This is a genomic window from Kitasatospora sp. UYEF31 (assembly GCF_057291755.1).
The window spans coordinates 1-46202 of record NZ_JBXAWK010000051.1 but is presented as its reverse complement, the minus strand read 5'-3'; the positions used below and the strand labels follow the sequence as shown (position 1 = coordinate 46202).

The 46202-nt window shown below is 69.1% G+C and carries 37 protein-coding genes and 1 pseudogene; 15 read left to right on the top strand and 23 right to left on the bottom strand.

Going from position 1 to position 46202, the window contains the following annotated elements:
* Positions 1–124: 124 nt before the first annotated feature.
* From AC0Z36_RS22635 to AC0Z36_RS22610, 6 genes are all read right to left on the bottom strand, one after another.
* Positions 125–1627 carry a CoA-acylating methylmalonate-semialdehyde dehydrogenase gene (locus AC0Z36_RS22635; protein ID WP_485464836.1) on the bottom strand — a complete coding sequence of 501 codons (1503 nt, stop codon included), beginning with the start codon at positions 1625–1627 and terminating at the stop codon, positions 125–127.
* A 490-nt stretch (positions 1628–2117) separates the two neighbouring features.
* On the bottom strand, positions 2118–3572 hold the full coding sequence (locus tag AC0Z36_RS22630; RefSeq protein WP_485464835.1) for an FAD-dependent oxidoreductase: 1455 nt from the start codon (positions 3570–3572) through the stop codon (positions 2118–2120).
* Between the two features lie 254 nt (positions 3573–3826).
* The gene (locus tag AC0Z36_RS22625) at positions 3827–4636 is read right to left on the bottom strand and encodes an ABC transporter permease (RefSeq protein WP_485464834.1); all 810 of its coding nucleotides are present in this window, start codon (positions 4634–4636) and stop codon (positions 3827–3829) included.
* Positions 4636–5487, bottom strand: coding sequence for an ABC transporter permease (locus tag AC0Z36_RS22620; RefSeq protein WP_485464843.1), 852 nt, complete (start codon positions 5485–5487; stop codon positions 4636–4638). Before AC0Z36_RS22620 ends, AC0Z36_RS22625 begins: the two co-directional genes overlap by 1 nt.
* An 80-nt stretch (positions 5488–5567) precedes the next feature.
* Positions 5568–6821: an ABC transporter ATP-binding protein gene (locus AC0Z36_RS22615; protein WP_485464833.1), complete on the bottom strand. Its 1254-nt coding sequence runs from the start codon at positions 6819–6821 to the stop codon at positions 5568–5570.
* A gap of 156 nt (positions 6822–6977) precedes the next feature.
* Positions 6978–8516 (bottom strand): gamma-aminobutyraldehyde dehydrogenase, encoded by a 1539-nt coding sequence (locus tag AC0Z36_RS22610; protein ID WP_485464832.1) that lies wholly within the window; start codon positions 8514–8516, stop codon positions 6978–6980.
* A 280-nt stretch (positions 8517–8796) separates the two neighbouring features.
* Here AC0Z36_RS22610 and AC0Z36_RS22605 point away from each other — a divergent pair, with 280 nt between their 5' ends.
* Complete coding sequence (locus AC0Z36_RS22605) at positions 8797–10410, top strand: PucR family transcriptional regulator (protein ID WP_485464831.1); 1614 nt, start codon at positions 8797–8799, stop codon at positions 10408–10410.
* A 7-nt stretch (positions 10411–10417) separates the two neighbouring features.
* Here the strand turns inward: AC0Z36_RS22605 and AC0Z36_RS22600 are convergent, their stop codons facing one another.
* Complete coding sequence (locus AC0Z36_RS22600) at positions 10418–12310, bottom strand: serine/threonine-protein kinase (protein WP_485464830.1); 1893 nt, start codon at positions 12308–12310, stop codon at positions 10418–10420.
* A 412-nt stretch (positions 12311–12722) separates the two neighbouring features.
* On the opposite strand from AC0Z36_RS22600, the gene AC0Z36_RS22595 reads away from it, so the two are divergent.
* Entirely contained in the window at positions 12723–14219 is a 1497-nt protein-coding gene (locus tag AC0Z36_RS22595; RefSeq protein WP_485464829.1) for an LPXTG cell wall anchor domain-containing protein, read from the top strand.
* A 71-nt stretch (positions 14220–14290) separates the two neighbouring features.
* Here AC0Z36_RS22595 and AC0Z36_RS22590 read toward each other — a convergent pair whose 3' ends face one another.
* Both AC0Z36_RS22590 and AC0Z36_RS22585 read right to left on the bottom strand, forming a co-directional pair.
* The gene (locus AC0Z36_RS22590; RefSeq protein WP_485464828.1) at positions 14291–15487 is read right to left on the bottom strand and encodes a geranylgeranyl reductase family protein; all 1197 of its coding nucleotides are present in this window, start codon (positions 15485–15487) and stop codon (positions 14291–14293) included.
* Positions 15488–15754: 267 nt separating this feature from the next.
* Positions 15755–16972 carry a polyamine ABC transporter substrate-binding protein gene (locus tag AC0Z36_RS22585; protein WP_485464827.1) on the bottom strand — a complete coding sequence of 406 codons (1218 nt, stop codon included), beginning with the start codon at positions 16970–16972 and terminating at the stop codon, positions 15755–15757.
* A gap of 421 nt (positions 16973–17393) precedes the next feature.
* Here AC0Z36_RS22585 and AC0Z36_RS22580 point away from each other — a divergent pair, with 421 nt between their 5' ends.
* The 4 genes from AC0Z36_RS22580 to AC0Z36_RS22565 all read left to right on the top strand — a co-directional run bounded on the left by AC0Z36_RS22580 (position 17394) and on the right by AC0Z36_RS22565 (position 20323).
* Positions 17394–17870, top strand: coding sequence for an Lrp/AsnC family transcriptional regulator (locus AC0Z36_RS22580; protein WP_485464826.1), 477 nt, complete (start codon positions 17394–17396; stop codon positions 17868–17870).
* Complete coding sequence (locus tag AC0Z36_RS22575) at positions 17867–19249, top strand: aspartate aminotransferase family protein (RefSeq protein WP_485464825.1); 1383 nt, start codon at positions 17867–17869, stop codon at positions 19247–19249. The genes AC0Z36_RS22580 and AC0Z36_RS22575 overlap by 4 nt, the downstream gene beginning before the upstream one ends.
* A 91-nt stretch (positions 19250–19340) precedes the next feature.
* Entirely contained in the window at positions 19341–20153 is an 813-nt protein-coding gene (locus tag AC0Z36_RS22570; protein WP_485464824.1) for an NAD(P)/FAD-dependent oxidoreductase, read from the top strand.
* On the top strand, positions 20117–20323 hold the full coding sequence (locus AC0Z36_RS22565; RefSeq protein WP_485464823.1) for a hypothetical protein: 207 nt from the start codon (positions 20117–20119) through the stop codon (positions 20321–20323). Before AC0Z36_RS22570 ends, AC0Z36_RS22565 begins: the two co-directional genes overlap by 37 nt.
* Positions 20324–20521: 198 nt before the next feature.
* On the opposite strand, the gene AC0Z36_RS22560 is transcribed toward AC0Z36_RS22565, so the two are convergent.
* Together AC0Z36_RS22560 and AC0Z36_RS22555 are read right to left on the bottom strand one after the other, a co-directional pair.
* Positions 20522–21364: a tyrosine-protein phosphatase gene (locus AC0Z36_RS22560; RefSeq protein WP_485464822.1), complete on the bottom strand. Its 843-nt coding sequence runs from the start codon at positions 21362–21364 to the stop codon at positions 20522–20524.
* A 155-nt stretch (positions 21365–21519) separates the two neighbouring features.
* Positions 21520–22041, bottom strand: coding sequence for a GNAT family N-acetyltransferase (locus AC0Z36_RS22555; RefSeq protein WP_485464821.1), 522 nt, complete (start codon positions 22039–22041; stop codon positions 21520–21522).
* A 197-nt stretch (positions 22042–22238) separates the two neighbouring features.
* On the opposite strand from AC0Z36_RS22555, the gene AC0Z36_RS22550 reads away from it, so the two are divergent.
* From AC0Z36_RS22550 to AC0Z36_RS22540, 3 genes are all read left to right on the top strand, one after another.
* Complete coding sequence (locus tag AC0Z36_RS22550; protein ID WP_485464820.1) at positions 22239–23222, top strand: ABC transporter ATP-binding protein; 984 nt, start codon at positions 22239–22241, stop codon at positions 23220–23222.
* On the top strand, positions 23219–24622 hold the full coding sequence (locus AC0Z36_RS22545) for a hypothetical protein (RefSeq protein WP_485464819.1): 1404 nt from the start codon (positions 23219–23221) through the stop codon (positions 24620–24622). The genes AC0Z36_RS22550 and AC0Z36_RS22545 overlap by 4 nt, the downstream gene beginning before the upstream one ends.
* A gap of 66 nt (positions 24623–24688) precedes the next feature.
* Complete coding sequence (locus tag AC0Z36_RS22540) at positions 24689–25849, top strand: LOG family protein (protein ID WP_485464842.1); 1161 nt, start codon at positions 24689–24691, stop codon at positions 25847–25849.
* Between the two features lie 216 nt (positions 25850–26065).
* On the opposite strand, the gene rlmN is transcribed toward AC0Z36_RS22540, so the two are convergent.
* From rlmN to rpsB, 6 genes are all read right to left on the bottom strand, one after another.
* Positions 26066–27262: a dual-specificity RNA methyltransferase RlmN gene (gene rlmN, locus AC0Z36_RS22535; RefSeq protein WP_485464818.1), complete on the bottom strand. Its 1197-nt coding sequence runs from the start codon at positions 27260–27262 to the stop codon at positions 26066–26068.
* Between the two features lie 200 nt (positions 27263–27462).
* On the bottom strand, positions 27463–28578 hold the full coding sequence (locus AC0Z36_RS22530) for a phosphatidate cytidylyltransferase (RefSeq protein WP_485464817.1): 1116 nt from the start codon (positions 28576–28578) through the stop codon (positions 27463–27465).
* Positions 28578–29141: a ribosome recycling factor gene (gene frr, locus AC0Z36_RS22525; protein WP_485464816.1), complete on the bottom strand. Its 564-nt coding sequence runs from the start codon at positions 29139–29141 to the stop codon at positions 28578–28580. The genes AC0Z36_RS22530 and frr overlap by 1 nt, the downstream gene beginning before the upstream one ends.
* Before the next feature lie 175 nt (positions 29142–29316).
* Positions 29317–30015 carry a UMP kinase gene (gene pyrH / locus AC0Z36_RS22520; RefSeq protein WP_485464841.1) on the bottom strand — a complete coding sequence of 233 codons (699 nt, stop codon included), beginning with the start codon at positions 30013–30015 and terminating at the stop codon, positions 29317–29319.
* Between the two features lie 330 nt (positions 30016–30345).
* Complete coding sequence (gene tsf, locus AC0Z36_RS22515) at positions 30346–31179, bottom strand: translation elongation factor Ts (RefSeq protein WP_485464815.1); 834 nt, start codon at positions 31177–31179, stop codon at positions 30346–30348.
* 176 nt (positions 31180–31355) lie between these two features.
* A complete protein-coding gene (gene rpsB, locus AC0Z36_RS22510; protein ID WP_485464814.1) occupies positions 31356–32297 on the bottom strand; it encodes a 30S ribosomal protein S2 in 942 nt (313 codons plus the stop codon).
* On the opposite strand from rpsB, the pseudogene AC0Z36_RS22505 reads away from it, so the two are divergent.
* Positions 32296–33294, top strand: a pseudogene (locus AC0Z36_RS22505) (peptidoglycan DD-metalloendopeptidase family protein); the annotation flags it as partial. The gene rpsB and the pseudogene AC0Z36_RS22505 overlap by 2 nt on opposite strands.
* Before the next feature lie 54 nt (positions 33295–33348).
* Here the strand turns inward: AC0Z36_RS22505 and AC0Z36_RS22500 are convergent.
* From AC0Z36_RS22500 to dusB, 3 genes are all read right to left on the bottom strand, one after another.
* Positions 33349–33966 carry a TetR/AcrR family transcriptional regulator gene (locus tag AC0Z36_RS22500; RefSeq protein ID WP_485464840.1) on the bottom strand — a complete coding sequence of 206 codons (618 nt, stop codon included), beginning with the start codon at positions 33964–33966 and terminating at the stop codon, positions 33349–33351.
* A 102-nt stretch (positions 33967–34068) separates the two neighbouring features.
* Positions 34069–36846: a pyruvate, phosphate dikinase gene (gene ppdK / locus AC0Z36_RS22495; RefSeq protein ID WP_485464813.1), complete on the bottom strand. Its 2778-nt coding sequence runs from the start codon at positions 36844–36846 to the stop codon at positions 34069–34071.
* A gap of 383 nt (positions 36847–37229) precedes the next feature.
* Complete coding sequence (gene dusB / locus AC0Z36_RS22490; protein ID WP_485464812.1) at positions 37230–38402, bottom strand: tRNA dihydrouridine synthase DusB; 1173 nt, start codon at positions 38400–38402, stop codon at positions 37230–37232.
* A gap of 154 nt (positions 38403–38556) precedes the next feature.
* Between dusB and ybiA the strand changes: the two genes are divergently transcribed.
* Positions 38557–39138 (top strand): riboflavin biosynthesis intermediates N-glycosidase, encoded by a 582-nt coding sequence (ybiA, locus tag AC0Z36_RS22485; protein WP_485464811.1) that lies wholly within the window; start codon positions 38557–38559, stop codon positions 39136–39138.
* A 197-nt stretch (positions 39139–39335) separates the two neighbouring features.
* Here the strand turns inward: ybiA and AC0Z36_RS22480 are convergent, their stop codons facing one another.
* Positions 39336–40721, bottom strand: a complete 1386-nt coding sequence (locus AC0Z36_RS22480; protein ID WP_485464810.1) for a glycine--tRNA ligase — start codon at positions 40719–40721, stop codon at positions 39336–39338.
* A gap of 181 nt (positions 40722–40902) precedes the next feature.
* Between AC0Z36_RS22480 and AC0Z36_RS22475 the strand changes: the two genes are divergently transcribed.
* Genes AC0Z36_RS22475 through AC0Z36_RS22460 form a run of 4 tightly spaced genes read left to right on the top strand, consistent with a single transcriptional unit; the run spans position 40903 to position 44091 of the window.
* Entirely contained in the window at positions 40903–41907 is a 1005-nt protein-coding gene (locus tag AC0Z36_RS22475; RefSeq protein WP_485464809.1) for a metal ABC transporter substrate-binding protein, read from the top strand.
* 17 nt (positions 41908–41924) lie between these two features.
* The gene (locus AC0Z36_RS22470; protein WP_485464839.1) at positions 41925–42734 is read left to right on the top strand and encodes a metal ABC transporter ATP-binding protein; all 810 of its coding nucleotides are present in this window, start codon (positions 41925–41927) and stop codon (positions 42732–42734) included.
* Positions 42735–42736: 2 nt separating this feature from the next.
* Entirely contained in the window at positions 42737–43672 is a 936-nt protein-coding gene (locus AC0Z36_RS22465) for a metal ABC transporter permease (protein ID WP_485464838.1), read from the top strand.
* A complete protein-coding gene (locus AC0Z36_RS22460; protein WP_485464808.1) occupies positions 43669–44091 on the top strand; it encodes a Fur family transcriptional regulator in 423 nt (140 codons plus the stop codon). Before AC0Z36_RS22465 ends, AC0Z36_RS22460 begins: the two co-directional genes overlap by 4 nt.
* A 120-nt stretch (positions 44092–44211) precedes the next feature.
* Here AC0Z36_RS22460 and AC0Z36_RS22455 read toward each other — a convergent pair whose 3' ends face one another.
* Together AC0Z36_RS22455 and AC0Z36_RS22450 are read right to left on the bottom strand one after the other, a co-directional pair.
* The gene (locus AC0Z36_RS22455; RefSeq protein WP_485464807.1) at positions 44212–45114 is read right to left on the bottom strand and encodes a TIGR03943 family putative permease subunit; all 903 of its coding nucleotides are present in this window, start codon (positions 45112–45114) and stop codon (positions 44212–44214) included.
* Positions 45111–46124, bottom strand: a complete 1014-nt coding sequence (locus AC0Z36_RS22450) for a permease (protein WP_485464837.1) — start codon at positions 46122–46124, stop codon at positions 45111–45113. The genes AC0Z36_RS22455 and AC0Z36_RS22450 overlap by 4 nt, the downstream gene beginning before the upstream one ends.
* Positions 46125–46202: the final 78 nt, after the last annotated feature.

Sequence of the window (46202 nt, the reverse complement as noted above, 5' to 3'; positions counted from 1 at the left end):
GCTACCGGGCTACCGGGCTACCGGGCTACCGGGCTACCGGGCTACCGGGCTACCGGGCTACCGGGCTACCGGGCTACCGGGCTACCGGGCTACCGGGCTACCGCCACACCAACACGGCACGCCATCAACTGTTGGTCGGGAAACCCAGGTTGATGCCGCCGTGCGACGGGTCCAGCCAGCGCTGCGTGACGACCTTGCCGCGGGTGAAGAAGTGCACGCCGTCCATGCCGTACGCGTGGGTGTCGCCGAACAGCGAGCTCTTCCAGCCGCCGAAGGAGTAGTACGCCACCGGCACCGGGATGGGCACGTTGATGCCGACCATGCCGACCTCAACCTCGTTCTGGAACTTGCGTGCCGCGCCACCGTCGTTGGTGAAGATCGCGGTGCCGTTGCCGTACGGGTTGGAGTTGATGAGCTCCAGGCCTTCGTCGTACGACTCGACGCGCAGGACCGCCAGGACAGGACCGAAGATCTCGTCGGTGTAGATCGACATCTCGGGGGTGACCTTGTCGAACAGGGTCGGGCCCAGCCAGAAGCCGTCGGTGGTGTCGTCACCGTCGATGATCTGCTCGCGGCCGTCCACCACGAGCTCGGCACCCTGCTTGACGCCGGCCTCGACGTAGGAGATCACCTTGTCTGCGTGCTGGCGCGTGACCAGCGGACCCATGTCCGAGGTCGCGTTGCAGCCGGCGCCGACGCGCAGACCCGCGACGCGCTCCTTGATCTTGGCAATCAGCTCGTCGGCGATCGGCTCGACCGCGACCAGGGCGGAGATCGCCATGCAGCGCTCGCCCGCCGCGCCGAAACCGGCGTTGACGGCGGCGTCGGCGACGAGGTCCAGATCTGCGTCCGGGAGGACCAGCATGTGGTTCTTAGCGCCACCGAGTGCCTGGACACGCTTGCCGTAGCGGGTGCCGTTCTCGTACACGTACTTGGCGATCGGCGTGGATCCCACGAACGAGACGGACTTGACGTCCGGGTGCTCCAGGAGGCGGTCGACGGAGACCTTGTCACCGTGGACGACGTTGAACACGCCGTCGGGCAGCCCGGCCTCCTTCCACAGCTCGGCGAGGAAGTTGGCCGTCGACGGGTCCTTCTCGGACGGCTTGAGGATCACCGTGTTGCCGGTGGCGATGGCGACGGGGAAGAACCACATCGGGACCATGGCCGGGAAGTTGAACGGCGAGATGATCGCGACGGGGCCGAGCGGCTGGCGGATGGAGTAAACGTCCACGCCGGTGGACGCCTGCTCGCTGTAGCCGCCCTTCTGCAGGTGCGGGACGCCGCAGGCGAACTCCACGACCTCCTGGCCTCGGGCGATCTCGCCGAGTGCGTCGGAATGCACCTTGCCGTGCTCTTCGACGATGATCGCGGCGAGCTCGTCCTTCTTGGAGTCGAGCAGCTCACGGAAGCGGAAGAGCACCGTCGAGCGCTTGGCCAGCGACGTGTCCCGCCAGGAGGCGAAGGCCGATACCGCGGCGCTGACGGCCTGGTCCACCTCGGCCACCGAGGCGAAGTCCACCGTGCCGGTGACCTTGCCGGTCGCGGGGTTGTAGATGTCGCCCTTGCGCTCGGAGGAACCCACGAAGGAACGACCCGCGATCCAGTGGGTGATGTGCTTGCTCAAGTCTGACCTCCGGGGAAGGCGCCGGGCGATCGACCGGCTGGGGAGTGGGTCGGTGTCACCGTCCGGGGCGGCAGGCCCGGGGCGGCACACACCTCGATACCAGCCAGTTTTACCGGGCCGCCCTCCGCAGACAACCGTCACCGTGTCGGCGATCAACCAATCGAGCTTGCAGTACGTAAAGAGCCCGCTGCGGGAGCGGCGCATCCGGCCCCGTGCCACCCTGCACGGGGCCCGGACAGCGCCACCCAGCGCAGCCCCGCATGGGGCCGGACAATCCCGCCCCGCGCCACCCTGCACGGGGCCCGGACAGCACCTTCACCGACACGACACGACAACGACAAGCAGGCACAGGGCAACCTCAAGGGCGCCCCGTGCCTGCTGCGATCAACTCAACCGAAACTCACCTGAAGCCCTCCGGCGACTTCACCAGGAGCTCATCCGAAACTCACCGGGAACCCGCCAGGAGAACTCACAGGGAAACTCACCAGGATCAGCTGTCGAAGCCCATCCCGACCTTGTCCAGCGCCTTGAGCCAGAGGTTGCGCCTGCCTTCGTTCCGGTCAGCGGCATCCATCGACCTGCGCGTCAGTTCGACACCGATCCAGCGGACCGGCTCCGGCGGGAACGGGATCGGCTTGGTGCGCACCATCTCCAGCTCCGTACGCTCCGTGGATCGTCCTTCGAGGAAGTCGAGCATGACCTCCGCGCCGAAGCGCGTAGCGCCCACGCCGAGCCCCGTGTAGCCCATCGCGTACGCGACCTTGCCCTTGTAGGCGGTCCCGTAGAACGCGCTGAACCGCGAGCAGCTGTCGATAGCGCCGCCCCAAGTGTGTGTGAAGCGCAGGCCCGCCAGCGTCGGGAAGGTCTCGAAGAAGTGCTCGGCCAGCTTGGCGAAGGTCGCCGGACGCTGGTCGTACTCGCCCTTCACGTGACCGCCGAAGTAGTAGATGGCGTCGTAGCCGCCCCACAGGATCCGGTTGTCGTCGGTCAGCCGGTAGTAGTGGAACTGGTTGGCGCAGTCGCCGATGCCCTGACGGCCCGTCCAACCGATCGAGGCGAGCTGCTCGTCGGTGAGCGGCTCAGTCATCATCGCGTAGTCGTAGACCGGTGTGATGAACGGCCGGATGCGCTTGACCAGCGCGGGGAAGACGTTGGTGCCCAGCGCGACCTGGCCGGCGAAGAGACTTCCGTACGGCGTCTTGATCACCATGCCGGACCCGTGTGCCGTCATCTCCTCGCCCTTGGTGTGCTCGAAGATCCGCACGCCGAGTTCCAGGCAGACCTTCTTCAGGCCCCAGGCCAGGCGGGCCGGGTCGACCATCGCGACGCCGTCCTTGTCCCACACGGCGGCCAGGTAGGTTGGGGAGTCGACCTCGGCGCGGATCTGCTCCGTGTCCAGGAAGGTCAGTTCGGTTCCGTACCGGGCGGACAGTTCGACCGTCTCGCGGAGGTCGTCGACCTGGTACTGCTCGGTGGCGACGTCGAGTTCGCCGGTCCGCTCCCAGCTGCAGTCGATGCCGTACTTCTTGATCGTGTCCTCGATGGCCTGGAGGTTCTCCCGGCCCAGGCGCTCAAGGGTCTCCAGTTCGTCCGGCCAGCGGTCGAGGCCGTTGTGGAAGCCGTGGGTGAGGCTCGCGGCGCAGAATCCGCCGTTGCGGCCCGAGGCGGCCCAGCCGATCTCGTTGCCCTCGATGAGGACCACATCGCGGGACGGGTCCCGCTCCTTGGCGAGCAGCGCGGTCCACAGACCGGAGTAACCACCACCGACCACGGCCAGGTCGCAGTGCTCCGTGCCGATCAGCGCGGGGCAGGCGTCGGGCCGGTCGGGCCGGTCGGGCCGGTCGAGCCAGTACGGGGTGGGCGACGCGCCCGCGAGGGCGTGCACCGCACTCCTGACCGGGTCGTGAGCGGACAGTTCAGGATCCACGTGGTTGGCAGGATCCATGGGTTTCCACCACTTTCGTGACGCCCGGCACGGGTCGTCACATCGAACCAAACGGTTGATTTTCTACCGTACGTCAGGCCCCGCCCCAAGGCGCGCGGCGCAGCAGGGCAGCAGCACACGTGCAGAACAGGGCAGCAAGGCGTCAGCGCCCGGTTTACGGCACTCAGCCGGGTGATGGCCGGCACCCGCCCGCCGCGTAGCAGGGGTCGGGCGCCGCAGGTCATCACGGCAGAGGATTCAGCACCCCGGTCGGGTCAGGCGCTCTGCTTCGCGCGGCGCGCGGAGCGGACCTGACTGACCAGGACGATCGCCACGGCGATGAGGAACATCGCCGAGCCGATCACGTTGATCTGCGGGGGTGTGCCGCGCTGCGCGGCGCCCCACACGTACATCGGGAAGGTGACGGTGTCACCGGAGTTGAAGTTGGTGATCACGAAGTCGTCGAAGCTCAGCGCGAAGGCGAGCATCGCGCCGGCGCCGATGCCGGGCAGCGCCTGCGGGAAGGTGACCCGCCAGAACGTCTGCAGCGGTGTCGCGTAGAGGTCCTGGGCGGCCTCTTCGAGCTTCGGGTCCATTCCGAGGACCCGGGCCTTCACCGCGACCACCACAAAGCTGAGGCAGAACATGATGTGGGCGATCAGGATCGTCCAGAAGCCGAACGTGATCTTCATGTTGAGGAACAGGGTGCCCAGCGAGGCGCCCATGACGACCTCGGGCATCGACATCGGGAGGAACAGCAGCGTGTTGACCGTGCTCCGGCCGCGGAACCGGTAGCGGCCGAGCGCGAACGCGATGGCCGTACCGAGAACCGTGGCGCCGATCGTGGACAGCACCGCGATCTTCAGGCTGACGCCCAGGGATCCACAGATGTCGCCGACGCCGCACGGGTTCGTCCAGGCGTCGGTACTGAAGTTGCTCCAGGTGTAGTTGAACCGGCCGTTCGGCTTGTTGAACGAGAACGCCAGAACAACCAGGTTCGGCAGGGTCATGTAGATCAGCGCGAGCGCGCCGAGGATCAGGATGACGTGGCGGCGCAGCCAGGCCAGAGCCGAGTTGAACAGCATCAGACGAGATCCTCCGTACCGGCCCTGCGGATGTACACCGTGACCATCAGCACGATCAGCAGCATCAGAACGAATGACAGTGCGGCCGCGGTCGGGTAGTCCAGAACCCGCAGGAACTGGCTCTGGATGACGCCGCCGGCCATCGCGTCGTCCGGGGAGCCCAGCCACTGCGCGTTGACGTAGTCACCGGAGGCCGGGATGAACGTCAGCAGCGTTCCGGAGACCACGCCGGGCATGGAGAGCGGCAGGGTGACCCGGCGGAATGTGGTCCGCGGGTTCGCGTAGAGGTCGTTGCTCGCTTCGAGCAGGCGCGGGTCGAGCCGCTCTAGTGAGGCGTACAGCGGCAGCACCATGAAGGGCAGGAAGTTGTACGTCAGGCCGCAGATCACCGCGAGCGGTGTGGCCAGTACGCGGTCCCCCTGCGTCAGTCCGAGCAGGGCTGTGACGTCGGTGAACTTCAGTGCGTTGAGCGCTTCGACGACCATGCCGTTGTCGGCCAGGATCGTCTTCCACGCCAGTGTCCGCACCAGAAAGCTGGTGAAGAACGGGGCGATGACCAGGACCAGCCACAGGCCGCGCCATTTGCCGGCCTTGAAGGCGATGGCGTACGCGAGGGGATAGCCGATCAGGAGGCACATGACGGTGGCCGCGGCCGAGTAGCCGAACGAGCGGGCGAATTGCGGCCAGTACTGGCTTATCGCATCCGAGTAGGTGGACCAGTGCCAGGTGAACTCGTACCCCTTCTCCAGACCGCCGGTCTGGAGTGAGGTTGAGCCCTGGACGAACATCGGGACCGCGAAGAAGACGACCAGCCAGAGGATGCCCGGGGCGAGCAGGAGGTACGGGATCATCCGGCCCCGTGCCTTGGGTTCTGCACCGCCCGGGGCGGCGGGGTCGGCCGTCTTGGTGGTGCCGACGTGGGCGAGCGCGCTCACGCCACCGCCTCGGCGGTCTCGGCGGTCTCGGCGCTGTCTTCGGCCGTCTTCTCCGGTCCGGAGGCGGGCGCGGCGCTGTCCTTCGTGCCGTCAGCCACGCCTTCAGCCGTGTCTTCAGCCACGAGGCCGAAGCCGTGGCCCGGGTTCCAGGACAGCGTCACCTGCGCGCCGGGGCGGAGCCGGTCGTCGCGCTCGATGTTCTGCGCGAAGACGTTGGCCTCCTGGCCCCAGGGCAGCCGTACGACGAACTGGGTGGACACGCCGGTGAAGCCGGCGTCCACGATCTCCACGCCGGACAGCCGGTTGCGGCCTTCGGCCACCTCGTCGCCGGCCCCGTGCATGGAGATCTTCTCGGGTCGGATGCCCATCACCAGGCGGTCGCCGACGGCGCTGTTGCGTGCCGCGGGGAGCGTCATGCGGGTGCCGTGCACGTCGAGGAGGAGGTCCTCGCCGCTGCGTCCGGTGACAGTCGCTTCAAGGAGGTTGGACTGGCCGAGGAAGTTCGCCACGAACGCGGTCTTCGGCGATTCGTACAGGTCGTTGGGCGCACCGAGCTGCTCGATCCGGCCGCCGTTCATCACCGCGATGGTGTCGGCCATGGTCATGGCCTCCTCCTGGTCGTGCGTGACGTGCACGAAGGTGATGCCGACCTCGGTCTGGATGCGCTTGAGCTCCCACTGCATCTGCCGGCGCAGTTTGAGGTCCAGTGCCCCGAGCGGTTCGTCGAGGAGCAGCACCTGGGGGCTGTTGATCAGTGCGCGGGCGACTGCGACGCGCTGCTGCTGGCCGCCGGAGAGCTGGGTGGGCTTGCGCTTGGCGAACGGGCCGAGCTGGACCAGTTCGAGCATCTCCTCGACCGGCTTCTTCACGTCTTTGATCTTTCGGCGCTTCAGGCCGAAGGCGATGTTCTCGAACACGTCCAGGTGCGGGAACAGCGCGTACGACTGGAAGACGGTGTTGACCGGCCGCTTGTACGGCGGCAGCGCGGTCACGTCCTGACCACCGATCAGGACCTGTCCCGAGCTGGGCTGTTCCAGTCCCGCGATCATGCGCAGGGTGGTGGTTTTACCGCAGCCCGAGGCGCCCAGGAGGGCGAAGAACGACCCCTGCGGGATCGTCAGGTCCATCGGGTGCACGGCGGTGAACGAGCTGAAGGATTTGCCCAGCCCGGTCAGGACGACATCGCCTTCGCCCACCGCGCCCTTCCTTCCGGTCTTCCCGGCGGAGTCGGCGCGCTGCTGATCGCTCATGGTTCCCCTCGAAGTGTCACCACCGGGCCGGAGCACGGGGCAGGTCCGGGCGCGGTGGTTCGCGCCGGTGGCCGCAGGAGGGGCTCCCCCTGCGGCCGTCCGCGCTTGTGTGTGTGGTCTGTCAGTCCGTGGACCGGTCACTTCCAGCGGGACCGGTCAGCGGGCCTGGAAGATCGTGCGGTGCCATTCCTTGCGGGCGACCGCGGTGGTCTCGTACATCACGTGCTTGACGTTGGTGTACTCGTCGAACGAGTACTGCGACATGTCCTTGCCGTAGCCGGAGGCCTTGTAGCCGCCGTGCGGCATCTCGCTGATGATCGGGATGTGGTCGTTGACCCACACGCAGCCGGCCTGGATCTCGCGGGTGGCGCGCAGCGAGCGGTAGACGTCGCTGGTCCAGGCGGAGGCCGCCAGGCCGTACGGAGTGTCGTTGGCCAGGGCGATGGCTTCGTCGTCGGTGTCGAACGGCAGGACCGTGAGCACCGGGCCGAAGATCTCGGCCTGCACGATCTCGCTGTCCTGGGCGATGCCGGTGACCAGCGTGGGGCGGTAGAAGGCGCTGCCGCGCGGGGCGTCGGACGGGGCCTCGCCACCAGTGACGATCTTGGCGCCGTAGCCGCGGGCGCGCTCGACGAAGCCGGCCACGCGGTCGCGCTGGGCGACGGACACCAGCGGGCCGATGTCGGTGTCGGGGTCGAACGTGTCACCGAGCTTGATGCCGGCGAAGATGTCGGCCACGCCCGCGACGAAGGCGTCGAACAGGGAGCGGTGGACGTAGGCGCGGGTCGCGGCGGTGCAGTCCTGGCCGGTGTTGATCAGGGAGCCGGCCACGGCTCCGTGCACGGCCGCTTCGAGGTCCGCGTCGGCGAAGACGACGAACGGGGCCTTGCCGCCGAGCTCCAGGTGGACGCGCTTGGCGGAGCGGGAGGCGATCTCGGCGACGCGGCGGCCGACGGGGGTCGAGCCGGTGAACGAGGTCATCACGACGTCGTCGTGGTCGACCAGGTGTTCGCCCGCGGTGCGGCCCGCGCCGGTGACGATGTTGATGACGCCGTCGGGGATCCCGGCTTCCTTGGCCGCCTCGGCGAACATGATCGAGGTCAGCGGGGTGAGCTCGGCGGGCTTGAGCACGATGGTGTTGCCTGCGGCGATGGCCGGGAGGACCTTCCAGCCGGCCATCTGCAGGGGGTAGTTCCACGGCGAGATCGAGCCGACCACGCCGATGGCCTCGCGGCGCACGTAGGAGGTGTGGTCGGCGGAGTACTCGCCGCCGCCCTTGCCTTCGAGGTTGCGGGCCGCGCCGGCGAAGAAGTTGGTGTTGTCCACGGTGCCGGGGACGTCGAACCCGGCGCTGAACTGGATCGGCTTGCCGGACTGGAGCGTCTCGACGCGGGCGAACTCGTCCGCGCGGGCCTCGATCACGGCGGCGAACTTCAGCATCGCCGCCGACCGGTCGGCCGGTGTGGCCCTGGACCACTCGGGGAAGGCTGCCTTGGCCGCGGCGACGGCGTTGTCCACGTCGCCGGTGGAGGCGAGCACGACGGTCTCGACGACCTCACCCGTGGCGGGGTTGACGACGTCGTGGGTCTCGCCGGACGTGCCTGCGGTCAGTCGTCCACCGATGTACTGGTGGGCGCCGTCGAAGCCGTCGTAGCGGTACGCGGTGCTGTCCTGCGACGTGTTGTTCTCAGCCATGACGGGGGGCCTCCAGTGGCCGATTGTCTCGTGCACCTAATCCATGGACTCTGCCGTCCCGTACATCCGTACGCAACTGCCAGCGCGGCAAAGTGGTGCGGGCAACCCTTACAAGTCGGCAACCGCAGGCGGGGGCCGTGCCTGGTGGGCTGTCGGATTCCAGGGCGTTCCCGGGGCCGACCCCGCGTGGTGGACTCTGGCTGACCTGTCACCATGGAAGATTGAAAGCTGTAACCGCTTACAGCCTGCCCCACCACATCGTCCTGCCTCCGGAGGTCCCGTGTTCCCGACCGTCGCCGACGTGCTGGCCTTGGACGCGGTGCGCCGCGGCGTGCCGCAGGTCACCGCCGGGTCCCGGGGACTGACCCGTGCCGTGCGCTGGGTGCACATCAGCGAGCTTGCGGACGTGGCCCAGCTGCTGCGCGGCGGCGAACTGGTGCTGACCACCGGGATCGCCCTGCCCGAGGACCGCGAGGGGTTGCAGCGCTACGTCCGCGAGCTGGCCCAGGTGGACGCCGCCGGACTGGTGATCGAGCTCGGCCGCAGGTGGACCGACGAACTGCCCCGGGCGCTGACCGCCACCGCCGAACAGCACGGGCTGCCGGTGGTCGTGCTGCGTGAGGAAGTGCGCTTCGTCAGCGTCACCGAGGCCGTGCACGGGCTGATCATCGATGCCCAGCTGAGCGAACTGCGGTCCTCCGAGGAGGTCCACCAGGCGTTCAACGAACTGGCCGTGGAGGGGGCGGAACCGGCCGAGGTGGTGCGTCAGGCCGCGCGGATGGCGGGTCGCCCCGTGGTGCTGGAGAACCTGGCGTACCAGGTCCTGGCGTACGACGCGGCCGGGCAGTCCGAGGAGGAGATCCTGGAGGACTGGGAGGACCGGTCGCGGCGGGTCCGGCTGGGGGCGCGCACCGGGTTCGACGAGCGCAGCGGCCGGCTGGTCACGATGGTGGGCGCCCGGGGCCACGACTGGGGCCGGCTGATCCTCATGGGCGACGGCACCCCGTTCAGCCCCCGGCAGACGATGCTGCTCGAACGCGCGGCGTCCACCCTCGCGCTCAACCGCCTGGTCCGGCGTGATCTGGAGAGCCTGGAGCGGCAGACGCACCGCACGCTGCTGTCCGGGATCCTCACCCACTCGTACACCGTGGGCGAGGTCACGATCCGTGCCCGGGCGCTGGGTGTGCCCCTGGAGGGGCGGCGGCTGGTCGGTGTGGTCCTGCGGCTCAAGCGGGGCCACACCCCGGCGGCCCTGGAGGCGCAGGCCAGGCTCCGCGACTTCACCGAGACAGCGGCGGCGGCCGTACGCGAGAGACGCCTTGCCGCGCTGGTCGGCGGTATCGACGACGACAGCGTCGGCCTGCTGATCGCCCTCGGGCCGCAGGACACCGAGGACGCGGCGCTTGAGGGCTTCTCAGAGGTGGTCCACAAGCTCGCCCCGGATCTCGCCGGCGACATCGTGGTGGCGGTGGGTTCGTCGGTGGGCGCGGTGCGCGACGCGCGGCGTTCGCTCCTTGAGGCCACCCAGGTCGCCGAAGCAGCCATCCACACGGGCGGCGGGGCGGCGTTCTACCGGCTGCCGGACGTACGCCTGCGCGGACTGCTGCACCTGCTGCGGGACGACGCGCGGCTGCAGACGTACGTCGAACGGGAGCTGGGGCCGCTCCTGGCGTACGACGCGCAACACAACAGTCAGTTGGTCCGCATGCTGCGGATCTACCTGGAGCAGGGCCGGAACAAGTCGGCCGCCGCGGACGCCGCGCACCTGTCCCGGCCGTCCTTCTACGAGCGACTGCACCGCATCGAGCGGATCCTCAGCGTCGACCTGGACCAGGTGGAGAGCTGCCTGTCACTGCACGTGGCGCTCCTCGGGCTCGAGGCACTGCGGCGCTGAGTGGCCGTCAGGCCGGAGCACCCGACGGCGATGCCCCGCCGAGGGTCTTCGTTTTGAGGTCGGCCAGTGCCCTGGCCTGAAACGCGCGGTCCCGCACGATGTTCTGCGGGGTGCTGAACATGTCCACCTCGACGTACAGTCCGTCCCGTACGAAGGCGGTCAGGATGACATGCCGCGGAGCGTTGTTCTCGTCGGTGAAGGTGTACTCCCAGACCACTCCTTCGCTGCCGACGATCGTCCGCTTCTCCAGCCTGACCGGCTGGTATCCGTTCAGCACCGCCCCGGCCTGCTGCCTCTCCCGGTCCTTCCACACCTGGAGGAGATCGCCGCCGCCCTGGGCCTGTTCGACCCGGGCGGTGAGCACCGACAGCTGGTCCGCCGAGGCGTACCGGGCCAGTCGCGGCTGATTCGGGTCGGGGACCTGGTTCCACCCCTCGGGCACCGTCCAGCTGAACCTTGACTCCTGTGCGGTGCGTACGACCGCCGTCGGCGCGGGCTGGCCCGCGTCGGGATAGACCGGGTAGGCGGGAAGGCTCTGCGCCAGCGAAGGCTGGGGAGTCCCGCCCGCGGTCGTGGCGGCGGACGGACCGGGCCGGGTCCCGCCCCCGTCGCCCTCCCACGGCCGCGTCATCAGCAGCACGGCCAGCCCGGCCACCACGACTGCCGCGGTCGCGACCACGAACATCCGCCGCCGGCGCCGTCCGCCGGAGACGCCCGTCCGCACCGTCGGGTTCCGCGGCGGGCCCGAGTCCATGGCGGAGTCGAGGCCGAGGGTGTCCTTGGGCCGGGCTCCGGGGCGCGGCAGCACCACCGTCTCCCGCCCGGCCGCTTCGAAATCGACCGGCGTACGGAGGAACCCGTGGCCGTGTGGCGGAGTCGGGACACGGGGCAGCGGCTCCCTGTCGTGCTTCGGCGGCGGGGTCCGCTCAGGTGGCGTCCCGGTCACCGGGACCGCGTCGGCCTCCCAGACCACTGGACCCGGGAGGCGGCCAGGGGTGTTCCGCGGACCTGACAGGTCCTGCGGCGGGACGATCCGGGTCTCCTCCCGGGCCAGCAGCTCGGACAGCCGCCGTTCCACCTCCGCCGCGGCGGGCCGTCCGCCGGGTTCCCGCGCGAGCAGTTCGCGGACCAGTGGCTCCAGCGGCCCGAGGGCGGTCCCGGGGACGGTCGGTGTCTCGATCACGATGGCGTGCAGGATCGCGATCGGCGTCGAGCGGCGGAACGGGGAGGCGCCGGTGACCATCGCGCACAGCGTGACGCCCAGCGACCACAGGTCGGACGCGGGGCCCGGATCATCGGTGGCGATCCGCTCCGGGGCCATGAACTCGGGGGACCCCACGAGGGCTCCGGTGCCGGTCAGCTGGGCTCCACCGTCGAGCGCGGCGATACCGAAATCGGTGAGCACCGCATGCCCGTCGGATTCGATCAGGACGTTCCCGGGTTTGACATCGCGGTGCAGGACGCCGCGTTCGTGGACCGTCCGCAGCGCACGGACCATTTGGACTGCAACCGCGGCAGCCTGCAACGGAGTAAACGGACCATCCTCTTCCAGGACATTGTCCAAGGAGCGGGCGTCGAGGAGTTCCATCACAATCCAGAGAAGATCTCCCTCCTCGACATAATCGTACACACGAACGACATTCGGGTGGTTGATCCGCGCTGTCGCGCGAGCCTCACGCAGACTGCGTTCCCTGGTCATTCCGTGGCCGGATTCCCGCCCCCAACCGATATCCAACGCCTTGGCCGCCACCGGCCGGTCGAGCAGCCGGTCCTGGGCCCGCCAGACCGTCCCCATGCCACCGCTGCCGAGCACGTCACGCAGCTCATACCGCCCGCCGACCACGTGTCCGGCCAGCTCACCACGCCGCCCGCCCAGCATCCGGTCCCCCGTTCCGACCACTCCGGCGCATTTCCCCAGAATGGAAATACCAGTCAGCGGACACCCCGCGCATCCGCACCCAAACGCGATCGAAATTGCCACGTACATACCAGAAATGCCGCGCGCATACCCGACAAAACGGCCACGCGATCGCTCCCCGCATCCCACTTCCGAGTGGAATTACCCGTACCGCCCCCTGCGAAAGCCCGGGTCGCCCATGGTAGAACAATCCCGCACGACCGGGAGGGATCAGGCAACGATACGGGATTGAATGACCGAATAGTTGCCGATCGCGAATCGCCGATCAGGCCCAGATCGTCGGATTCAAGATCCAAATTCCGGGTTGATCGCAAAGGAGGCAAACGCCATGTCCGATGCGCCCGACGAAAGATCAGAAAAAGACACGGAAAGGTCCAGAAGTTCCAAAAAACCCATGAACTCCCGCAGCTCCCGTCGGCGGATGATCGCCGTCGCCATCCCCGCCGGCGCGGTCGTCACCGTACTGGCCGTGTCGGGACTTACCTCGGGTGAATCGAAGCAGACACCGCTGCGGGCCGCCCCGGCCGCGGCCCAGGCCTCCTTCGGCGGCATCGGCGTCCACGTGGACGCCAGCGTCCCGCAGCTGCTCGGCGCCAACGTGGACCTGCACGCGGGCGACGGCGGAGGGTCCGGCGGGCAGACCCTGACCCAGACCGCAACGGCCACTGTGACCAAGCCCGCTCCCACGGTGACCGTGACCACCACACGTACGGCGACCCAGACCGTCACCGCGACCGCGACGGTCACCGCCACCGCCACCGTGGTCCGCCCGGGACCGACCGTGACCCAGCCGGGGCCCACGGTGACCCAGCCGGGCCCGACGGTCACAGGGCCGGGTCCCACCGTGACGCAACCCGGTCCGACGGTCACCAGTCCGGGACCCACGGTCACAGGGCCGGGGGCGACCGTCACCAACCCCGGCCCCGCCACCACCCGGCCGGGCCCGACGGTCACAGGGCCGGGTTCGACCGTGACACAACCCGGGCCGGGGTCCACCTCGACGGTGGTCCAGCCCGGCTCCACCGTCACCCGGCCGGGGCCGACTGTCACCCGTACGGTGACCGCTCCCCCCAAGCCCGGCCAGGTGTTCTCCGTCGAACGCCCCGCCGTCATCGAGATCGATTCGAAGACGGGCAAACTCGCGTTCGACATGACGATCACCAACACCACCGGCAAGGCGCAGCCGGTCCGTGACGTTGTCGCGGCCAGCACCGGTCAGCTGCGTCTGGACCGTCTTTCCGGTACGGAGTGCAAGACCGCCGCCGCGGTGTCGGCGGGTGCCCGCGACACCTGGCGGTGCGACTCGCCCGAACTGGGCCCCGGGCAGCGGCGCACGTGGCGGGTCAACGGGACGCACCTCGGGGTCGCCGCGGCCGGCGGCGGCGCCGGCGGGACCAGCGGCGGCGGCAGGAGCGCACCCCTGCTGCTCCAGCTCGCCCCGGAGGACTCCTCCACATTCACCGCGTGGGTACTGCCGCAGGGCGGCACCGACCTGTCCGCGGCACTCGGGCAGATCGGCCCGCTGACACTGTCCCCGAACGCTGCGGGGAACGACCCGAACATCCTGGGTTACCGGCTGGCCGACAGCACGTCAGGCGGCACGGGCGGGGCGGGCACGACGGTTGGTTCGACCGGCGGAGGCGGCACGGGAGGCAGCTCCACCGGCGGTGGTGGCACCACGGGCGGGGGTGGCGCCACGGGCGGGGGCACGGGCGGGGGCACGGGCGGCGCTGAACCGCCGGCCACGCCCCCGACGGCGCTGCCCAAGACCGGTTCATCCCCGGCGACCGCTCCGATGGCGGGCGGGGCCACCGCGCTGGTCGCACTCGGGGCCGCGCTGGTGGCGGCGGCACGACGCAAGCGCAAGGAGTCGGTGCAGGACGAAGGCTGATCCTGTACGGATTTCAGCCAGGGCCTGGCCCGCGCCGTTCCGGCAGGCCGGGCCTTCCCTCTCCACCGGGCTCAGTGTCCGGCGAGCTCAAGCACCTTCCGGGCACCCCTGCGCTCCACCGCCCCGGCGAAGTCCAGGTCGCCCCGGACGAACCGCTCGAACGCGTGCCAGGCCTTGGGCAGTACGGAGATGGCCCCGTGGAAGGCCAGGGGGTGCTTCTCGAAGGCGTCCAGGAGCTTCCGCCCGGCACGCATCTCCCGGCCGAGGGTGTCCTCGACCTCGCGGCGGTAGTCCTCAGCTGCCGCTTCCACGTCCTGGGGCCCCGCACCGGCCGCCATGAGCGCTGCGGCCTCCCCGGCCGCGCGCCCCGAGCGCAGAGCGTACGAGATGCCCTCCCTGGTCCACGGTTCAAGCAGTCCCGCAGCGTCCCCGGCAACCAGGACACGACCCCGGGCCAGCGGTGATCCGTCCTCCCGGCAGCGTGTCAGGTGCCCCGAGGAGACCGCGGGTTCGAACCCCGCCAGGCCCAGCCTGGCGATGAAGTCCCGCAGGTATTCCTTGGTCCGTGCCCCGTCGCCCCGTGCGTGGATGACGCCGACCGTGAGGGTGTCACCCTTCGGGAAGACCCAGCCGTACGAGCCCGGCAGGGGGCCCCAGTCGATCAGCACCCGGCTCCGCCACTGCGCGGCGATCTCCGCCGGGACGGGGATCTCCGACTCAAGGCCGAGGTCGACCTGGCCGATGCGGACGCCGACGTGCGCCGCGGCCCGGCTGGCACTGCCGTCCGCGCCGACCAGGGACCGGGCCCGGAGCGTCCCGCCGTCGCCGAGGGTGAGCGTCACCCCGTCCGCATCTTCCGCGATCTTCTGCACGGTGGTCTCCGCACGGAGCACCGCGCCCGCCGCGACGGCTGCGGCGGTCAGCGCGGCGTCGAACTCCGCCCTGTTGACCACCTGGAACAGGGGACGCGGCGATGTACGCACCCGGCGCAGCCGACTGTTGTATGTGAACACGACCGCCCGGACTGTGTCCTGTACGGGCAGTTCGAAGCCTGGGGGCAACGCCCCTGCGGCCGGGCCGATGATGCCGCCGCCGCACGTCTTGTAGCGGGGCAGCGCCGCCTTCTCCACTAGGACGACGCTGCGCCCCGCGCGGGCGGCGGCCAGTGCGGCGGAGGCTCCGGCCGGTCCGGCGCCGACCACCGCGACGTCCCACAGGTCAGGCTCGGGAGCGTTGCCGTACGGGGTGTCAGGAAGGGTGCCGGTCATGGGTGGTGAGCCTACCCAGGAGCCGGGTGCCCGCTGCGCCGTGCCGCCCGGAAGCCGCCCCTGGCCTGGAGGCACGGGGCGCGTGGCTGTTTCCCGGGACCAGGACCAGGACCGGTTCCGGGGCTGAGACCGGGCCGGAACCGGGCCCCGGGCCTGGGCGCACGGAGCACCGGGCTGATTCCTGAAGCCGGTTCCGGGGCCGGTCCGTCCCCGTTCAGTCCTGCCCTGTCCCGTTCAATCCCGTCCAGTCTGGTCAGCGGACCGGGCCTACAGCCCGATCACGTTCCCCCACTGCTTTTCCCACTTCTTGCCCTCGGCCTCGGTCGTGTCGCGCATCCCGTGCAGCCGGGCGAGCATCCTCGCGTCCGGAAAGATCAGCGGGTTCTCCGCCGCTTCACGGGTGTCCGCGCTCTCGGACTTCGCCATGACCTCCTGCGCGGCCGGCACGGGGCAGACGTAGCCGACCGATTCGGCCAGCTCGGCGGCAATCTCCGGCTGGTAGTAGAAGTCCATCAGCTTCTCGGCGTTCGACTTGTACGAGGCGCGGTTGGGGATCATGAGGTTCTCCGACCACAGTTCGCCACCCTCTTCGGGTACGACGAACGCGATGTCGGGGTTGTCCTTCTGGAGCTGCGCGACGTCGCCGGAGTACGCCTGGCAGGCCACGATGTCCCCACTGGACAGGCCTTGGATGTACTCGTTGCCGGTGAACCCCCGGACGTGCTTGGTGTCCACGAGTTTCTGCATCCGCGCGATCACCTGTTCGACGTGGGCGTCGGTAAACCTCATCGGGTCGACCCCGTCGCCCAGAAGGAGCAGCGAAACGGCCTCCATGAAGCCGGAGAACAACGTGATGCGCCCTTTGAGTTCGGGCTGCCACAGCTCACTCACCGAGCGCAGTTCACGCCCGAAGGTCTTGCGGTTGTAGGCGATCCCGGTGACGCCACTCTGCCACGGGACGGTGAAGTCGCGGTGCGGGTCGTAGCCGGCGCTGCGCAGCGCCGGGGCCAGGTTCGCCTGGACGGTGGGCAGGTTGGCCTTGTCCAGTTTCTGCACCCAGCCCAGGCGGACGAAGCGGGTGCACATCCAGTCGGAGATGACGATGAGGTCGCGCCCGGGTTCCTTACCCGCCTGGATGGCGGGGTGGATCTTGCCGAAGAACTCGTCGTTCTCGTTGATCTCTTCGCTGTAGCGGACATCGATGCCGGTCTGATCGGTGAACTCGGCCAGCGTGGGGTGCTTGGTCTCATCCTTGTCGTCCACGTCGATGTAGAGCGGCCAGTTGGAGAAGCGGACGAGCTTGTTCTTGTCGGAGCGGTCCGTGCCGGTGCGTTTGTCCTCGGCCACGTAGGCCGAGGGGATGCCACAGCCGGTCGCCGCGCCGAGGGTGCCCAGAGCTGCCGCGGCGCCTGCTCCGCGCAGGAACAACCGCCTGCTCGGTGCGACTGCGGGGCGTGTGGCGCTGCGGTGGGGGCGACGGGTCATGCGGTGGCTCCTCGTGCGGGGCGTGTCACGTACGCGTGGGGCCTGCGGGCGAGCAGGCGCGTGGGGACGGGGCTGGGGTCGGAAGTCGGCCCCGTGGTGTCCGGCCCCCGGGCATCTTGGCTTCCGGAGGCGGGCGCGGACAAGGCGCACGGTGTCACCGTGTCTGGTGGGGATTTGACACGCTGGGGAGGTCGTCGTGGCAGGTGGGCGGACCCGTGCGCGGCTGGTGGGGCATCGCACGGGTCCGCACGGGGCAGTTGCGACGTTACGGCAGGACCGCGGGACGCGCACGGAGCAGAACACGCATGAAGCAACCGGATCAGCAGATTCATCTTTTCCTGACAACTAAATCAATCGTCTAACGCGAATTATACGACGAATTCCCTTGCCAAGAGGGACAACGTGAGGCAGAGTGACAGTCGTGGCCAGTCGTGACAGGAACACCCCCGCCAACTCGCTGGACGCCGTTTCAAAGGCGATCATCGAGCAGCTGCAGGAGGACGGGCGCAGGTCGTACGCCGCCATCGGCAAAGCCGTAGGGCTGTCCGAGGCGGCCGTCCGCCAGCGCGTCCAGCGCCTGCAGGACCAGGGCGTGATGCAGATCGTCGCAGTGACCGACCCGCTGACGGTGGGATTCCACCGGCAGGCGCTCGTCGGCATCAAGGTCGAGGGTGACATCGATCCGGTCGCGGACCTGATCGCCGCGATGGACGAGGTGGCGTACGTCGTCGTCACCGCGGGCTCGTTCGACCTGCTGGCCGAAATCGTCGCCGAGGACGACCAGCACCTCCTCGACGTGATCAACAAACGGATCCGCGCGATTCCGGCCGTCCGGAGCACCGAAAGCTTCGTGTACATGCGGCTTCAAAAACAGACCTACCACTGGGGCACCAGATGACAGACCAGTCCGCGAACCAGGACTTCTCAAAGAGCGCCTACGACCACCTGTGGATGCACTTCACCCGCATGTCGTCGTACGAGAACGCTCCGGTCCCGACCATCGTGCGGGGCGAGGGCGCTTACATCTGGGACTCGGAGGGCCGCAAGTACATCGACGGTCTGGCCGGCCTGTTCGTGGTCCAGGCCGGGCACGGCCGCACGGACCTGGCCCAGGTGGCCGCCAAGCAGGCGTCCGAGCTGGCGTACTTCCCGATCTGGAGCTACGCGCATCCCAAGGCCGTCGAGCTGGCCGAGCGTCTGGCGAACTACGCCCCGGGCGACCTGAACAAGGTCTTCTTCACCACCGGCGGCGGTGAGGCCGTGGAGTCGGCGTGGAAGCTCGCCAAGCACTACTACAAGCTCAAGGGCAAGCCCACCAAGCACAAGGTGATCTCCCGCGCGGTGGCGTACCACGGCACCACGGCCGGTGCCCTGTCGATCACCGGTCTGCCCGGCTACAAGGCCCCGTACGAGCCGCTCGTGCCGTCGACCTTCCGCGTGCCGAACACCAACCAGTACCGGATGCCGACCTTCCTCGAGGACAAGTCTCCTGAGGCGTTCGGCCGCTGGGCCGCCGACGAGATCGAGGTGGCGATCCTCAACGAGGGCGCCGACACCGTCGCGGCTGTCTTCCTGGAACCCGTACAGAACGCGGGCGGCTGCTTCCCGCCGCCGCCCGGGTACTTCAAGCGGGTCCGTGAGATCTGCGACCAGTACGACGTGCTTCTGGTGTCCGACGAGGTCATCTGTGCGTTCGGCCGGCTCGGCACGATGTTCGCCTGTGACAAGTTCGGCTACGTGCCGGACATCATCACCTGTGCCAAGGGCATGACCTCGGGCTACTCCCCGATCGGCGCGATGATCGTGTCCGACCGGATCGCCGCGCCGTTCTACGAGGGCGACAACGTCTTCATGCACGGCTACACCTTCGGCGGGCACCCCGTGTCGGCCGCGGTGGCGCTGGCCAACCTCGACCTCCTCGACCAGGGCGGCCTGAACCAGAACGTCCTGGACAACGAGGGCGCGTTCCTCAAGACCCTGGAGAAGCTGCACGACCTGCCGATCGTCGGCGACGTCCGCGGCAACGGGTACTTCTACGGCATCGAGCTCGTCAAGGACAAGGCCACCAAGGAGACCTTCGACGAGGACGAGTCCGAGCGCCTGCTGCGCGGCTTCCTCTCGAAGGCGCTCTACGACAACGGCCTGTACTGCCGCGCTGACGACCGTGGGGACCCGGTCATCCAGCTGTCCCCGCCGCTGATCGCCGACCAGGCGCTGTTCGACGACATCGAGCAGATCCTGCGCACTGTGCTGACCGAGGCGTGGACCAAGCTCTGACGCACCATGGAAGGCCCCGTGCCGGTCGGCACGGGGCCTTCCGTCGTATCCGGCTCCAGACCAAAAAACCTGACCTTCTCGGAGGACTCCGGTGGACCCGTACCGCAACCTGTCCCTGTGGTTCGACAGTCTCGGCGAGGACATCACCCCGCGCCCGCCCGCGTCCGGTGACCTGGACGTCGATGTGGCGATCGTCGGCGCGGGCTACACCGGCCTGTGGACGGCCTACTACCTGGCGCAGGCTGATCCATCGCTGCGGATCGCCGTGCTGGAGAAGGAGATCGCCGGGTACGGGGCCTCCGGCCGGAACGGCGGCTGGTGCTCGAACCTGTTCCCCGCTTCGCTCGCCAAAGTTGCCCGGGGCACTTCGCGCGGAGCGGCGGTCGACCAGCAGCGTGCCATGAACGCCACGGTGGACGAGGTGGGCCAGGTGGTGGCCGTCGAGGGCATCGACTGCGACTGGGCGAAGGGCTGCACGATCGATCTGGCGCGTACGGCCGTGCAGTTGGGGCGGGCCCGCGCAGCGGTCGCCGAGGAACGGGAATGGGGCTTCGGCGAAGCCGACGTACGACTGCTCGGAGCGGACGGCCGACTGGCCTTCGGCGGACGCGGCACGCCTTACCACTTCGGCTCGCGGGTAGAGCCGGAGTACGACCGGGACCTGCAAGTCTTCACCGGCCTGGCGCAGACTCTGCGGGAACTGTTCCCCGCCGTGGCCCAGTCCCGGATCACGCACAGTTGGGGCGGCCCGCTGGGCGTCGCCCGTGACTGGTACGCCTCGTGCGGCTACGACCGGGGCAGCGGCTCCGCCTGGGCCGGCGGTTATGTCGGCGACGGTGTGGTACCGCGAACCTCGCGGGACGCACCGTGGCCGACCTGGTCACCGGCCGGGACACGGACCTGACCGCCCTGCCGTGGGTGGGGCACCGGTCGCCGAAGTGGGAGCCGGAGCCGCTGCGCTGGCTCGGTATCAACATCGGGCTGCGGGTAATGACCGCCGCTGACAGCGAAGAGGCCCGTACGGGGCGGAAATCCCGTCTCGCCAAGGCTTTCGGCCGGTTCCTGGGGCATTGAGGGCGGGAAGTTGCCTTCCGGGCACTGACGGTGGGGAATGCCTTCCGGCCGGACACTGCCCGTGGGGATTGCCCTCCGGACCCTGACGGTGGGGAATGCCGTCCGGTCACCTTCTCCGCCCCGTGCCTGCCTGCACGGAGCGGAGAAGCCTGCGGAATTCAGGCCGTGACCGCGGAACTGAAGCCGTGACCGCGGAATTCAGGCCGTGATCATCGACCGCCAGACGTCCAGTTGCTGCTCCGTCGCCCCGGCCCCTCGGAGGAAACCGGCGGCCGACCCGTACTTGCCCGCCAGCTCGTCGAGGAACGCTTCCATGGTCACCGGTGCCGCCCCGCGCAACGCCTTGGACGCGGGCGTCCCCGGCTTCAGGCGCGGCTGGTTGCGGATCGAATCGATCCTCCGGAACATCTCCTTGATGTTGATTGCGGTCACCGCGTAGTCGGCGACGATCGCCTCCCGGGTCACTCCTGCGACCTGGAGCAGTAGCGCGACCAACACCCCCGTGCGGTCCTTCCCAGCAGTGCAGTGGACCAGCGCGGGGCCACTGTCAGGCCCGGTCAGGATGTCCAGTGCCTCCACGAAGGCGTCCTGACCGCGCTCGGCCATCGCCAGGTAGAGCCGTCCCGCCCCGTACTCGTCGACGTTGTTCAGGTCGACGGCGTCGTCCAGGCCTTCGATCTGGCCCGCCGCCACGTCCCCGACGCCGCCCCGTGCCTGCACCTCGGCGTCCTCGTGGGCCAGCTTCGCGGCGTCCGCACGGTTCGCCAGTGTGGTCTTCGTCCGCCCGAGGAGAGGCAGGTGGTGCCGCTCCACGCCCTCCCACGGTTCCAGCGGCAGGCCCTCGTTCCGCGACCTCAGATCGAAGACGTGACGCACGCCGTAGACGGCGGAGAGCCGCCGGATCCCTTCAGTGGTCAACAGGTCGGGAGTCTCACAGCGCATCAGCACACCGGGTCGGGTGGAGCCGCCCGCAGCGAGCGGCAGTCCGCCGATGTCGCGTGCGTTGAGCAGGTCGGGCAAGTCCAGCCAGCGGATGTCCACATGTACCCCGTTCGTCGGTGACTCTGTCGGTCGATCTACCGGTCGATCTGTCGGTCGATCTGTCGGTCGATCTGCCGGAAGCTCTTGGGAAATCCCGCGATGACTCCCGAGAGATCCTGGATCCAGTCCATCATCGAGCAGACGGAGCGGAAGATCTACCTGCCTGTGAGCGATGTCAGTTCCCCGGCGAGCAGGTCCATCAACAAGGCGTCGTGCCACCGCCCGTCGGATCCCCGCTCATACCGGCGCATGACCCCGACGGGGCTGAATCCGACCTTGCGGTAGCAGGCGATCGCCGCCGCGTTCTCCAGTGCCGGATCGATCACCAGCCGGTGGTGCCCGCGTTCGTCGAACAGCCAGCGGGCCATGGTCCCCACGACGTCAGCCCCGAGGCCACGGCCGTGCACCCTCGGGTGCAGGAACACGTCCATGCCGGCGTGCCGGTAGTCCGGTTCCCGTTCCTCCTCCCACTGCACCATGCCGACCACGTCCCCCTCGGGCGCGGGGCCGGCCACCACGCTCAGGTACACCATCGAGTCGTCCCGCAGTGCCGTCGCCGGATTCCAGTCGCCCCACCAGGCCGCCACCTCAGGGGTGACCAGAGCCTCACGCAGGGCGGGCAGATCCGATGCGACCAGTGGACGAAGCGTCACCAGGTCTCCATGTAGTACATCCACACCAGCCTTCTGCCCGCTCAGCCCGGCGACGTGCACCTCCTCCGCTCCCCCGAACTGTTGATTTCGGTGGGCCCGATACCTCCAACCGGCCGAATCCGGCCCGTCCAGCCGTTGCGGGGCGTGTAGGGGTAACCGAACCCCCGCCCTCTCGTTGGACGTGGAAGGTCGCCTACCGCAGTCTTCGAAGGGTGTGCGCCATGGCTCCGTCGTCCTGGACTTCCCCGCCCCGCAACCGCGTCTCCGCCCGGACCGGGGACCGCCCCGCACCAGATGCCGGCGGAGCCGCTCCCCCGGACAACGACATCCTGCGGGCCCGCGAACTGACCATCACCGGCAACGGGGCGAGCGTTCTCCACAAGCTTTCGATCGGTGTGAAGGAAAACGAGATCCTCGCTGTGACCGGGCCGAGCGGCTCGGGTAAGTCCGCGTTGCTGACCTGTCTGGCGGGCGTACGGGTACCAGACTCCGGAGAGATCTGGTTCAACAGCCGCCCGCTCCACACTCTGACCGTTCGTCAGCGGTCCGAACTGCGCCGTGCCCGGTTCGGCTGGGTGGACGACCGGGCGCGGTTGCTGCCGGAACTGACCCTGGCAGAGAACACGGCCCTACCCCTGCTGATGGCCGGTGTCCGCCGGGCCGACGCCTTCCACGCTGCCCAGCACTGGCTCGAGCGGCTGGACGTGATCGACCAGGCCGATTCCAGGCCGGAGGGGCTTCCCCCTGCGGTCCTGCGACGGGTGGCGGTCGCCCGCGCCCTGCTGATCCACCCGGACATCGTGTTCGCCGACGACCCCGGCCGCGGTCTTGGTACCGCCGATCTGGAGCATCTGATGCGGATCACGGTCTCAGCGGTCCGGTCGCACGGGATGACCTTGGTCCTCGCAACCAGCGATGAGCGCACAGCCGTATACGCGGACCGCCGCTTCCCGATGCGTGACGGCCGCCCCGCGCCGGTCGGCATGGAGCCTCAGAAGCCGTCCCCGCCCAAACCGGGAACGCCACCCCGGCCGGGAGCAGCGCGGACAAGCGCGCAGACCGTAAAGGCCGGGCAGTACACAAAGGCCACACAAGACCTGCGGACCCCACAGAACACGCAGGCGCCGGCAGCTCCAGTGCCCCCGCCGGCCGGTCGGCGCGGCAGTGAGGGCAGCCCCCGACCCACGCGACAGGCCGGGCCATGATCGGCCTGATCCTCGGGGTGTGGCAGGGCGCAGGTTGGGTCGACCGCTGTCGGCTCATGGCGACCTCCCTGCTCGGAGCGGTCGTCACCGTCCTCCTGCTGTGTGTGCTCGCCTGGGCCGGGTCCACACTGCGTTCCATCAGCGCGGCCGTGGTCCTCTTGACCGCGGTCGGCTACCTCGCCGCAGTGGGCGTACGACTGGCCCGACGCACCCGCCCCGGGCATACCGCGGCCCTACTGTCCGCCGGGACCGGCCCGGCCGCGGTCCGGGCGCTGGCGGCCGTTGAGGCTGGAATGGCCACGTTCATCGGCACCGTAGCCGGCCTCCAGACCCACCTGGTCGCGCGCAGCCTGTTCAAGTGGTCGGATCCGCCCGCCGGTTCAGTGCCCGGCGGTACCGTGCGCCGCTTGCTGTCCGTCGATGCGGGGCTCCCGCTGTACGGGCTTGCCGCCGTCGTCGTCGGCGTGGTGGGCGCTGCGGGCTTCGGCGCGGCGGTCGGTGCCCGCAACAACGCCGTACGCCCCAGGACCGCTGCCCTGCGCCGTCCCTGGGGGCCCGCTCTGCTCGCAGTCGGTGTGTCGGCCCGGCTGACGGCAGACTCAGGGCCGCTGCCCCTGGCGGGGGCCGCGTTGACCGTAGTGGGCTCCGGGCTTGCCGCGCCATGGGCGGCCTGCCGTCTCGGAGACCTCCTGTCGTCCCGTTCCCGGCGCCCCGTGCTGCTGTGCGCGGGGCGGAGGACGCAACAGGACGCAGGCCCGCTCGCGGTGCCGCTCGGTCTGGCGGCGTCCTCGGCCGCGGCCCTCCTCCTCGCGCCGTCGTTGCCGTCCGGCAGCGCCCGTTCCGGAAGCCTGGACGGCCCGTTCCTCGCCTGTGTGGCGGTCGGCATGGTCTGTGCCTGTGCCGGACTGGCCGCAGGGACCGTCGACCAGGCCCGGCGCCGTAAGCCGGACACATACACGCTGCACCTGCTCGGTGCCCCGCCCGCCACCGCACGGCGCGCGGTCCTCAGTACGGCCCTACTGCCCCTGGTCGCCCTCGGCTGCGCCGTCCTGCCGGTCTGGGTCGCCGCCACTGCGAGCTCTGGGATCACAAAGAACACTGAACTCGCAGCGAGCAGCCGGGCCACAGCAGGCAGCGGAGGTGCCGCTCACGCCGGAACCGCTGGGCGCCTCGTCTCTCCTGGCATCGTCCGGGCAGGTGGCATCACAGCCGGCCTGTTGGTCGGTCTCACCCTTCCTTTCGCTGTCTGGGCGGCCGCGCGCACGGCCGCCCCGGTCTCCGGCAAACGACGAAGCAACGCGGGCAGCACAGGCAAGGCAGGCAAGGCCGGGAGAGCAGGAACCGCAGGAAACGCGGGAGACACAGGAAACACAGCCACCGAAGCCGACCTGCAGGATTAGGGCACCTTCTCCGCCGATTGGTGAGCCGCGCCGCCTGACCGCTCGTAGAGTCTCGGAAGTGTGAGCATGCGACCCGGTATCGAGATCGAGACCCTGACCGAATTCGACGATTGTCTGGCCACTGGCGTCAGTAACTTGAACGGCTGGCGCTTCCAATCGGTCGACCTGCGGCAACGCACTGATGAACTCATCCGGCTCAGTACGTCCGGCGCGGTCTTCCTCGGTTGCCGGATGGCCGCCGCGGCGGAGCAGCACGTACGGGCCGCCGGAGCCCTCGTCTTCCCGCCGGTGGCCGATGTCCCGGTGGATCCCTACCGCGGGCTGCTGTACACCCCTGGCGAGCTGTACGCAGGCCTGGACGACGACGCCAGCGGCAGCGGCAGCGGCAGCGGCAGCGGCAGCGGCAGCGGCAGCGGCAGCGGCTACGAAACGACGCCGGACGCCCTGGCGTACGCCTGGTACGGAGCGACCGCGCACGACGGCGATGTGTTCCACAGCATGCTGCGGAGCATCCACGACGATTCAGTGTCCGACGCGTGCGACGAGTTCCTCGTCGGTCGCCGGGTCGTCGGGGTGATGGGCGGGCATGCCGTGGGGCGGGGCACGCCCCGGTACGCGGACGCCGCCAGGATGGCCCGTTCCCTGACCCGTGCAGGGCTGACCGTGGCCACCGGAGGGGGGCCAGGGGCCATGGAGGCGGCCAACCTCGGAGCGTTCCTCGCCCCGTACCCGGATCCTCTGCTGGACGAGGCCCTGCCGCTGCTCGCGGCGGCCCCGTCGTTCACCCCGTCGATCACTGACTGGGCCCGCGCCGCGTTCGCGGTGCAGGAACTGGCCCGGAGTGCGTATCCCGACGTGGCGGGCGGTGAGTCGCTGGGGGTACCGACCTGGTTCTACGGGCATGAGCCGCCGAACGCCTTCGCGTCACACATCGCCAAGTACTTCGCCAACGCCACCCGTGAGGACGGCTTGCTGGCCCGGTCGGACACTGCGGTGGTGTACCTACCCGGGGCGGCCGGCACGGTGCAGGAGATCTTCCAGCACGCCACACCGCAGTACTACGCGCAGGGGATTCCCGTACCGATGATCCTGGTCGGTGAATCCCACTGGACCAAGGAACTTCCGGTGTGGCCGCTGCTGACCTCACTGGCCGGGGAACGGCCGATGGCCTCGGCGATCCATCTGGTGGACGGGGTGGAGGGCGCGCTGGCCCTGCTGACCCGGTAGCCGGGTACACGACGGGCACACGGCAGGAATACGGCGAGCGCAGAGCAGGCACAGAGCAGGTGCGCAAAGTCCGGGAAACAGGCGTAGCCCGGACTGCCGCTCAGAAGTCCGGGCCACGCCTGTGTCGCGTCCCACCGCCGGGGCGTCCCCTTCCTCAGCGGTGGTTGATGAAATTGTTACCCACACCCCGGTAGGGGCGTGATAAGCGGACCCGGCTCAGTTCTGGGTGGCGGCCAGTTGGCCGCAGGCACCGTCGATGTCGCGGCCGCGGGTGTCTCGGACGGTCACCGGCACCCCGTGCCGCTCCAGGAGGCGGACGAAATCGTCCTGCCGTTCCTGGGTGGAGGCGGTCCACTTAGAACCGGGGGTGGGGTTGAGCGGGATCAGGTTGACGTGCGCGTTGTGGTTCCGCAGTCGACGGCCCAGGAGGTCGGCCCGCCAGGCCTGGTCGTTGATGTCCTTGATCAGGGCGTACTCGATGGAGATGCGGCGGCCGGTCTTGCCCGAGTAGTACCAGGCTGCGTCCAGGACCTCGCGGATGTCCCACCGGGTGTTGACCGGCACGAGGGTGTCACGCAGTTCGTCGTCCGGGGCGTGCAGCGACAGCGCCAGGCGGCAGGCGAGGCCTTCCTCGGCGAGTTTGACCATCGCGGGGACCAGGCCGACCGTGGAGACGGTGATCTGCCGCGCGGACAGTCCCATGCCCTGCGGGGAGGGGTCGACGAGCCGACGGATCGAGCCGATGACCGCCTTGTAGTTGGCCATGGGCTCGCCCATGCCCATGTAGACCACGTTGGTGACCTTCCCGGGGCCGCCGGGGACATCGCCGCTGAGCATCGTGCGGGCGCCGGAGACGACCTGCTCGACGATCTCCGCGGTCGACATGTTGCGGGTCAGACCGGCCTGGCCGGTAGCGCAGAACGGGCAGTTCATGCCGCAGCCGGCCTGCGACGACACACAGACAGTGGCGCGATCCGGGTAGCGCATGAGCACGGACTCGACCATCGCGCCGTCGAACAGACGCCACAGTGTCTTACGGGTGTGCCCGCCGTCCGCGAACATCTCCTTGACCGGCGTCAGCAGCTTCGGGAACAGCCCGTTGTACAGGACGTCCCGGCTGGTCCAGGGGATACCCGTCCAGTCCTCGGGGTCCGCCGCCAGGCGGCCGAAGTAGTTCTGCGACAGCTGGGAGGCGCGGAACGACTTCTCGCCGAGTTGTTCGACGACCTCACGGCGCTCCGCCAAGGTCAGGTCGGCCAGGTGGCGGGGCGGCTTCTTGCGGCGCGGGGCTGCGAAGTTCAGCTCACCCGGCTGGGGACGGGTGGGCTCGGGGAACACGTCGGCGGCGGGGGCCTGGGCGGCCTCGGGGTTCTGGGCGCTCTGAGCGGCGGCAGGCTGGTCGGGCGTAGGCATGATTAACCCAGTATCCCCGACTTCGCCGGGCGGGCGGACCGTACGAAGATCACTTCCCGGGAAGCCGAATGGCCGCAGGGGCTTACCTGCGGCCATTCAAAGGCTTTTGTACGGTTCGCAGCCCGTCCAGGTTCGGTTCCCGGGACGGGTCAGGACCCGGTGCCGTTGAGGACCCGGGACGGGTCACGTCACGCTGCGGTTCAGGACCCGATGAACACGGCGAGCAGCAACCACACCACCGGTGCCGCGGCGACCAGCGAGTCGAGCCGGTCGAGCACGCCGCCGTGGCCGGGCAGGAGGGTTCCCATGTCCTTGACGCCGAGATCGCGCTTGATCATTGACTCGAGGAGGTCACCGACCGCGGAGACCATCGCGGTGACAGCGCCGAGGACCGCGCCCTGCCACCAGGCCCCGTCCAGCATGAACTGCAGGAACAGGGCTCCGGCCAGCGCGCTGGCGACAACCGCTCCGGCCAGCCCTTCCCAGGTCTTGCCGGGGCTGATCTTCGGCGCCATCTTGTGCTTGCCGAACAGCACTCCCGCCGCGTACGCACCGGTGTCGGCGCACACCACCAGGACCATGAATGCCAGGACCCGCTGGGCCCCCTGGTCCGCGGCCAGCATCAGCGTCGCGAACCCGGCGAGGAACGGCAGGTAGAACACGGCGAAAACGCCTGCGGTCATGTCCCGTAGGTAGTCCTGCGGACCTTCGGTCATCCGCCACACCATGACCGCCAGTACGGTCAGCGCGGTGGCGATGCCCAGGCCCTCGGCGCCCCGGACGTACGCGGCGATCTGCATCGCCACGGTGCCGACGGCCAGCGGGACCAGCGGCAGCCGGATCCCCCGCGCGTTGTCGCCGGAACCGGCCAGTGCGCCCGCCAGTTCCCACAGACCGATGAGCATGGCTGCGAGTACAACTCCGACGAACAGCACCGGGAGGGTCAGCAGCGCGAGGATGACCAGACCGCCGAGGACGGCCCCGACACCGATCGCGGCGGGCAGGTTGCGGCCCGCGCGGCTCTTCTTCTTCGAATCCGCGGGAAGCGGCACGGGTACAGGTCCGTCCGCCGGCGGATCCGGCTGCGGTTCAGGGTGCGACACGTCGTCCTCCGGATTCGCCCCGTACAAGCCGGGAACGGGCGGAAGCATCATGGTCGCGCCGTCGTCGGCGGGCGGGTACGGCTCGGAATCACGGAACAGCGGACCGTGGACCGCCGGCGCGTGCTCTTCGGCACGCTGCCCGGACTGCCCCGCTCCACGGGACTGTCCGGGCTGCGTGCCGTACGGCGTACCGCCCCAGGGGGAGTTGTTCATCAGACCTCGAGCAACTCGGCTTCCTTGTGCTTGAGCAACTCGTCGACCTGCGCGGTGTAGCGGTGCGTGACGTCGTCGAGCTCCTTCTCGGCCCGGCGTGCGTCGTCCTCGCTGACCTCGCTCGACTTGTTCTTGGCCATCTTGTCGATGGCGTCCTTGGCCTTGCGGCGGACGGCGCGCATGGAGATCTTGGAGTCCTCGGCCTTGGTGCGGGCCAGCTTGATGAACTCCTTGCGGCGCTCTTCGGTCAGCTGCGGGAACACCACCCGGATGACCTTGCCGTCGTCGGTGGGGTTGACCCCAAGGTCCGAGTCGCGGATGGCCTTGACGATCGCGTTCGTCGAAGCGCGGTCGAACGGCGACATGAGGACCATGCGCGGTTCCGGCATGGTGAATGAGGCGAGCTGGTTCACCGGGCTCATCGTCCCGTAGTACTCAACAAGGATCTTGCTGAACATGGACGGGTGTGCCCGGCCGGTGCGGATCGTCGCGAAGTCGTCCTTCGCGACGGAGACCGCCTTCTCCATTTTCTCCTCGGCCTCGAGGAGGGTTTCATCGATCACGTCTCGGCTCCTGTCCCGGTCCGTTTGTCCCACCGTGGTGTGCCGGTCGTACGCCGTAGGTTCCCATGCCTTCGCACGGGTCCGCACGGCCTGCGCCGGCCGGATCTGGATGACTTCGCACTATCGGGTGAATCCTTCAGCCGGATCTGTGCGAAACACTCCGCTGTTCGTGTCTTCAGCGCGGTTCGGCGCTGATCAAGGTGCCGATCTTCTCACCCTGGACGGCGCGGGCGATGTTGCCCTCGACCAGCAGGTTGAACACCACAATCGGCAGCTGGTTGTCCATGCACAGGGTGATGGCGGTGGCGTCGGCCACCTTCAGGCCCCGGGCCAGGACCTCGTTGTAGTCGAGTGCGTCGAACTTCACCGCGTCCGGGTTGGTTTTGGGGTCGTCGTCGTACACCCCGTCCACGCCCTTGGCCATGAGCAGCACACTGGCGTCGATCTCCAGGGCGCGCTGGGCGGCGGTGGTGTCGGTCGAGAAGTACGGCATGCCCATGCCGGCACCGAAGATGACCACGCGGCCCTTCTCCAGGTGCCGCTCGGCCTTGCGCGGGATGTACGGCTCAGCGACCTGGCCCATGGTGATGGCGGTCTGCACGCGCGTCTCGACGCCGGCCTTCTCCAGGAAGTCCTGGAGCGCCAGGCAGTTCATCACGGTGCCGAGCATCCCGATGTAGTCGGCCCGGTCGCGGTCCATCCCGCGCTGCGAAAGCTGGGCGCCGCGGAAGTAGTTGCCGCCGCCGATGACCACGGCGACCTGGGTGCCGCGGCGAACGACGTCGGCGATCTGGCTGGCGATGGCCTGCACAGTGTCCGGGTCAACGCCCAGACCGTGGCCTCCGGCGAACGCCTCGCCCGAAAGCTTGAGCATGACCCGGCGGCGGTACGCACGGTCCGGGTCGTCCCCTGCCGGTGCGGAGGCTCCCGCTGTACCGGTCTCGTGCACGGTTCCCTCCACGGGTGGCCTCCTCGTCGATGCGGGCCCACGGGGGCCGACGTTCCGGCCGCCCCGGGCTTTCGGGCCCGGGGCAGCGGTCAGCCGCGTCCACCGGGCACCGGTGGTGTCATTGTGCGGGTGCCCCGGGCCGTCCACTCCGTGCGGAGCACGGGGCGGACAGGGCCCGGGGCGGGTGCTGCGATTCCCGGCCGGTGACGTGCAGCCTGGGCCGTACATCACGTCCGGGGTGTTGCACGTGCTGGCTCAGACGCCGACGCGGAAACGGGCGAAACGCTTGAGCGTGACACCGGCCTCGTCGAGGACCTTCTGGACCGACTTCTTGCTGTCCTTGGCGTAGGACTGCTCAAGGAGGACGTTCTCCTTGTAGTAGCCCGTGACCCGGCCTTCGACGATGCGTGCCAGGGCAGCCTCGGGCTTGCCCTCCTCGCGCGCGGTGGCCTCGGCGACACGACGCTCGTTCTCGACCGTCTCGGCCGGGACGTCCTCGCGGCTCAGGAAGATCGGGCTGAACGCGGCGATGTGCTGCGCGACGCCCTTGGCGACCTCGTCGTTCGCACTGTCCAGCTCGACCAGGACGCCGACCTGCGGGGGCAGGTCCGGGCTGGTGCGGTGGAGGTAGGAAGCGACGAAGCCGTCGGCGAACTGCGCGAAGCGGTCCAGGACGATCTTCTCGCCGAGCAGCGCGTTGGTCTCGTCGACGAACGCCTGAACGGTCTTGCCGGGCTCGATCTCGGACGCGCGCAGCGCCTCGATGTCGGCCGGCGAGGTCTTCGCGACGTGCTCGGCGATCGCGTTGGCGGCCACCACGAACTTGTCACCCTTGGCGACGAAGTCCGTCTCGCACTTCAGCTCGAGCAGCACACCGGACTTGTTGCCGTCCAGGACAGCCACGACGGCACCGTTGGAGGCCGAACGGCCTTCACGCTTGGTGACGCCCTTCTGGCCCTTGACCCGCAGGATGTCGACGGCCTTGTCGAGGTCACCCTCGGCCTCGTCGAGCGCCTTCTTGCAGTCCATCATGCCGGCGGCGGTGAGTTCGCGGAGCTTCTTCACGTCCGCAGCAGTGAAGTTCGCCATCTCTGGGTTCTCTCGTCTCTTCTGCAGCGGGGCCCTGCCAAGCAGGCGGGCCCGCAGTGGATGCGCTGGAAAAGCGCCCGGACACAGTGCTCTCACACTGTGTAGCGGGGCTCGATACGGGGCGAGGGGTACGTCGGCGGTCTGTTCGGCCGGCCGTCGTACCCCTCGCTCGCGGATCAGACCTGCGGGTCGGCCTCAGTGGCCGGAGTCTCCTCGGCGGCAGCCGGGGTCTCGTCGGCGGCCGGAGCCTCGACGGTCTCAGCGGCCGGAGTCTCGTCGGCGGCGGCCGGAGCAGCCTCAACCTCGGCGGCGGGAGCCTCGACGGTCTCGGCGGCCGGGGCCTCCTCGGCCTTCTTCTCGCCCTCGAGGATGTCGCGCTCCCAGGCGGCGAGCGGCTCGGCTGCCGTGGCAGCCTTGTCCGCGCCACCCGAGCGGGCCATGAGGCCCTCGGCGACAGCGTCGGCGATCACGCGGGTCAGGACTGCGACGGAGCGGATCGCGTCGTCGTTGCCCGGGATCTTGTAGTCGACCTCGTCGGGGTCACAGTTGGTGTCGAGGATCGCGACGACCGGAATGTTGAGCTTCCGGGCCTCACCGACGCCGATGTGCTCCTTCTTGGTGTCCACGATCCAGATGGCGCTGGGCACCTTCTGCATGTTGCGGATACCGCCGAGGGTCTTGACCAGCTTGTCCTTCTCGCGCTTCAGGACGAGCAGTTCCTTCTTCGTCATGCCCGAGCCGGGCACGTCGTCGAAGTCGAGCTCTTCGAGCTCCTTGAGGCGCTGCAGGCGCTTGAAGACCGTCTGGAAGTTGGTCAGCATGCCACCGAGCCAGCGCTGGTTGACGTAGGGCATGCCCACGCGCGTCGCCTGCTCGGCGATCGCTTCCTGCGCCTGCTTCTTGGTGCCGACGAACATGATCGTGCCGCCGTGCGCCACGGTCTGCTTGACGAACTCATAGGCGCGGTCGATGTACGACAGCGACTGGATGAGGTCGATGATGTAGATGCCGTTGCGCTCCGTGAAGATGAAACGCTTCATCTTCGGGTTCCAACGGCGGGTCTGGTGACCAAAGTGGACGCCGCTTTCCAGCAGCTCCCGCATTGTGACGACGGCCATGGCCGTACGCTCCTCGCGTTTGGGCACCCGGATGGTGGTTCGGGTGCCGACTCGGTTTGACCGCACCGGCGGGATGCCGGTGCGCCTGACGCCCGCACACACCATGACCGGACCCGTCGGGTTCTGTAAGACCTGGGTCTTGGGAACCGTGCGGACTCGGACCGAGTGGTGTGCCTCCACGTCCGACGCCGAACTCCGGAGGACCGGATTCGGGGGGGCTCGTGGATGGGCGTGCGAAGTCGACCCGGACGGTCGGGTCGCTCCGGGAAGTGTACGGGACGCGGGAGGGGGCCAGCGACCCCGTGTCCGGCCGCCCCGGGCCGGACGGTACGGCGCGGCGCGGCCAGGTGTCCGGCGGAACGGCACGTGTGATGTCGGTCGTGTGTCCGGCGGATGCGAAGAACTGTTTCTCCACAGGCTGTTCGGCACCGGGAGCGGTTATCCACAGAAACGGCGTTTTCCCGATTTTCGGGCCTTTCCGCGGCCGCCCGGCGAGAAGGCTGGAGGCATGCGAACCACCTATCCGCGGGCCGCCTTCAGCCGCCCGCCCTTCCGTCCCGTGTACGCACTGCTCGCCTGCGCCCTGGTGGCCGCGGCCGCGGTGGCGTCCGACGCCCGCGCTGACGTGGGCATGGCCGCCCGCGCCGACAGGGGTGCAGTCGCCCCACAACCGCGCTGGGTGTGGCCGCTGTCGCCACGCCCTGCCCTGCTGCGCCGCTTCAACCTTCCGCCGCAGAAGTGGCAACCCGGGCACCGCGGTGTCGACCTGGCCGCGGAAACCGGCCAGGAAGTCCGCGCGGCTGGCAGGGGCCAAGTCTACTTCGCCGGGAAGACCGGCAAGCGCACAGCTGTGTCCATCAACCATGGCAGGGTCCGTACGACGTACACCTACGTGACCCCCGGCCCCGACATCGTGGCGGGAACGCCGGTCCAGGCCGGGCAGGTGATCGGCACTGTGAGCCCGGGGTCAGAGGAGCACTGCGGCGGCGTGTCCTGCCTGCACTGGGGGTACATCGTCGGGCGTGGTCTGGCCGAGAACTACCGCGACCCGCTAACGCTGTTGCGCCACGGCCGGTCCCGGCTCTACCCGCCCCGGCTCGCCGCCGTGCTCGGTTTCCGGCAGGGCGGCGGCGGGCAGCGCGGCCACTCCGCCCAGCACGACGGCGGCGACGGTGCGGACAGTTTCGGCCTCGTCGGCACCGCATTCGATGCGCCGGACGGCGGCGTCGACCATGCCCTGGACGAGGGAGGCGACGAGCAGTGGTTCGGCGTGCCCCAGGTCGGCCAGCGCGGAGACGACCAGTTCGACGATCCGTCCGTGGGCGGCCCGGATGCGTTCACGCGCGTCAGGAGCCAGTTCGCCTGTCGAGATCGCCACTACCACGCGGTGGCGACGGTCGCCGACCAGCTCAAGCTGGCGGCGGACGTAGGCCGCGATCTTCTGTGCCGGGTCCTCGGACGCCGCCATCGCGTCCTCGACTTCGGCGACCCACACCGGGAGGTCGACAGCGCACAGTTCCTCGATGACTGCGGCCCGCGAGGAGAAGTACTCGTAGACGGAGGACCGGGCCAGTCCGGTGCGTTCGGCGAGGCCGGGGAACGTCAGCGCGGCGAATCCGCCTTCGTCGAGCAGCGCACGGGCCGCGTCGAGGAGCGCGGTGTGCTGCATGGTCCGGTGCTCGGCGACGGATGCTGCTCGTATCTTCGGCACAGGGCCACTCTACGGCGCGGCGCCTCCGCACCGGACCGGGTTCCCGGCGTCCGGTCACCCTCAGCGGGTGTCGGCCGCCGGGTGCTGTCCCGACTTTTCGGCGATGACCGCCGCGCGGCCCGCCTCAAGGCGTGCCACCGGCACCCGGAAGGGTGAGCACGACACGTAGTCCAGACCTGTGGCGTGGAAGAAGTGCACGGAGGCCGGATCGCCGCCGTGTTCTCCGCACACGCCCAGTTTCAGACCCGGGTGTGCCGTCCTGCCTTCCCGGGCTGCGACGGCCACCAGGTGTCCGACCCCCTCCTCGTCGATCGTTTCGAAGGGAGACACCTCGAAGACTCCTTTCTCCAGGTAGGTCGGGAAGAGCGAGGATTCGACGTCGTCGCGCGACAGTCCCCAGGTGGTCTGGGTCAGGTCGTTGGTGCCGAAGGAGAAGAAGTCGGCCTCGCGGGCGATGGCTCCTGCGGTGAGGGCTGCCCTGGGCAGTTCGATCATCGTTCCGATCAGCGGGGCCTCCGGGCCGTCGACCAGATCGAGGCCGGCCGCCCGCCCCACCTTGTCGAGGGTCGTCAGGACTTCGGCACGGACCAGGCGCAACTCCTGTACGGCTCCGACCAGCGGCACCATGATCTCCACCCGGGGGCGTCCGCCGTCCCTGAGCCGTAGCACCACGGCTTCCGCGACCGCCCGTACCTGCATCGCGACCAGGCCGGGCTGCACCAACCCCAGGCGTGCCCCACGCAGGCCGAGCATGGGGTTGTGTTCGTGCAGTCGGCGGACCTCCGTCAACAGGTCGACATCGCCCTGGTCCGCCGCCCCGTGCTCTTCGGCACGGGCCACCCGAACGGCGAGTGTGGTCAGGTCGGGCAGGAACTCGTGCAGTGGCGGATCGATCAGCCGGACGGTGACCGGTAGCCCGTCCATCGCCTCGAGGATCTCCGTGAAGTCCGCGCGCTGCAGCGGCAACAGGACGTCCAGTGCGTGCTCGCGCTCCCGCTCCGTGCCCGCGATGATCAACTGCTGGAGGTGCCGGGCCCGTTCCCCCATGAACATGTGCTCCGTACGGCACAGTCCGATCCCCTGGGCCCCGAACCGGCGGCCCCGGGCGGCGTCCGGACCGGTGTCGGCGTTGGCGCGGACCAGCATCCGCCGCCGGGTGTCGGCGTGCTTCATGAGCCGGTCCACCGCACCGACCACCGCACCGACCACCGCACCGACCACCGCACCGACCGATGCGGCGTCCGGTTCGAGCCGCCCTTCGAAGTACTCCACCACCGCCGAGGGGACCACCGGGAGCCCTCCGGCGTACACCAGCCCCGCGGTGCCGTCGATCGAGATCGTGTCCCCCTCGTGCACCACGGTCCCGTCCGCAGTGCTGAACGACCGGCCGACCGTGTCCACATCAAGGTCCTCGGCCCCGCAGACACATGTCCTGCCCATGCCCCGGGCGACCACCGCGGCGTGTGAGGTCTTGCCGCCCCGGCTCGTCAGGATGCCGCGGGCCGCGACCATCCCGGCGTAGTCGTCGGGGTTGGTCTCGCGCCGGACCAGGATCACCGGATCACCTTGCGCCGTGCGTTCCACCGCGGTGTCCCGGTCGAAGACCGCGATACCGACCGCGGCCCCGGGCGAGGCCGCGATCCCGTGCGCCAGGGGCTCCGTACGATGTCCTGTCTCGAACCGGGGGAACATCAGCTGGGCCAGTTGGTCGCCGGTGACCCTGCACAGTGCCTCGTCCAGGTCGATGACGCCCTCGTCCACGAGTTGGGCGGCGATGCGGAAGGCTGCTTCAGCCGTACGCTTGCCGACCCGTGTCTGGAGCATCCACAGGGTCCCGCGCTCGATGGTGAACTCGATGTCGCACAGGTCCCGGAAGTGCCCCTCGAGAATCGCCATGATGTCCAACAGCCGTGTGTAGGAAGCCGGATCGATCCGTTCGAGTTCGGCCAGGGGCACTGTGTTGCGGATGCCGGCCACCACGTCCTCACCCTGGGCGTCGCGCAGGTAGTCGCCCCAGACTCCGGTCTGTCCGGTGGCAGGGTCGCGGGTGAAGGCGACTCCGGTGCCCGAACCCGGCCCCAGGTTGCCGAACACCATCGCCACGATGCTCACCGCGGTGCCGAGGTCGTCGCTGATGTGTTCCTGCCGTCGGTAGAGCCGGGCACGCTCCCCGTTCCACGACTCGAACACGGCGCGGATCGCCAAGTCGAGCTGCTCACGCGGCTCCTGCGGGAATTCCGCCCCCGTCTCCTTGCGGACCACGGCCTTGTAGGACTCCACCAGTCCCCGCAGATCGACGGCGGTCAGCTCGACGTCGGCTGTCGCGCCCCGGACCCGCTTGACCTCTTCGAGCCGGTCATCGAACAGTTCCCCCGGAATGCCGAGCACCGTCCTGCCGAACATCTGGATGAGACGGCGGTAGGAATCCCAGGCGAAGCGGTCGTCGCCGCCCGCCCGGGTAGCCAGTCCCGCGACCGAGGCGTCGGACAAGCCCACGTTCAGCACCGTGTCCATCATCCCGGGCATCGAGAACTTCGCTCCGGAACGTACGGACACCAGCAGGGGGTCGTCCGGCTGTCCCAGTCGGCGCCCCATGCGCTGTTCGAGACCGTCGAGGTGCGTGGACACTTCAGCGCGGAGACCCGCGGGCTCGGCCCCGTGCGCCAGATATGCGCGGCAAGCTTCAGTCGTGATGGTGAAACCGGGCGGTACGGGCAGTCCGAGGTTGGCCATCTCGGCGAGGTTCGCGCCTTTGCCGCCGAGCAGGTCACGCTGGTCCCGGCCGCCTTCGGAGAAGGCGTAGACGTACTTCGGGGCAGGTGTAGTCGAGGCTGTCACCTGGGCTGATGGCCCGGGATGGTTCGGCAAGGGAGTCCTCCTCGCACACGGCGGTCCCTGCGGGCGTCCGTGTACGGGGCGCCCCTGACGGTGCCTGTGGTACCGCCTTCGATGGCGGGGAGGTTACCCGCCACAACGCAGTCGAATGCCCGCTTCTCGAACTGATGCCCCAGTGGGCGTTCACTGGTATCCGCTCCGCGCCAGGGCGAAGCCGCAGGCACGGGGCCCGGGGGGCACAGATCCGTGGGACCTCAGACCCTTGGGACCTCAGACCCGTGAAAGTTCAGATCCAAGCGGACTCAGGATCCGCACGGGTCCAAAGATCCACACGGGACTCAAGATCCACACGGGTCTCAAGATCCGCAGGATTGCGGGCGACAGGCTCAGCCCCCGGAAGTGTCCAGTTCCGCGTCAGCGCTCACACACGTCGTCTCATACGGGTCGTCCAGCCAGCCTTCGGGCAGGATGACCCGCTTGCCCCCCGCCGTACGGCCCCGGGGACCGTCCGCCCCGTCCGGCCAGGCCTGGTCCAGGTGGAGTTGTCCGACCACCTCGTCCACGTCGGCGAGCGAGGACACCAGGCCGAGGCTGCGCCGGGCCTGGGAGCCGACGGAGAAGCCCTTGGTGTACCAGGTCATGTGCTTACGGAGGTCGACGACGCCGCGCTCCTCGTCACCGATCCACTCGGCGAGGAGGACCGCGTGCCGACGCAGTACCCCGGTCACCTCGCGCAGTGTGGGCTGAGCCCGTGCGGCGCTGCCTTCGAAGGCGCTGACCAGGTCGCGGAACAGCCACGGGCGTCCGAGGCAGCCGCGGCCGACGACGACGCCGTCGACGCCCGTCTCGCGCATCATGCGCAGCGCGTCGTCCGCCGCCCAGATGTCGCCGTTGCCGAGTACCGGGATCCCGGTGACCGCTTCCTTCAGCCGGGCGATGGCCGACCAGTCCGCGGTGCCGCCGTAGTGCTCCGCGGCGGTGCGCCCGTGCAGGGCGACCCAGGTGATGCCTTCCTCCTGGGCGATGCGGCCGGCGTCGAGGTAGGTGAGGTGGTCGTCGTCGATGCCTTTGCGCATTTTGATGGTGACGGGGATGTGGCGGGCGTTCTTGACCGCGGACCGCAGGATGTCGCGAAACAGATGCCGCTTGTAGGGCAGTGCCGATCCGCCGCCCTTGCGGGTGACCTTGGGCACGGGGCAGCCGAAGTTGAGGTCGATGTGGTCGGCGAGGTCCTCGTCGACAATCATCGCCACCGCACGTCCGACGATGTCCGCGTCCACCCCGTACAGCTGGATGCTGCGGGGTTTCTCGGTCTCGGCGAAGCGGATCAGCCGCATGGTCTTGTCGTCGCGTTCCACCAGGGCCCGGGTGGTGATCATCTCGCTGACGTACAGGCCCGCGGGGCGTACCGTCGTGGCCGATTCGGCCTGTTCCTGGCACAGGGTGCGGAACGGCGCGTTGGTGATCCCGGCCATCGGCGCGAGCACCACCGGAGGCCAGATCTCGGTGCCGCCCAGGTGTAGGGCGGGGGCGGTGGTGGTCTGCTCAGGAGTGGTCACGGGCGGCGCCGGGTCCTTCCGTACATCGGTGGGGTGGGGGGCGGGGCCCTGCACGGGCCTGGTCCGACTGTCCATTGTGACGCGCTCGCGGGAGTGCGGTGGCACCGGATATTCCGCTGGTCCGCTGTCGGTACGGTCTGGAAGCATGCCGGGCATGACAGAAGGCAGCACCGCATCCGGCGACACACCTCATGATCTTGAATCCGTAGTGGCGGCGTACAAGCGCGGGCAGCGGCTGAAGTTCCTGTTCTTCTGGGGGCACCAGCCGCAGGCCGACGGGTTGGTCGGCCAGGGCTGTCTGAGCCAGTGGTGGCCGTCACCGTTCACCGTCGACGGGGTGACCTACCGGACTGCCGAGCACTGGATGATGGCCGGCAAGGCCCGCTTGTTCGGTGACGTCGAGGCTGAACGCCGGGTCATGGCCGCCAACCACCCCAAACAGGCCAAGCTGATCGGCCGCGAGGTCCGCGGTTTCGACGAGGACGCCTGGGTCGCGCACCGCTATGACCTGGTCATTCGCGGGAGCATCGCCAAGTTCGGTCAGGACGAAGATCTGCGGTCGTATCTGCTGGGCTCGAAGAACCGCGTCCTGGTGGAGGCCAGCCCGATGGACCGGATCTGGGGTATCGGTCTCCTGGGCAGCGACGAGGCGACGCAGGACCCGGAGCGCTGGCGCGGCCTGAACCTGCTGGGCTTCGCGCTCATGGAGGCCCGTTCGGCGCTCGCCCACACATAGCCGCGGGCCACAGACCGGCGTCTGTGCGTCTTGGACGCGTTGGTCGCAGGCCACAGACCGTCGACCGAGAGTCACACCCGTGGGTCGTGGGTCTTGAGTCACAGGCGTGAGTCGTGACCTGCGTACGGATTCTCCCGTACGGAAAGGGGCTTCCCAGTGTTCCGGGAAGCCCCTTACCCGCTGCTCCTCAGGTCAGGTCAGCAACCCGGCAGGCGTGCGGCGAGGTAGCCCACGGCCTGGTCGAGTGAGACCCGCTCCTGCTTCATGGTGTCGCGCTCGCGCACGGTCACCGCGTTGTCCTCGAGGGTGTCGAAGTCGACGGTGACGCAGAACGGCGTGCCGATCTCGTCCTGGCGGCGGTAGCGGCGGCCGATCGCACCGGCGTCGTCGAAGTCCGTGTTCCAGAACTGACGCAGGTCGGCGGCCAGTTGACGGGCCTTGGGCGACAGGTCGGAGTTGCGGGACAGCGGCAGCACCGCGGCCTTGACCGGGGCCAGGCGCGGGTCGAAGCGCATAACGGTGCGCTTCTCCATCTTGCCCTTGGCGTTGGGCGCCTCGTCCTCGTTGAAGGCGTCGAGGAGGAAGGCGAGCATCGCCCGGTTGAGACCGGCGGCCGGCTCGATGACGTAGGGGTACCAGCGCTCGCCGGCCTCCTGGTCGAAGAACATCAGGTCGGTACCTGAGGCCTCCGAGTGCGTCTTCAGGTCGAAGTCGGTGCGGTTGGCGATGCCTTCGAGTTCACCGAACTCGTTGCCGCCGAAGTTGAAGCGGTACTCGATGTCGCAGGTGCGCTTCGAGTAGTGCGCGAGCTTGTCCTTGGGGTGTTCGAGCCACCGCATGTTCTCTTCGCGCAGGCCGAGGCTGGTGTACCAGTTCCAGCGCTCCTGCATCCAGTACTCCTGCCACTTCTCGTCCTCGCCCGGCTTGACGAAGAATTCCATCTCCATCTGCTCGAACTCGCGGGTCCGGAAGATGAAGTTGCCGGGCGTGATCTCGTTGCGGAAGGACTTGCCGACCTGCGCGATGCCGAACGGCGGCTTGCGGCGCGACGTCGTCTCGACGTTCTTGTAGTTGATGAAGATGCCCTGGGCGGTCTCCGGGCGCAGGTAGGCCAGCCCCGTGCCGTCCTGCACGGGGCCCAGGTGGGTGGAGAGCATCCCGTTGAACATCTTGGGCTCGCTGAAGGTGCCCTTGTTGCCGCAGCTGGGGCAGGCCAGGTCGGTCAGACCGTTGGCCGGCTCGCGCCCGTCGTGCTTGGCTTGGTAGGCCTCGATGATGTGGTCGGCGCGGAATCGCTTGTGGCAGGAACTGCACTCGGTCAACGGGTCGGTGAACTCCCGGACGTGGCCGGACGCTTCCCAGACCTCGCGGGCCAGGATGACCGAGGAGTCCAGACCGACGATGTCGTCACGCGAGGTGACCATCGAACGCCACCACTGGCGCTTGATGTTCTCCTTGAGTTCAACACCCAGCGGGCCGTAGTCCCAGGCGGCCCTGGTGCCGCCGTAGATCTCGCTGCAGGGGTACACAAAGCCACGGCGCTTGCTCAGGCTGACGATCTGGTCGATCTTGTCGGCGGCCACAGTGCTCTCTTCGGCATCTCGTCGGACGGTTGCGGGAAAACACAGGCTATCGGGCCCCTGGGGTGGTCGTTCAATTCGCTTCCCCCGCGGGGGGCGGACCCCGCCCGGCGCGCCCTCCGGCAGTGCCTCGCTTCACCAGGCGCGTTGACAACGATTGTCATTAGAGTTGAGAATCATTTTCATGAAGATACGTAGGACCGCCCCCGGGTTCACCCTTGTCGCCGCCGCAGCCACGGCCCTCCTGATGGCCGGATGCGGCACGGACGACGGCACGGCGCAGGCAGGCGGCGGTTCGACCGGGGGTAAGAAGTTGAAGGTCGTCGCCGCCTTCTACCCGCTGAAGTTCATCTCCGAGCAGGTCGGCGGCCCAGACGTGAAGGTCTCCAACCTCACCAAGGCCGGGGCCGAGCCGCACGACCTGGAGCTCACCCCCAGGCAGGTCGGCCAGGTCTCCCAGGCCGACCTGATGGTCTACCTCAAGGGTCTGCAGCCCGCCGTGGACGAGGCCGTGAAGCAGAACAAGCCGAAGCACACCCTGGAAGCGACCACTGTGTCTCCGCTGGAGCGGCACAGCACGGAGGTCGACGGCGACCACTCCGGTGAATCCGCGGACGAGCACGCCGAACACGAACACGGCGGCGACGAGGGCCACGATCACGACCACGGGGCCGGCGACCCGCACATCTGGCTGGACCCGACCCGCCTGGGTGCGGTCACGACCGGCGTGGGCGACGCCCTGGCCAAGGCCGACCCGGCGCACGCCGAGGGGTACCGGACCCGGGCCGCCGGACTGGTCACCAGGCTCGATGTGCTCGACAAGGAGTTCGCCGCGGGGCTGGCCACGTGCCGCACCAAGGACTTCGTCACCTCGCACGCGGCGTTCGGCTACCTCGCGGAGAAGTACAAGATCAACGAGCTCGGGGTCAACGGCATCAGCCCGGAGGCCGAACCCTCCCCCGCGCGGATCGCGCAACTGCAGAAGCAGATCAAAGATAAGGGCGTGACCACGATCTTCTTCGAGACACTGGCCAGCCCGAAGACTGCCGAAACCCTGGCGAAGGACCTGAACCTCACGACCGGGGTGCTCGACCCGCTCGAGGGCGTCCAGGACGAGTCCAAGGCCGACTACTTCTCAGTGATGCGCGCCAACCTCCAGGCCCTGCGCGGCGCGATGGGGTGCTCATGACCACCGTTGACGCCTCGATGAGGCAGCCACAGCACGGCGACGGTGCCGGGACGCGGCCCGGACAGGAAACCACGGTCGTACGGTTGACCGACGGCACAGCGTCGATGGGCGAGCGCGCCGTGCTGCGCGGCGTGGAGCTGACCGTCCGCCCCGGGGAGGTCGTCGCGCTGCTCGGCGCCAATGGCTCGGGGAAGTCGACGCTGGTCCGCACCGTGGTCGGGCTGGTGCCGTTGACCGGCGGCCGGCTGGAGTTGTTCGGGACCCCTGCTGCGAAGTTCAAGGACTGGGGCCGGATCGGGTACGTGCCGCAGCGCACCACCGCCGCGGCCGGTGTACCGGCCAGTGTGCGCGAGGTTGTCACGTCCGGGCTGTTGACGGGCAGGAGCGTGTTCCGGCTCGACAGGACGCACCGTGCCGCCGTGGACGGGGCACTGGACGCCGTCGGCATGCTGGACCGCGCCAGGGACGGCATCGCGCACCTGTCCGGCGGTCAGCAGCAGCGGGTCCTGATCGCCCGCGCCCTGGCCCGCCGCCCCGATCTGTTGATCATGGACGAGCCGATGGCCGGGGTGGACCTGGCCAGCCAGGAGGTCCTCGCCGGGACTCTGCGCCGGCAAGCCGAAGCGGGATGCTCCGTGCTGCTCGTCCTGCACGAGCTGGGCGCCCTGGAGCCGTTGATCGACCGCATTGTGGTGCTGCGCGACGGAGTCGCCACGTACGACGGCCCACCGCTGCCCGGAGCCGACTGGCACGCCCTGCCGGGGCACGACCACGCCCAGGCGCACTGCGCCCCGGCAGACGCCTCCCCGACGGGACTCCTCTCGTGAGCATGTTCGAGTTCGACTTCATGCGGCGCGCACTCCTGGCGGCGCTGCTCGTCGGCATGACAGCCCCGGCTGTGGGCACCTACCTCGTCCAGCGGCGGCAGGCGTTCATGGGTGACGGCATCGGCCATGTGGCGCTGACCGGCGTCGGCTTGGGCTTCCTGCTCAGCACCTCACCTGTGATCACCGCGGTGGTCGTGGCCACGGCCGGCGCGATCCTTATCGAACTGATCCGTGAGCGCAGCAAGGTCAGCGGCGACGTCGCGCTGTCGGTGCTGTTCTACGGCGGCATCGCGGGCGGCGTCATGCTGATCAACCTCGCGCCCGAGGGCAGCAACGCCAACCTCCAGTCGTACCTGTTCGGGTCGTTGACCTCGGTGTCAACGCAGGACATCCGGATCATCTCGGTCCTTGCGGTCGTCGTCCTCGCGGTGACGGTCGGCCTGCGCCGGGCTCTGTTCACGGTCTGTCAGGACGAGGAGTTCGCCCGGGTCACGGGGTTGCCGGTGCGTGCGCTCAACCTGCTCTTGGCGGCGACCGCCGCGATCACTGTGACCGTGGCCATGCGGGTGGTCGGCCTGCTCCTGGTGAGCGCCCTCATGGTCGTTCCGGTCGCGGTGGCACAGCAGATGACCCGTACCTTCGCGGCCACCATGTCCGCCGCGATCGGTATCGGGGTGGTGGTGTCGCTCTCCGGCACGACGCTGACGTATTACGTGGACGCGCCGCCCGGGGCGACCATCGTGCTCCTGGCCATCGCCCTGTTCGTCGTAGTGGGGCTGTTGACCACCCCGTTGAACCGGCGGCGGGCCCGGCAGGCCCGTGCGGCGCGGGACTCCGAGCTCGAGGTTCGTATCGGCCCTCCGCCCGGCGGTGCCCCGGCAGCGGGTGACGCTGGCACAATGGCCGCCAAGGCAGCCACTGAGGAGGCGTCAGGGTGACCACCACCACGAACGGCCCCGTCCCGGGGAGGGCGACCCGGCAGCGGGCCGCAGTCTCGACGCTCCTGGACGCGACGGATGACTTCCGCAGCGCACAGGAACTGCACGATCTGCTGAAGCAGCGTGGTGAGTCGGTCGGGTTGACCACGGTTTACCGCACCCTCCAGGCACTGGCAGAGGCCGGCGAGGTGGATGTCCTGCGCAGCCACGACGGCGAGGCCGTGTACCGGCGGTGCAGCCAGGGGCACCATCATCACCTGGTGTGCCGCGCCTGCGGCCGCACGGTGGAGGTCGAGGGGCCCGCGGTCGAGCGCTGGGCGGACCGGATCGCCGCGGACCACGGTTTCAGCGATGTCTCGCACACGTTGGAGATCTTCGGCACGTGCACGCCGTGCAGCGCTGGAGCGTCGAACGGCTGAAGTGCCCTCGCGGGTCGCATTTTTTGTCGTCCCCGTACGGTTGGACAAACGCTGAGGGGCTGCCCACCTGGTGGGCGGCCCCTCAGTTGTTGACGTTTGTCCGTGCGGATTCTTGAGCCGCTATTCGTACGGGTCCTTGGGCGCTGTGATCTGTTGCACCGTCACCCCGTCCAGCTGCGGCACGGTGCTGTCGGTGGGCCGCTGCTTCGACGGCTGCCAGCTCCCGGTGACGGTTACCCAGGTGTCTTTGGGCGGGGCTCCGACCCCGTTGATCTCCACGCGCCGTGCTTGAGCGTCGGCCGCACAGCAGCTGATCGCCAAACGGTTGAGGATCCAGCGGCCGTCCTTGCCCGGGGTGACGAATCCGGTCAGTGCCACGGTGCGCCCCGTCAGGGTGTGCGCGGTGTCCCAGACTGCGCGCTGGCTGAACTCAGCGAGTGTCAGTTCCTGCGGATCTCCGGGAGGCAGGGGCAGGAAGGGAGTTCCTTCGACTGCGGCGTCCGCGGGCTTGGCGACGGTGGACGGGGCGCGTTCCGCGGTGTACGAGCCGAGTGCCGGCGGGGAGATCAGGAAGAGGGCGAACACCGGAAGGGTCAGCAGCCAGGCCACTTTGGGACCGTGATTGTGGTCATGGCCGTGGCCGCCGCTCCCGTCGTGCTGTTCCTCATCCCGGAGGCCGGGGTCCACCGGGCCCCGGGGGGCGTGCACCGAGCCGCGCACGGAGCCGTGTACGGGGCGGCGGGCAGGGTCGTGGGCGGGGCTGTACGCCGGGCCGTGGACGTGCACAGAGTCGTTGGCGTGCGCGGGGCCGTCGACGTGGACCCCGGCGTCTTCGTGCTTCCGCAGCACCCCGTCCCGCACCGCCCCGTACAAGCCGACCAGGAGCAGGATCACACCCGCGGCGATGATCGCCGGCCGCAGTCCCTCTTTCACGTACCGCAGGTACATGTCACTGCCGACTGAGATGCGCAGCAGCGCACCACCGAGCAGGACCAGGACAACCGCCTGTACGTCGCGTTTCACAGCAACCACCACCCGACGACGGCACTCAGCGCGACGGCGACCACGAAGGTGGCGCTGGAGAAGCGCAGGGCGAATCCGCGGCCGAAGGTCCCGGACTGCAGTGCGATGAGTTTCACGTCGACCATGGGGCCGACGACCATGAAGGCGAGTTTGGCGGTGGGTGAGAAACCGGCCAGGCTCGCCGCCACGAAGGCGTCGGCTTCGGAGCACACCGCCAGGATCACCGCGAGGAACGCCAGGGTCAGGACCGACACCAGGGGGACGCCCGCCACCGAGTCGACAACGCCGCGCGGGATGGTGACGTTGAGGGTCGCCGCGGTGACGCCGCCGACCACGAGGAAGCCGCCGGCGTGCATGAAGTCGTGCTGGAGTCCGAGCCGGAAGGTCTCCCAGCGGTTGCCGCCCTCCGCCCCGTGCAGGCGTTTTGGCAGCTTCAGCCACTCGGGGCGGCCGAACCTGGCCCACAGCCAGCCCATCACCACTGCCGCACCGAGCGATGCGATGAAGCGGGCGATCACCATTTCCGGGTTCCCGGGGAAGGCAACGGCTGTGGCGACCATGACGATCGGGTTGACGGCCGGTGCGGACAGCAGGAAGGCCAGTGCCGCGGCCGGGGCCACACCCCGTGCCATGAGTCCCGCGGAGACCGGCACCGAAGCGCATTCGCAGCCGGGTAGTACGGCTCCGGCCAGTCCGGCGACCGGGACGGCCAGCATCTGGTTGCGGGGAAGGATCCGGGTGAAGACCTTCGCTGGTACGAAGGCGCTGATCGCCGCGGAGATCACCGTGCCCAGCACAAGGAACGGCGTGGCCTGCACCACGATCGCCACGAAGACGGTGCTCCATGCCTGTACGGCGGGCGCGTCCAGCCGGGTGACGATCCACGACTGGGCGAGGAGCAGCCCGAGGAGGGCGACGATGAGGAATTCAAGCTGACCGGGCCGCCAGCGGCCCGGAGTGGTGGCGGGCGGGCGCGGGGGCGGGGGGGGCCCCCCGCCCGCACCACAAATTGGCGGGCAGCAGGCGCAGCCGGCGCGTGGCCCGCGTGGTACAGTCGAGCCCCAGGCCCGTGCGGATGGAGTTGTGGA

What these genes read in the sequence shown, in the direction of transcription:
- AC0Z36_RS22625 (WP_485464834.1), bottom strand. Translation starts at nt 4,636, where the DNA reads ATGCTGTTCAACTCGGCTCTGGCCTGGCTGCGCCGCCACGTCATCCTG.
- AC0Z36_RS22540 (WP_485464842.1), top strand. Translation starts at nt 24,689, where the DNA reads ATGCGACCCGGTATCGAGATCGAGACCCTGACCGAATTCGACGATTGT.
- AC0Z36_RS22610 (WP_485464832.1), bottom strand. Translation starts at nt 8,516, where the DNA reads ATGGCTGAGAACAACACGTCGCAGGACAGCACCGCGTACCGCTACGAC.
- rlmN (WP_485464818.1), bottom strand. Translation starts at nt 27,262, where the DNA reads ATGCCTACGCCCGACCAGCCTGCCGCCGCTCAGAGCGCCCAGAACCCC.
- AC0Z36_RS22575 (WP_485464825.1), top strand. Translation starts at nt 17,867, where the DNA reads ATGACAGACCAGTCCGCGAACCAGGACTTCTCAAAGAGCGCCTACGAC.
- AC0Z36_RS22590 (WP_485464828.1), bottom strand. Translation starts at nt 15,487, where the DNA reads ATGACCGGCACCCTTCCTGACACCCCGTACGGCAACGCTCCCGAGCCT.
- AC0Z36_RS22475 (WP_485464809.1), top strand. Translation starts at nt 40,903, where the DNA reads ATGAAGATACGTAGGACCGCCCCCGGGTTCACCCTTGTCGCCGCCGCA.
- AC0Z36_RS22585 (WP_485464827.1), bottom strand. Translation starts at nt 16,972, where the DNA reads ATGACCCGTCGCCCCCACCGCAGCGCCACACGCCCCGCAGTCGCACCG.
- AC0Z36_RS22470 (WP_485464839.1), top strand. Translation starts at nt 41,925, where the DNA reads ATGAGGCAGCCACAGCACGGCGACGGTGCCGGGACGCGGCCCGGACAG.
- AC0Z36_RS22500 (WP_485464840.1), bottom strand. Translation starts at nt 33,966, where the DNA reads ATGCAGCACACCGCGCTCCTCGACGCGGCCCGTGCGCTGCTCGACGAA.
- AC0Z36_RS22620 (WP_485464843.1), bottom strand. Translation starts at nt 5,487, where the DNA reads ATGATCCCGTACCTCCTGCTCGCCCCGGGCATCCTCTGGCTGGTCGTC.
- rpsB (WP_485464814.1), bottom strand. Translation starts at nt 32,297, where the DNA reads ATGGCCGTCGTCACAATGCGGGAGCTGCTGGAAAGCGGCGTCCACTTT.
- AC0Z36_RS22630 (WP_485464835.1), bottom strand. Translation starts at nt 3,572, where the DNA reads ATGGATCCTGCCAACCACGTGGATCCTGAACTGTCCGCTCACGACCCG.
- AC0Z36_RS22550 (WP_485464820.1), top strand. Translation starts at nt 22,239, where the DNA reads ATGGCTCCGTCGTCCTGGACTTCCCCGCCCCGCAACCGCGTCTCCGCC.
- tsf (WP_485464815.1), bottom strand. Translation starts at nt 31,179, where the DNA reads ATGGCGAACTTCACTGCTGCGGACGTGAAGAAGCTCCGCGAACTCACC.
- ybiA (WP_485464811.1), top strand. Translation starts at nt 38,557, where the DNA reads ATGACAGAAGGCAGCACCGCATCCGGCGACACACCTCATGATCTTGAA.
- AC0Z36_RS22595 (WP_485464829.1), top strand. Translation starts at nt 12,723, where the DNA reads ATGAACTCCCGCAGCTCCCGTCGGCGGATGATCGCCGTCGCCATCCCC.
- AC0Z36_RS22545 (WP_485464819.1), top strand. Translation starts at nt 23,219, where the DNA reads ATGATCGGCCTGATCCTCGGGGTGTGGCAGGGCGCAGGTTGGGTCGAC.
- AC0Z36_RS22530 (WP_485464817.1), bottom strand. Translation starts at nt 28,578, where the DNA reads ATGAACAACTCCCCCTGGGGCGGTACGCCGTACGGCACGCAGCCCGGA.
- AC0Z36_RS22615 (WP_485464833.1), bottom strand. Translation starts at nt 6,821, where the DNA reads ATGAGCGATCAGCAGCGCGCCGACTCCGCCGGGAAGACCGGAAGGAAG.
- AC0Z36_RS22465 (WP_485464838.1), top strand. Translation starts at nt 42,737, where the DNA reads ATGTTCGAGTTCGACTTCATGCGGCGCGCACTCCTGGCGGCGCTGCTC.
- pyrH (WP_485464841.1), bottom strand. Translation starts at nt 30,015, where the DNA reads ATGCTCAAGCTTTCGGGCGAGGCGTTCGCCGGAGGCCACGGTCTGGGC.